Here is a 56367-nt window from a genome sequence, read left to right as displayed (position 1 = left end):
GTCCAGTGCCACCACGACCGGGGTCGCCGACGTGCTCGGCACCCGACCCAACTAGAGCCAACCAGCGAGGTGTGGTCCACGTGCTCGGGGCGCGTGGACCACACCGGTTCCCGCTAAGTGATCACTGCACCGCCGACCACCGGCAGCACGACCTTGCTGACGCCGAGCGAGACGTTCAGCAGGCCACCGGCCGCCGCGCTGTCCGCACCGACGTAGCCGGTGTGGTTGGTGACGATGACGATGCCGATCCGGTGACCCGCCGGGATGACGAAGTCCTTCGGGTGCATCCGCCAGGTCACGTCCACGGTTCCGCCGGTGGGCACCGGAGTCGCGACCTCGAGCGAGTTGCGGTTCTTGGCGTCGATGGTGCCCTTCGACAGCATCGTCGCCGTGACGGCCCGCACCGAGACGGCCGCGGGCCGGGCGCACCCGGTGCGGTCGCGGAGATCGGCCTGGGTGCAGGTCTCCGTGGACAGCTCGATCGGGGAACGGTCGGTCATCACCCGCTGCGTGCCCGGTCCGTAGTCCACCAGCAGCGCGGTGAGCGGGACCGATGCCCGGTTCGACGCGATCCTGGTGGTCACCCTGACCTCACCGGACAGCTTGGCCGGTTGGCTCAGCGGTGCGGTGACGTAGGCCAGCCGTCCCGCGGTGGCGGTCTCCGGGTTGGCCATCATGGCGGACTCGGACAGGTTGGTGTTGTTGGCGAGCTGCTGCGTCTGCCCGGTGCCGGTGGGCGTCGCCGTCAGCGATCCCGAGAACCCGCCCGCAGCCGGTCCGAGGAACAGCGTGGTGTCCTTCGTGCCGGGCTGCGGCCAGTTCGCGTACTGCTCCCAGCTGCCGTTGGGGCGCTGGACGTCGGCCATCGGCTCGCGCATGATCCCGTTGTCGACGCCCTTGAGCCAGTAGTCCATCCACAGGCCCATGACGCGCTGCCACTCGGCCTGCCGGAACCCGATGGGGTCGAGGTGCCCGCCGCGGTGCAGCCAGATCTTGCGCGGCACGTTGCGCTTGGCCAGTTCGCTCCACCAGCGGCCGAAGTGCGACGTCTTGACGTTCCAGTCGGCCTGGCCGTGCACCACGAACACCGACGCGGACACGTTGCCAACGGTCTGCTTGTAGTCGCGGGTCTTCCAGAACGACGTGTAGTCGTAGGTCTCGTCGCCGTCCTCGCGCACGAGCCGGTCCATCACCGGTGCGCACTTGGCCTTCTGCTCGGCGCTGATCACGTAGTTGGCGAGGTAGCGCGGGTAGTTGCTGGTGTGTCCGCTGTAGCCGATGCCCTGGTCGCGGGAGTAGTCGTACCAGCTGGAGATCGCCGCGATCGGGACGATCGTCTTCACGCCGGGGATCGCGGCCGCCGCGGCCGCGTTGGGCAGGGTGCCGTTGTAGGACACGCCGAGCATGCCGACGTTGCCGGTGCTCCAGGTCGCGGTCGCGGGCCGTCCGTCGGCGTAGAACGCCTTCGCGCGACCGTTGAGCCAGTCCACCACCGCGCGCACGCTCGCGGTGTCCTCGGGGCCGCCGGTGGTCGGGCAGCCCGTGGAACGGGACGTGCCCTGCATCTCCACCTCGACGACGGCGTAGCCGCGCGGCACGAAGTACTCGTCGTACCAGCGCTTGAACCCGCGCGGCACGTCCCGCTGGGCCTTCGCCGCGGCACCGAGTCCGTAGTAGGGGCTGGCTTCCATGACCACGGGCACCTTGGCGCCCGAGTCCGGCCGCATGACGTCCGCGGCGATCCGGTCCTTCTGCCCGTCGCTGTCGCTGTCCATCGCGGACTCGACGTAGACGGTCTCGGACACGGCCGCCAGTTGCGAATTGACAGGCTCCGCTTGGGCTAACGGTGTTGCGATTGTTCCTGCCGCCAGCAAACCGGCCAGAGCGGTTGCGACAGCATGCGCCCTCCGCATGAATTCCTCCATTTGCGGCCCGCTCAAGCAGCAGGGATGCACAAGTCGGGGGCCGCGCAAGGAAATCTCACCAAGCCGGTTGACGTGTTCACACCAGCCGAAGGATTTAAACGGTTGCCGGTTATTCCCCAATGCGCGCAGGCGGGTTAGCGCGTTCGGCGCACTCGGGTCACGTCCGGGGAGTTCGGCTCGTCGTGTCGATCCGGCGCGCGTCCGTTCGACGCAGGGGTGAGCGCACCTACGAGGAAGGCCACGCCGATGAACCAGCAGCTGATCGCCCGGCCCGTCGCCGACCTGAGCCGCCTCGTGCGCGGACCGGTGCACCGTCCCGGTGACGACGAGTACGACACCCAGCGCGCGTCGCTCAACCCGTCCTTCGACGCCCACCCGTGGGTCATCGCCGAGGCGACCAGCGCCGCGGACGTGCGAGCCGCCGTGGCCTGGGCACGGGTGCACGACCTGCCGGTCGCGGTGCAGTCCACCGGGCACGGCACGCACGTCCCGTCCGACGGCGGCCTGCTGCTGAAGACGACCCGGATGCGGACGGTGCTGGTCGACCCGGACCGCCGGATCGCCAAGGTCGGCGCCGGCGCGGTGTGGGGTGACGTGCTGGCCGCTGCCGCGCCGTTCGGGCTGGCGCCGGTGTCCGGCTCGTCGCCGACGGTCGGCGTCGCCGGCTTCACGATGGGCGGCGGGCTGGGTTCGTTGTCGCGCAAGCACGGCTTCGGCGCGGACAACCTGCTGCGCGCCGACGTCGTCACCGCCGCGGGTGACCTGGTGACGGCGACCCCCGACCGCAACCCCGGCCTGTTCTGGGCGGTGCGCGGCGGCGGTGGCAACTTCGGCGTGACGACGTCGCTGGAGATCAGGCTGCACCCGGTCGCCGAGGTCTTCGCCGGGCAGGCGCTGTTCCCGATCTCCCACGCGGCCGCGCTGCTCACCGCGTACCGCGACTACGCGCCGGTCATGCCGGACGAGCTGACCTGCACGATCGCGCTGTTCGGCGGCTACGTGGCGGTGCGGGCGACCTACCTCGGTGACGAGGGCGAGGCCCGGCGCGCGTTGCGTCCGCTGTGGCCGGGTGCGCCCGTGCGGGACACGTTCGCCGAGGTGACCTACCCGCAGGCGAGCGTTCCCGGCACCGCACCGCGCAACTTCGAGCTGTTCACGTCCGTTTCGGACGAACTGGTGGACACCGTGATCGGCGTGGCTTCCGCGGCGAACGCCGTCGAGGTTCGGTACTGGGGCGGCGCGATGGCCCGACCGGCCGCCGGAGCAGGTCCGGTCGGGCACCGCGACGTGCCGTTCTCGGTCACCGTGGACGGTCCGGAGAGCGCCGCGTCGAGCCTCTGGCCGCACGCGACGGGCGGCTCGTTCCTGAACTTCCTGCACGACCCGGCCGCCGTCGAGACCGCCTACACCGCGGCCGACTACCAGCGGCTGCGCGAGATCAAGTCCGCCTGCGACCCGGCGAACGTGTTCCAGCACAACATGAACATCCGGCCCGCCTGAGGAGTCACGGGGTGACCGGGACGGTGGTGAGCCCGCGGACCGCGCGCGTCACCGTGTACGACGTTCGGGTTGCCGGAGCACTGGGACGTGGTTGATCGCTAGCGTCGACGGCATGACTGACTACGCGGTCGTCGTCACCGGGGCGACCGGGAAGACCGGGCAGCACGTCGCGGCCGGCGCGGTCGCGCGCGGGTGGCAGGTGCGCTCGGCGACGAGGTCCGCGCCGCCGCACGGCGACTGGTTCCCGCTCGACTGGGACGACGAGTCGACGTGGGCGCCGGTGTTCGCCGGATGCGACGCCGCCTACGTGATCATCCCGTTCAACCACCCCGGCGCCGCGGAACGCACACCGCGGCTCATGGAGGTCGCCGCGTCGTGCGGTGTGCGCCGGATCGTGCTGCTGTCGTCGCTCGACGTCGACAGCGCGGAGCCGGACAGCCCGCTGCGCGCGGCCGAGGCGGCAGTCGGACGGCTGCCGGTGCGCTCGGCGATCCTGCGGCCGACGTGGTTCCTGGACAACTTCACCACCGGCTCGTTCCGCGGCATGACCCAGGCGGGTGAACTGAGGCTGCCCGCCGGCGACGGCCGCATCCCGCAGATCGACGTGCGCGACGTCGCCGACGTGGCGGTGGCCGCGCTGGCGGACGGGGGACCGGAGGGCGTGCTCCCGCTGACCGGGCCCGAGGAGCTGGACCACCACCAGGTCGCCGCCGCGCTGTCCGAGGGGCTGGGCAGGCGGGTGACGTACACGTCGGTGCCGGTGGAGGAGTTCGTCCAGGTGCTGACGACCCACGGATTCTCGCGGGAATACGGCGTGTTCCTGGGCGCGGCGCTCGCCGAGGTGGCGGCCGGGCGGCTGCGGATCCCGGTCGCAGGCACGGTCGAACGCGTGACCGGCAGGCCCGGCCGCACCGCGCTCGAGTTCGCGCGTCACCACGCGTCGGTCACGGGTCACAGCCCGCTTCGGGATGACGCGGGGGCGTGACGGTGTTGAGCTGGGTGCGTATCGATCTGAAGACGAGGAGCGTGCGACCACATGGCCACTGTTTCCGAGAGGGCTGTCCTCGCGGGCGGCTGCTTCTGGGGCATGCAAGACCTGTTCCGCCGTCACCCCGGCGTCATCTCCACGCGGGTGGGCTACACGGGCGGTGACGTCCCGAACGCCACCTACCGCAACCACGGCAGCCACGCCGAGGCCATCGAGATCGTCTTCGACCCGGCGCAGCTGTCCTACCGGCAGGTGCTGGAGTTCCCGCTTGCACACCCACGTCCGGGACTGATCCCGTAGCAGCGGCACTTCGAGCGCCCGTGCGACCCTGTGGGAGTCGCACGGAATACCACCCGGCTCGTCCCGGTAGGCAGTACCGCGGGGACGCCCATGAGTGACGGAATCGTCCCGGCGCTCGAGTTCGGCCACGCCTTGGCCGAGCGAGCCTCCGCGTCCGGTGATGGACCAGTGAACGGTCCTTCGGGCTCGTCGGGACCGTCGCACGCAAGACGCGCAGTGGACCTGAGGCGGACCGAGGCACCCGGACTCGGCGAAATGCCCGTCGTGCAACGGAAGCACCGGTATCGACGGCGCTACGCGGTGGTGATGCTCGACTCCGACGGCAGGCTCACCGACCAGCGGCTGTTCTCACAGCTGGGGTGGACACCGGGCACACGAGTCGACATCGGCGTGAGCGACAGCCATGAGATCGTCGTACGCCGTGACAATCAGGGCACCTGGACGCTGACCGCCCGCAACATGCTGCTGATACCCGCACCATTGCGACACTGGTGCGGCTACGACGCCGGCGACCCGGTACTGGTGGTGGCGGTACCGTCGATGTCCGCCGTGGTACTGCACAGTTTGGAGACCTTGGATCAGGCGCTACCCGATCCCAGAAGGATCGTGGAGCGGATGCGTCCCGCCGGTGCGCCGCCTGGTCTCGACGTTCCGACGACCCCCGACTCTGCTGACGCCCCTGAGGACGGCGAGCTCTCATCCGGGCGTGGGCCCCATGTCGACAACCGGGCCCAGGATGCGGCAGGTTCAGGAGATGGCCGTGGGTAGCACCCAGGCCGACGTGCAGGTGTTGGTCCAGATGATGCAGCACTTGAACGTGGAGCCGGAAGAACTCCTGGCTGCCGCGCGGCCGCAGAACATACCGACCTTCGAGCAGTTCATGCCCCTCGTGCGTGACGCAGCGCCCCCGGCGTCGCGGGTCATCTACCACGCCTACTGGAACACGATCGTCACATGCTGGGGCACGCGCAGGCTGCACGAGCCGACCCCACGCGATGTGGACGAACTGTACGAGCACGTCCGCGCCATCGCGCAACGACGCCGTAACCACGCCGACGGCGGCAGCGCGGTACATCACACGTATTATGCGCTGCAACGCGTGTACCGATTGGCAGTGGATCAGGGGATTTTGTCGTCGCGGCAGGACCTGATGGCGAGGGTGCCCAAACCCCGCAAAGTCAAGTCTCGGCGTCACGCTTTGAGTCCGCAGCTGTATCAGGAGATCGTCCAGACTGCTGTTAGGACTGGACACGATCCGCGGCTGGACAGTCTGTTGCTTCGGTTCCACCTGGAGACCGCCGCGCGAACCGGTGGCGCTCTGGGTTTGCTTCTGCAGGATTTGGACCCCGATCGGTTGCTGATCACGCTGAGGGAGAAGGGCACGCTGCGTTTTCAGCCGGTCTCCCGGACACTGATGCAGGCGCTCCTCGATCTTGCGGAGGAGCGTGGCGTTAGTGCCAGGACGAGTCCGCTGTTGCGGTTTCCTGACGGCAGGCCGCTGACCAGACGCCGTTATCAGAGGATGTGGGATCGGGTCGGTAAGCACGTGAAGGCCGTTGAAGAATTGAGCATCAGTACACACTGGTTGCGGCACACCACCTTGACGTGGGTGGAGCGCAATTTCGGCACGGCGGTAGCCATCGCCTACGCCGGACACTCCCAGTGGAACCTCTGGCGCGGCTCCACCACGATCTACGTCAAGGCGAGTCTTGAGGAGGTCGCCACCGCATTGCAGGTCCTGACGGGTGAGCGACATCCGCTGGCCTTGGTTGGGTCGTGGACGGTTGAGGCGGATGACGTGCACCCACTGCAGGAGGCCGAACGGTGACCCGGACAACTTGCGACAGTGGCGTCACGATCCCAATTAGGCAAGGGATTGGGGACTTGAGTTGTCTTTGACTCCGTGCGACAAGGTGCGGACGGACTGGCCAGTCTGGCCGGTCTGGCCGAAGATCGTCCGGACATTGTCGAGCTTGCAGCTGTGCACATGAACGTGGAGGCTTTGCGGAGCTTGGTTAGAGCCTCTGGGAGATGTCAGCCAGGTTGGCGCGCAGCATCGGCAGGTAGGTGCCGATGCTGCGCGACCTCATTGCCGTGCCCCTCTTATTCCGACGCTTCGAAGCACGACAGCGGCCTTGAGCATGGTGACCCGGTTGATCGTGGCGGTGATCGTCGGCTTGCGGCGCAACCACTTCATGTGCTCACCATGGTTAACTCCGCCGTCCCGGAGCGCAGGACCCCGTCGTCGAGCGGCACACACCGGATGCCGCCCTTGCCGCGCAAAGCCTTGAAGGCGCCGGGTGCGATCACGGTGTCCATCCATGCACACGGGCTGGCCGGGCGGTGGACCTCGAACCGCACCGGTCCGTCACCACTGTCGAGGCGGAACACGGTGCCCCGGGCCAGCGAGTCGACGTCGAACTCGCGCACCACGACGTTGCGCCGCGCCACCAGCGGGTCCACCGGCCACGGTGCGAGAGACTCGGCCGTGATGAACGTGACGGCCGCGTTGCGGTGCGCCGGGTGGTTGAAGTACCGGTCGCCGACGATCCCCAAGCCGGCGCGGACGACGACCTCGTCACGCGAAACAGGCTCCGGATCGGGACGAGGGCCGTCCGACGGACGGCCCTCGTAGGCGTGCACGGGTGAGACGTGCAGCGCGACGATCTCTACCTCTCGCCGAGCTGCCATTCCGGCCTCACGTAGTGGCACGTGTACCCGTTGGGGTAGCGCTCCAGGTAGTCCTGGTGCTCCGGCTCGGCCTCCCAGAAGTCGGTCGCCTGGGTGACCTCGGTGACGACCTTGCCCGGCCACTTGCCCGAGGCGTCGACGTCCGCGATGGTCGCCTCCGCCACCTGCTTCTGCGCATCGGTGTCGTAGAAGATCGCCGAGCGGTAGCTGGCGCCGATGTCGTTGCCCTGGCGGTTGCGGGTCGACGGGTCGTGGATCTGGAAGAAAAAGGCCAGGATCTGCCGGTAGCTGAGCTTCTCCGGGTCGAACGTGATCTCGATGGCCTCGGCGTGGTTGCCGTGGCGGCGGTACGTGGCGTTCGGCGTGTTCGGGTCGCCGGTGTAGCCGACGCGGGTGGAGACGACGCCGGGGTGGCGGCGGAACAGGTCCTGCATGCCCCAGAAGCAGCCGCCCGCGAGAACAGCCTTCTCCGTCACAGTGATTCTCCTCTGCTCATCGGTGTTCACTCACGAGAACGTTCTGGCTCGCCGGGTTCATCCCCACCAGGTTGTGACGTATCCATTACGGCCACCGGCTACCGCTACGACCACGCCCACGGCTCGCAAGCGGTCGCGTAGCGGCTCATGACATGCGAGTACGTCCACGAGACCAGGGAAAACATGCAGGACGGATCCCGCTGACTGATCATTCGGGACTCGCCGTCACATTGGTAGTGAGCGCGAAGCGGACGCTGCTAACGTCTGACCCCGCCACGGCGGCCGACGCGCTCAACGAGCCGGAGCCAACTCTGTTCTGAACTCCGGCGCCACCCCCGCACGCTGTCGTCCAGTCAGCCGACCGCGAGGAACGCCCGCCGGATGTCCACCACTGCTACCACCCCACGCATCGGCGCTCGGGTGCTGCTGCTCGACGCCAACGACCGCGTGCTGCTCATCCACGCCTGCGATCCGCACGACCGTGGCTATCACTGGTGGGAACTGCCCGGCGGCGGCCTCGACGAGGGCGAGAAGCCGGAAGATGCCGCTCTGCGCGAGGTCGCGGAGGAGACCGGACTCATCATTCCGTCGCTGGGCCGCAAACCGTGGATCCGCGAATCCCGCTTCCACTACAAGGGACGCGACCACCACCGCGAAGTCCACGTCTTCCTTGGCCGCGTCACCGACACCGCGCCGAAGGTAGCCCACAAGCCCACCGAGAACGAGAAGGCCGGGCTGATCGAACGACGCTGGTGGTCAGCAGCCGAACTCCGCCAGTGCACGGACAAACTCCTCCCCGCTCAGCTCCCCGGTCTGCTTGACGATCTCCTCACAGGCGTCCTGAGCGCCATGCCTCTGAGTTTGGTCGACTGACCACGAGTCCAAGTTCGCAGTCGTTAGCTGGCCAGAGCGAACAGGCGGTTCTCGTCGGTGAAGGCGAGGCCGTTCGGGAACTGTGCGGCCAGTGCGTCTTCCCAGCGTTTCTGGAGGCACGTGAGGATCTTGGCTTCGATCTCGGGCGCGACGTGATCGTAGACCTCGCGGATCTTGTCGGAGACCTTTGTGGCCGAGGCGGAGTGCGCGTGCGACTTCGGGGATCCCGTCTCCTATGAGCCAGGTGTTCTGGCTGTGGCGCAGTCCGTGGAACACCAAGCCGGGTTTGACGGGCCGGACGCGGATGAGCGGGGTGGTGATGTGCAGGTTGCCGTCGGCGGCCGGGCGCATGGCGCGGCGCGCGAAGTTGGAGCGGCGTAGTAGCTGATGTTGCGCTGAAACGAAGATGTGCGGATGGTTGTGCAGACCGAGCAGGTACCGCCACATGTCGATGAGGAACGGTGGCAGCGGGACCGTGCGTGCGGAGGCGGCGGTCTTGGGCGGGCCGAGGGAGAGCTTGCCGCCGACTTCGTGCAGGGCGCCGATGTCCGGGTCGATGACGAAGAAGCCGTCGTCGAGGTGGATGTTGGTGCGCTGGAGTCCGGTGAGTTCGCCCCAGCGGGCTCCGGTGTAGGCGGCGCTGATGATCAGGATTGCCGCCCACTCGCCGACCAGCATGGCTGCCTGGAGCGCGATGCGTAGAACTTCCAGTGGCGATGCCCAGATCGCCTCTGGTTTGCGGTGGTGGCGTCGGCGGCCTCGGCGGCGCGAGCACCACGTATGACAACTTCGACACCTGCGGCATCGGTATCTCCATCGGCGACGGCGACCAGATCACCGGCAACAGCATCGTCGACGACCAAGCGGTACCGACCACCTGGTACGGCATCCACATCGGCGCCCGCAAGGCGCAGACGACACCCACCAACACCGTGCTGACCGACCCGCCCAACACCGCGACAGGCGTCATCGGCTCCCTCAACCGCTACGGCGCGTTCGCCCCGCAGCTTCCGACCGCACTCGTCGCGAGCGGTCGCACCACGCTGGCCTGGAACGAGTCGTATCCACTCATGGGCCTGCCGATCGCCGGCTATCGCGTCTACCGCGACGGCCACCCGGTCGCAAACCTGCTGGTGGGCAGCGCCACAGTCCCCGCAAACCTGCTCAGCGACGCAGAGACGGGCTTCGAGACCGATATAGCGGGCTGGACCGCGGGCTCGCGCACCACGCTCAACCGCAACAGTGGCGCGGGTGCCATCGGTACCGCTTCGCTCGCCCTCACCTCGACCGGCTCCGGCCAGATCAGCACCTACAGCCGCAAGCTCCCGGTGACCGCGAGCGCCACCTACACCTCGGTCGCGTCCTTCCAGGCAGGCAGCACCCCACGCCGGATCCGCGCCGGGCTCGCCTTCACCACCGCGAGCGGCGCCGTGAGCCGCCTGGGATCAGCCAACAACGCCACAGTGGACGCCACCACCGACTGGACGACGAGCTACTACACCGCACAGGCCCCGGCGGGCGCGGTGGACGTGCAGGTGTTCCTGATGGTCGAGAACACCGTGGCAGGTGAGGCGCATCTACTCGACCGCGTCGGGCTGGTCATCGGCAGCAGCACCGAGCAGTGGACCGATCCGACCGCCCCGGCGGGCTCGGCCATCTATCAGGTCGTCGCGTATCGCGCGGGCGATGGCGAGAACTCAACGGTGACCACTCTCATCGTCGCGTAGCCAGGTCGGGACCACTCGAACTTGCGATCCAATCCAGCGAGCCTCAGCGCCGGAGAACCGCGCGGGTGCGTGCCACCACGATGAACTCGACCTCAGCGGTCATGGTCGCCTCCCACACGGCCATCAAGGTGGCGAGGCCGGCGATGTCGAGGAAGCTCACCGCGGTGAGATCGACGATGAGATCCGGACCCCGCCTTGCGGACGTGCTCCTGGAGGCGAACGTGCAGTACGGACCACTGCGCAGATCGACCTCGCCCCGCACGGCGATCACGATGGACCCTCGCCGGACAAGCTGTTCTGTGATGGTGGACCGCACGTTCGGCCGTTACGGCATCGCGTCGAGTTGATGACAGATCCTCGCATTGTCGCCTGCGCAGCCTTTCGAATTGTTGCACGTAGATTCTGAAGCGTGAGCGTGCCGCCTCGCGGCAATGAACCATTCGGGCTCTGCCGTGCGTATCCTGTTCATGTAGGAGCAGGGGTGCGTATTGTTGCTCTGGGCCTCGTCCGCTCGAACTTGGGCCGTTGCAGGTGACAGGCGTGGACCACGTCATCACGCTGTTGCCGAATTTGCCCAACGCTCTCGCCGTGCGTGCCCCGTGCCTCGCTGCCACCTCAAAGGCGTCGCTAGCAGTCGGGCAAGGGTTCGACGTCTCCGCCTGAACTCAAGACGTGAGCGAACAGGGGATCAGCGCCCAGACGGACTTCCCGACCGCCCGCTGAACCACACCCCACCGCTTGGCCAGCTGGTTCACGATCATCATTCCACGCCCGCGCGCCGAGTCGGGCGAGGACGGTCGCAGCACCGGCGTCGACGGAGAGGCGTCCTCGACCGAAACAATGACAACGCACGGCTCCGCCGCCGCGCGCAGCCAGAGGCGCGCCGGGAACCGCGCGTGGTCGTAGACGTTCGAAACCAGCTCGGTGACGACCAGCAGCACGTCGACAAGATCGTCCTGGTGTATGCCCGTCAAAGCAGCGTGTGTCCACCTGCGAACCCTGCCCAGATCGGCGACGTCGCGGTCCAGCTCCAGAACGTGCGCCGGACCGGAAGAGGCATTGCTCTTCATCAACGTCACCCTGCCTTTCCGCTGGCGGTCAGGTGCGTGCTGGATGCCCGCTCTCCGTGGTGATGAATCGCTCGGCGGCGAAGCGCACTTGACCGGGGAGCGTTGCGGGGGCGCTCTCGGACCGGCGTGAAGAGGACACGGAGATCCGAGACGCGGTCGAGCACGCCGTCAACTTCACTCGCTGTGGCGAATCGCCACCAACGCGATGTCGTCAGTCGCCGGCTGGTCACCGACCATGGTGGCCATGATCTGGATGCACGCCGCCTCTGGACCCATCGGGGTGACAACCCGGCGCAGTCGCTCCAGACCGGCGTCGAGATCCTGCCCCCGGCGCTCCACGAGACCATCGGTGTAGACGACGATCAGGGAGCCCGGCGGCATCTCGATGGCGCTGCTTCGGCGGCCGGTGCTACCGAGATCGAATCCGATGGGCGGATCGACGTGAACAGCAACGAAGCGGGCCTCGACTCCTGGCACCGCGAGCACCGGAGGCAAGTGGCCGGCCACGGCAAGGCTCATGCGGTGAGCCGCCGTGTCGATGACCGCGTACGCGACGGTGGCCATGGTGTCGTGCTCGAAGTGGCTGGCTTTCCGGTCGAGTTTGCCCAGCACCTCCGCAGGATCGGGGTACTCCAACGCGTAGGCGCGCAAAGCGCTCCTCAGCCGTCCCATGACGACAGCGGCGCGCAGTCCGCTGCCGACGACGTCACCGATCACCACGCCGATGCGGTCACCGGGCAGCTCGAACACGTCGTACCAGTCGCCACCGACGCCGCTTTCCGCGCCCGCGACGTAGCGGGCCGCGAATTCCCAGCCCGCGGTGTTCGGCAGGCGAGTGGGCAGCAGGCTTTCCTGCAACATCGCGGCCGCGGCGCGTTCGGAACGTGTCCGGTCCATGTAGACCGCTACTGCCAGGCGATCGGCGACGAGTTCCAGCGCCTCGATCTCCTCGTCGGTGAACCGGCGTGAGGCGGTGCTGCCGACGTGGACGACTCCGGTCAGCTCGCCCTCGGCGATCATCGGCACGCCGAGCAACGCCCGCAGGCCGTGCTCCCACAGCAGCGGGTTGACCACCGTGGACTCGTCGACGTGTCCGATCTGCACCGGTTCCCGGAGGTGCGCCACACGGCCCGCGAAGCCCCTGCCCACTGGCACCCGCACCCCCTGGAAGACCTCCTCTTCCAGCCCTGAGGTCGCCCTGGCCACCAGCTGGCTGCCGCTTCGATCCACGAGCAGGACGGTGGCGGTGTCGACCGCGAACAGTTCACGGACGCTCGTCAGCAGCACCTCAAGGAGTTTGCCGAGGTCGAGATCCTTGAGCGCTCCGTCCATCACGGCGTCGAGGACGCGCAGGCGGATCGACGAACTCCCGGCGTCAGCCATTCCACCTCCTGCGCGCTGAGCGTGTCCGCGACACTACTTCGTGCGGCTGTCGATCCGATGACCGGCCGCGATCCGTGGCCGGTCGATCCCCGGACGCCGTGGATCGGGCGCGCCGAATGCGAGTCGGTCAACGAGACCGCAGGGATGCTGGTGGTAGGCGCGGCGCTGGCGGCCACTGGCCTAGTAACGGCATGCATGGACTGCAACGACGCACTGGGCAAGGCTGCTGCGGGCTTTGCTATGGCGTCGCAGGTGAGACTGGTCATCGACCTGGCGCGTGTGCCGCTAGCACTGGTTGATCAGTGTTTCGTGCTGGTCGCTGCGACCCCGTTCGGTCGATAGAAATTCCTCAGCGGCGTCGGGCGAAGGAGTGGATCAACGGTCGTCGCGCAACCAACGTTTAGGGTCACTTGATCGCAGTCAAGTGCGCCGAACTGCGTTCAACGTGCCTGTTTTTGCAGGTCAGCGGCCTGTGAACCCGTATCTGGGGGTCAAGGGGTCGCAGGTTTAAATCCTGTCGTCCCGACGGTCTGAATCAGCCCGCTGGTTCTGGGTGAAAGCCCAGGTCGGCGGGCTTTTTCATCCACCCGAAACGATCTTCGCTTGATCATCAATCCCGTGATCAACAGGTGCATGAAGGAGTGAATGAGGAGCCACTGGCTCCTTCGTTTTGACTAACGCCAAGTGGGGTCGTCCACGAACGGGTGAACTTGCTGAACGGCCCTGAATTGGCTTGAACTGACGTAGTCGTCCGCCAACAGACCTGAGTTGCGGGCTCTGCTCTGCGCGGTTTGACGCGGTTTGCGTCCGTTGCTTGCGGCCCCACCTTGGAGCGCGGTGTCATGCGGGTGAAGTGAAGAGGACGTGGAAGGTGATCCCGGGCTGGCCGGCACGGCGCCGCTGCGGGTAGGTCGCGATCTTGCGGCTTGGTGCATCGCCCAGGTGCGCGGAGGGCGACTCGGGGTAGACCAGTCATCGCGTCGCGGTCGACGACGATGCGTGATGGGGGTGGGATTGAGCTGCGCCGCGTTGTCGCGCGCGATCCGCGCCTTGTCGGCTGCGCTCACCGGGAGCTGATCGAGGAACGCACGCGCTTTCGCCATCGATCCGAAGGGATGGTCCGTGGCGAACATGATCCGGTCGGAGCCCGACGCCCGACGGTGTTGTCGTCAGCCGCAGAGCCCCTGAAGTACAAGGCCATGTAGCTCCAACACCAATGGTTGGCGATGAGTACGCTGCGCGAGCTCGTGGGTCAGCACCCGCGACGAAGGCAGCACCGTCTCCGCTCGATGCGGCGTCACAACACGCTGAGCAGCTTCTCGAAGCGCGCCGGGCCGTCGTCGAACTCTTTCACCGTACGGCGACCACAATGCCCCTCCGACCGTCTGTGGGGCGTGCGCGTCGACACACCCGATGGACCACGGCAACCGGTCGCGGTCACGCACCCACGCGAAGCCGATCGTGCCCACCAGCGTGAACGCCACGCCGAACGGCAGCGAGGCCGGCGACTTGCCCGAGCCAAGCACGCCGATCAGCTACGTCAGGAACGCGCCACCGGTGAGCACGGTGAGGGCCCGGTTCATGGCGTCACTCTGCGGTGGCGGGCAGTCCTGGTCAACAGCTTCGAGCAGCACTTCGTCCCGAAAATACCGAGTGGCCAAATCCTGGCCACGCCGTGAAGAAGTGTGGTATTCCACGATAGATCGACTGTTTATCGATTTGTTGCCGGCTTCGCTGAACAGGTAAACGTGGATTGAAACGGATACACGCCTGCGTACGTTCTCCAAGGTGGAACACAGTCGCGAGAACGTGGAGGTAGCCCCTTGCACGAAGATCTCACCGGCCTGCCAGGTGGTCGACGGCGTTGCCCCGACACCGGTCTCGTCGTCGTTCCGGCTGGTAAGACCTCTCTGTGGAGGGTGTACAACAGGAAGTATGGATCACCACTGAATCCACCGCGCAGATGCGGGGACGTGGGCAAGTCGTGGGGAAGATTCGACATCGCGGAGCATGCCACCCTGTACGGCGCGTCCGAACAGCGCGGTGCCTACGTCGAATCACTGGCATACGCGGAGTTGCGCACCAGCGCGTTGCCGTTGCACGAGATCTTCCCAGACGTCGACGAGAACGACGATCCGGTGGCAGCCGACTGGAACACCCTGTTCCACATGTCACCGGGGCGGATACCTGCTGAATGGCGTGAAATTCGGCAGTTGGCGGAGGTGTTCCTGTGCGGCGACGAATACTTCGTGGACCTCGCCGAGGCGGAGAACCTCGGTGTGCTCAGGCGCTCTGTTCGCGAGTGGTCGCCCGCGCGGTATCACTCGAACCGGATCGACCTGTCGGACCTGCTGGGCGGTGATCGGCAGTTGACGTGCGCCGCCGCGGCCTGGCTGTCGACGTGCACGTTGACGAACGGATCCCGGCCACGCGGAGTTCGATACGTTTCCAAGCACGGTGTGAACCTGAGCTGTTGGGCGCTGTGGGCGCCCGTTCGGCACGGCGAAGACGTCGAGCAGGCGGTCCGGCGTCACGTGCGGCGCGGGAGGACTCTTCCGGTCGACCCGGCCGACCGTCAGCTGATGTGGGCCGCCAGCCAGCTCGGCCTCAAGGTGTGGTGACTCCTCACCCGTGCCAGGTCCCGTCGATGAACGACTCGGCGGCCTTGGTCGTGCCCCGGAGATCTCCCTCGCGCAACGCCATCACCGGCGGCGTCTCGTCGAGCAGCGGATTCGCGCCAATGAACCACGCGCGTACGACCTGGTCGGGCTCGTTCTTGCTGAGCACGTGCCAGATCCGGTGCGCCGTCTGCAGCCGTTGCAGTGCCGAGTCGCCCGGTACCGGACCATCGGGTTTGGCCCAGCGATACGGCAGCTTCCGGTCGCTCACACCGGCCAGGGTCGCCACCAGCGTGGCGCCGAGGTGAGCGTTGAGCTGCCTGACGATCTCGTGCACGTTGAGCCGGATGGTGACGCTGTGAGCCTCGGACCAGAGCAAGCGGGTGGACGACATCGGGGCTCCTCACCTGCGTGACGCTCAACTGCGACCCAAGGTACCACTCGTCAGGTCATTCAGATACCACCGATTTACCACCCGCTTGCTCTGGCGAACAGGGCGGGAAGCGCCTAAGTGCACTCCTCGAAGTCGCGCCGTACGAGAAGGTGCGGTCCGTCGAGTTCGTCGACTCGATCCCGAAGGCGGCTTCGGGAAGATCCTGCGTGGGCACCCCAGGACCCGGACTTCGGTGGTCAGCGCACTGAGGGTGGCGCGCCCGGCGGCGCCGTACCCGATGAGGACGGTGTGCGCGGTCACGATGACTCTTCATCCCTTGCGTCAGCGGTGGATAGCTGACCTGTAGGTTTCCCCGCCTGGTGGCTGCATAACCGCTGAACGACCAAGCGCCACCTGTCGCTGTGCGTTCCCGGCCTCAGGGGACTGTCGATGCTCGTCGCCGCGCACCGGTTCGCAATGCAGGTCCGGACAGTTGGCGGGCACGTTCGTCCGGACCTACTTGGCTGATTCGGCGGACGGGTGTGGTTGGTCGCCGTCGTCATGCACTTCGAGGTCGTCCAGTTGCCGCTGCAGCCGTGCGGCGTTCTCGTCGCGTCCTTGACTCCGGTACAGCTCCAGCGCCTCGCGCCACACCGCGTGGGCTTGGTCGTGCTGGCCGAGGGCGGCGTGCGGGTGCCCCAGACCGTCGAGAGTCTTGGCGACTTCGTAGGTGTGGCCGAGGTCGCGGTACAGGGAGACGGCCCGCTGATAGTGGTCGATGGCGGTCTCGTGGTGGGCGGCGTGGTAGGCGATGTAGCCCAGACTGTCCCAGGTGGCCGCCTCACCGGTGGGGTCAGGATGGCGGCGGAACAGGGTGAGCGCCGCCTCGCAGTGGCCGCGGGCCTGGTCGTGGTCGCCGAGCCGCGCGGCGTACCAACCCATCTCGTTGAGAGTCCAGGCTTCCCACACGGGGTTGCCGAGTGTGCGGTAAATGCTCAGGGCGTGGGCGGTGTGCTCCAGTGCTTGCCGGTCGTCCCCCCACTGCCCCCATGCCTGCGCGAGCATCCGGTGGATGTCCGCCTGGTCGGTGTGATTGTGGTGTTGTCTTGCCAGGGCGAGGGCCCGGCGCAGGTGGCTGATCGCCTCCTCGCGTCGTCCCAGCTCGGCGTAGGCGTTGCCGAGGAACCGGCTGGCCAGGATGTGGGTATTGGGGTCGTGCAGACGCTCGGCGGCGGCCAGCCCGGCCTGCCAGACGGCAAGCCGGTCGCGGCGGTGTCCTCGGCGGGTATGGAAGACGCCCAGGGTCCAGGCTAGTTGCCATACGGCCTGGTGCCACTCGTGGATGGTGGCGGTGTGCTGGGTGGCCAGCAGACACGAGTGTTCGGCGTCGAACCAGGCCAGGGCCGCCGTGTCATCAGGTAGCGGATGGGGGTGGCAGTCGGGTCCGGGCAAGTCGAACCGCGGGGCGGGGCGGTTTGGGTTCAGGTGTCGGTCGGCGGTGCGGGCGGTGTGCAGGTAGAAGTCGACTACGCGCCGCAGCGCCGCCCCTCGTACGTGGTCGGGCAACCACTTGTGGGCGGTGTCGGAGGCGTAGTGGCGGATCAGGTCGTGCATCGAGTACCGGCCGCACGGGTCCCGCGCCAGCAGCGAGGCCTCCTCCAACCCACGTAGCACTTTCCCGGTCTGTGCCGGGGGCAGGCCGGTGAGGCTCGAGGCGGCGGGCAGCCCGATGTCCGGGCCGGGTGCGATGCCCAGCAGCCCGAACGCCACTTGTTGCTGGGCGGGCAGCGCCCGGTAGGACCAGGAGAGCGCGGTGGGCAGACCGGCGGCGGGGTCGTCGTCCTCCAACGCGCTCACCCCCACGTCACGCAGTTCGGCGGCGAACTCCGCCAACGGCGCACGCGGATGGGCGTGAGCACGGCCGGCGATGATGCCCAACGCCAGGGGAAACCCGCAGCATGACCCGATGAGCTCCCCGACCGCTTCCGGTTCTGCCGCCACCCGCGCCGTCCCCAGCCGCCGGGTCAGCAGGGCGCGGGCGTCGTCGTCGGTGAGCGTGTCGAGGGTCAGGTGGTGGGCGTTGTGCCGGGTGATCAGATCGGTGAGGGTCCGGCGGCTGGTCACCACCACGGTGCAGGAGTCGCCGCCCGGTAGCAGGGGCACGACCTGTTCGGAATTGGCGGCGTTGTCCAGCACGATGAGCATCCGCTTGTGCGCGACCAGGCTGCGCAACAGCCCGGTTTGCGCCTGCGGGTCGACCGGGACGCGGCCGGGTTCCACGCCCAGTGCGTCGAGGAATCCCCGCACGGCGGCCGCCGGTGCCATCGGTTCGCTGTCCGGGCTGAACCCGCGCAGGTCCACGAACAACTGGCCGTCCGGGAACTGGTCGAGGTGACGGTGGGCCCAGGTCAGCGCCAGCCAGGTCTTGCCGATTCCGCCGGCGCCACCGATCGCGGAGATCATCACGGTGCCGTTGTAGTCCAGGATCGACGTCAGCATGGCCAGGTGGCCTTCGCGGCCGGTGAACACCGAGGGCGCCGCAGGTAGCTGGCGTGGCACCACCGCGGAACCAGCGCCAGCTGAGACTCGGGTGGTTGCCACGGGCATCAAGCTGAGCTCGGCGGTGAGGATGCGCTGGTGCAGCTGTTGCAGCTCCGGAGCGGGATCGGTACCCAGTTCCTCGACCAGGTGCTGTCGGGTGCGCTGGTAGTGCGCCAGGGCGTCGGCTCGGCGGCCGATGCGGTACAGCGCCAGCATCAGCTGTCCGGCGACCCGCTCGTCCAACGGGTTCTGATCAGCCAATGTGGACAGTGCAGGGAACAGTCGGGTGTGCTGGCCGCAGCGCAACGCCACGTCGATGTGGTCGAGCTGCGAGGCAACCCGTTCCCTCTCCAGCCCGGCGCGCACGCTGGCCAGCCAGGGGGTGTCCAGGCCGGCGAACGGCTCACCGCGCCACAGTGCCGAAGCCTGTTCGAACAGTCCGAGGGCGTGCTCATCGTCCGTCGCACGGGCTTGGGCGACCAGACGGTGGAATTGGTGCATGTCCACGATGTCCGGATCGGCGCGCAGCAGGTAGCCGTTGGGGCGCCGTTCGATGCCGATACCTCCCGGCGCGAGCAGCAGACGTAGCCGGGACAGGTAGGTGCGAAGCACCTGCCGCCCCCGATGAGGCAGGTCCTGTGACCACACGCGGTCCAGCAGCTGATCCACCGTGACGACTCGGTTGGCCTCCACCACCAGCACCGCGAGGACACAGCGCTGGCGCGCGTGCCCCACCTCGATCCGCCGGCTCTCGATCCGGGCCTCGACATCCCCCAACACTCGAAGCTCCACCGCCATCACACCCCCTCACGCAGCACTCTCCACTTCATAGCGCTTCTGGGCAGGCGATTCCACGAACACGATGCACTCGTTCGACACCGACCGCCAACCCTCGTAACCGCGGCGGCTCATGCCAGGGGCCATGGGGTGACCGGGGCAGGCCGTCGCATCTTGCAGCTAGATCGAGATGTGAGACGGGAGGGTGTTCATGCCGATGCGAAGTAGCGCGACATTGCTGAACGGGCTGGCTGCCGTGGTCGCCGTACTGGTTCTGGGATCGGCGGCGTTGGCGAGTCCCGCTGCGGCCGAATCCAACCACCCCGCCGGCCTGACGGCGGCGGAATCCAGCGCACTGGACGCACGGGTCGAAGCCGAACTGCGAAGGGTGCCCGGCGGGACGCGAGTTGGTCTCAACGAGATCGCCTGGTGGGGCGGCAGGGTGGTCATGACCTTCGGAGTGGCCGGCGGAACGGTCGGCGCGACGGCTACCTCAACGATCTCGTGAACCCTTGGAACTTCGGGGACAAGACCTCGTCATGGGACAACCGAACCAGGGCAAGCGTGCGTGTCGGCACCTTCGGCAGAGATCCTGACCCCAACCTGTGGACAATGCCGCCGTACAGCAAGAGCGCAGATGTGCCGCCATGGGCCAATGACAGGGCCGACTACCTGGTCGCCTCCTGCTGAACTCGACAGGGTGGACGGTCGCTGTGACCGTCCGCCCTCGATGCCGACGTCCCTGTTCGCAACGGTTCTGCAGCACGTTCCTCGGTGGACGGCTACCGGACGCCATTCGGGCTGCAGCCGCAATTCCTCGCCAAAGCCACCAGGGCCGAGGGCATGCCAAGCAGGAGGAGTTGAGCTCCACCAGCAGCTCACGCCGCTCCGCGGTCGGTCAGTCGGACGCTAGCCCCACGCGATGTGTGTTGTGGGTTGGTAGTGGTTCGCGCGCGACGTCGGTGAGGGCGTCGCGGACCTTCGCGACGAGTGCCGCAGCTGGAGAGCACCTCGTTGCGCGAACTGTGGGGCACGAACTCGTGCGGCACGCCGAAGTCCCGCGATGGAGTGGTGATTCCGTTGTCGCGCAACAGTCTCGCCACGGCGTCCACGGCGTCCACGGCGTCCACGCGCCGACCGCGTCGTCGAGCATTGACGCGACGAGCACTGACAGACAATGAACGGGCCGCGCACCTGGACTATGCGCGGCCCGTTGCTCGTCTCGCTGGTGCTGGTCCGATCCAGAAAGGAACCCTTGGTGTCGATGGGTTTCTGGTTGGCACCAGGACGGACAGCACCACGAAGGTCTCATCGCGAACGGACAGCCTCGTCCGCGATGATCTTCAGGTTGGAAGCACCCACTGGAGCCGCCGGCCGGTCCGTGCGATGTCTGTCCAGTTATCCGGTGTACTGGTGGATCCAGGTGTAGAACATCGTCAAGTCAACGGCGATCGACGGCTGGGCGCCGCGGACGCTGCCACCCAGGTCGTGCGGCCAGACCAGCTCGTAAGTCACCTGTAGCTTCCGCAGCAAGGTGAGTGAGCATTTCTGCTTCTCTGAGCGCTGCTTGAACATCTGCTCAAGCAGCGCGGGTCTTGAGCGTCTGTCCAAGTGGGTGGTAGCTGGCAGCGAGGTTGTCTTGGAGTTCGGCGTGTCGGAACTGGTAGATCGGGCCGACAGCGCGAAGCAGACCAAGGCGATGGGCGTCGTCCAAGAACGACATCAACGCGCGTGGTGGCGAACCAGCCCGTGCCAACTGATGGGTGGCAATCAGGTACGCCATCCAAGCGTGGTGTTCTCCAGCCGCAAGCCCAAACGTGATCCCTACCGCAAGCGCACTGGTGATCCCGACTGCAATGCCGAACGCGAAGTTGTCGGGGGAGTCCGGCCGTGAGCCCGGTCGCAAGTCCGGCCATGAGTCCGCCCGTCAGCCCGATCGTGGCGACCCGCGTCAGGTTGAGGGTGCGGTCGGCTCGCCAGCTGGTCAGCGGTGTATTGGCCTGTCCTTTCGGAGTCGGGGTCTCAGCCCACGCCGTGAACGCTGACGCGAATTCATACGCCAGCCCGACCGCATGTCCGGCTGCAAGTCCGGCCGCGAGCCCGGAGTGCGGGCCCGACTGTGAACCCGACCGCGAGCGCCATCGCTAGCCCGACCACGAGCGAGGCGGCGAGCGCGCGGGCGCTCGCCCGCACCAACCCACGGGCCAGTCCAGGCAGTCGCCCTCGTACGCGGAGATCAGCAAAGCCCGGCGACTCCTGTGACCAAGACCGTGCCGCGAACCCGACCGCGTCGTTGGAGGGCAGGTGGGTCAGGTGGTGCGCAAGAAAGCCAATCCGCCGTACCTGGGCGGAATCATGGTGGCCGTAAGGCCGGAACGGGGCGGCGGGGTCATTGCTAGGCGGCCGGGTGTCGACGAGGGCTCCAATGAGCTGGTCGAACAGGTGGGCACGTAGTGAGCCGCGTTGGCGAACCTATCGGGGTCGCGCAGGGCTGCCGGGTCTGCGGCCGGGGTGATGTAGACGGCGCGTAGTAGCCACAACCCGAGCGGGGTGGCGGCGACCTCTGCCAGCGCGGCGCCGGGGCCGCCTGGGAGTGCCGGTGCAGTGCGCAGGTGGGTGAGGATTTGCTCCCACGCTGGCCTCGAACGGGGAGGCAGACAGCGGTCCAGGTAGCCGGCGGCCGCTATGGGGTTCAGCGGCTCGGGCTCGATGACCACGGCCGAGGTAAGCACGTCTCCTGCTAATCGACGGCACGACAGAAGTCAGCGGTGCGGCTGGTCACGATGAACTGGTCCGCACCGCTCACGGACCGGTTGAGCGCACTGATGACCGCGGCCTGTGCGGGAAGGGGGTTCGTCCAGACCGTCCAGCACAGGCAGGATCTGTCCGCGAGTCGCCAGGACAGCAAGCGCCTCGGAGCCTAGACCTGTGGCGCGCAGTGCTGGGTAGTCCTGGGCCAGCCGGACGGTCAGCCAGTCATGCAGAAGAGGGAAGGCGCCAGTATCCCGGCCAGCCACCGAAAGTAGCACCGGGACCGGCTCATCCCGCTCTCCGTGGCGGGTAGCCAGCAATTCGAGCAGCAACTGCACGGCCAGAGTGGTCTTTCCGGTGCCAGGTCCGCCCAGGATGACCAGGCGGGGACGACGCATCGTGCGGAACTGGCTGGCCAGGGTGGCGATGTCACCGCTGGAGGCGGTCAGCAGCGAGGCGGGGGTGAGGTTGGCGGGGTGGTCCACCACCTCCCGCCGGGTCAGCCGCCATTGCACCGGGATCGGGTCAGGATCATCCAGCGACCTAACAACCGCCTCCGTACGCCATTGCTGGTCAACTATCCCGGCCAGCACGTCGTTGACCTTCGCCACATCTTGCGTGGTCGCTGCTGCAAGGGAGGTAGATCGGCGGGACCACAGCCACAACGGCACCGCCAGCGTCGGGATCACCAGCGCCACCGATACGAGTTGAGCGACATTCGCCGCAGTTCGCAAGCCGCTCGTGCTCCGTAGCGCGAGCGCGATCACCGCGAGCGCTGTGGTCAGTGCCAGCATCCCGGCCCACAACACGGCCCCGTGTCGCCAGGATCTGTCACCCCTTGCCATGACTAACCACTCTCACAACGTGGGTGTCGTCGCGCAGGCATTGAGCCGTTACGCCACGCAGGCGAGTAAGTGATCAAGTAGCAGGGTCTGTCTCATGATCGGTGTTTCGACGTTGTTGATCAGTAGGTTTCGGCTCCCGGCCAGCGATCACCGAACGTGATGGCGAAGGCGTTGATCGCGGGCTTCCAGCGCATCGTCCATCGGGCACGGCCTGTGCCGGTGGGGTCCATGCTGCGAGTCACAAGATGCAGGCATTTCATCGCAGCCTGCTCGGTCGGGCAATGCCCGCGCCCGGATCGCCCGGTGATAGCGGGCGTTGAGCGATTCGATCGCGTTCGTACCGACGCGGGTCGGGTGGAGTGCCGCCGGGCGCGGGCGCAGACGTTGACCCGCAATGATCAGGTGGCGTTGGAGGCGACCGCGAACAGCGCGCGATCGTGGCGTTGATCGGGCCTCAGGTGGCGCGGGTGGTGGTGTCGAATCCGATGAAGACCCGCGCGATCGCTGAGGCGAAGGTGAAGACCGACAAGGTCGACGCGGACCTTGGCGCAGCTGCTGGTGGCGGATTTCCTGCCGCCGGTGTGGCTTCCCGACGAGCGGACCCGCATGCTGCGCCGCCAGGTGGTGCGCAGGCGCCCGCCGGTGTCGGATCTGTTCGGGCGGACCGGGCGGACCTGGTTGGCGCATTTGGACCTTCCCGCCGACGAGCAGCAGGCGGTGGGTGCTTTGTTGCGACAGTTGGACTTCCACGGTGAGGAGTTGGGGCTCGTCGACGGCGAGCTCGCTCGTGAGGCGTTGGGTGATCGGTCGCGCGACGGTTGATGACCATTCCCGGGGGCGATGTCACCGTCGCGCTGTCGGTGATCGCCGCGGTCGGGGACGTCGACCGGTGCGCCTCGGCTGAGAAGCTCATCGCCTATCTTGGTTTGCACCCCAAGATCCGTCAGTCCGGCGGCCAGCCCGCGGTCCACTCCCGGATCACCAACGCGGGCAACGCGCACACCCGCGGCATGCTCGTCGACGCCGCCTGGGGCGTCGCGAACGTCTCCGGCACGCTCAGGATGTGGATGCGCTCGTTCCCCGAGAAACCGTTGGTGTCATTGCCGTCCACTTCGATCTGCACATCGACGAACTGGACAGAAGCAGATCGCCCGGAGGGTCCGCGGCCCTCTCCTGGGGACTGGGGCGTCGACTGACGGTGCGGCCGCTTCTGGATGGTCGAGAGGGCAAGAGTTGATCCTGCCGATAGGTTGCCTAACAAACTACTTGGGGGCGTGCGTCCCCGAAGCCCGGTTGTAGCATGACCCATTTGGACGATGCCGCAAGGTGATCGCTCGGACGTAATCTCCACGGACCGTGCGCGACGGCTGCGGCAGACGGGTGACGGGGATGGTGTGCATTGCGCGGACATGATCTTCCGTACGACGCAGCGGTCGCACGGAGCGCTGCGCGCAACCCCGTGAACTGGATCAGCGAGTTCTCGCTGTTGGGGTTCACGCGCGGCGGCATTGTCGGCGTGCGGGATGTGTCGTGGCTCGCGAGGAGCTGGGCTGACGCACTGGCGGCCACCGGTTGCACGACGGTGTGCGGCGTCGAGTTCGAGCCGACGCTCCGCAAGCTCGTGGACGATCTTCACGCGGCGCTGTGGGCCGAAGTGTTCAGCGTGAGTCCCGCCTACGAGGTCGGTCGCTTCCTGGCCGAGCACAACGTGGGCACCACGTCGGCGCTCGAGACAACGGTGAGCCTGCTCGGGCGGCTGCTTCCGATGCTTCCGGCCGGAGGATCGGGTTTCGCACTCTCCGTGCAGGACCATGACCACGTCAACGGCGTCGCGCTCGACGTTGAAGTGGCGACGCGCGTCGACCTGTTGCAAGGTGCGATCGCCGCGGGCTACGTGTCGCGCTCACACAGCGAATCGAACGGATCTGGGCACTCTCGCCCGACTGATGCCGAGGTCGACGTATCGGGCGGACTGTACGAGAAGTGGTTCCGCTCGGTCTTTCGCTCGGCCGGGATCGGCATGTCCATCGCGTCACTGGACGGGAAATTCGTCGAGGTCAATCAGGCGGCCGCCGACCTCCTCGGTTACACCGTCGACGAGCTCTGCTCGCTGAGCTGGGCAGAATTGCTCGACGACAACACGGCGTCATCCTCTATCGCCGCTTATCGAGCACTGCTCGAAGGCGACGTCAGGTACATCCGGATGGAGCAGCAGTACCGACGCAAGGACGGCGCTCTGATTTGGACGAATCTGACGGCTTCTCTCATTCGCGACGACGCGGGTGCGCCAATCCTGACCGTTGCGATGGTGGAGGACATCACCGAAGCGCGGCTCCTCCGGGAAGAGCTTCGCCACCAGGCGTCTCATGATCCGCTCACCGGTCTGCCCAACCGGACGCTCTTCTTCGACCGGCTGTCGGAGGTGCTGCGCCGCAGTGACGGCCTGCCAGACGCTCACGTCGGGGTGTGCTATCTCGACCTGGACAGGTTCAAGACCGTGAACGACACCCTTGGTCACTCCGTCGGGGACGAGGTGCTGGTCGCGGTGGCCGATCGACTGCGGGCCGAGGTCGGCGGTGCCGGCACGACGATCGCGAGGATGGGCGGTGACGAGTTCGTCATCCTGGTCGAAGGTGTCGCCGGGGTTGGTCCGGTCGCCGTGGCCAACTCGGCGCTGGAGGCGCTGGCGTCGCCCGTGAACGTCGGTGAGAACAGTTTCTCGGTGTCCGCGAGCATCGGCGTTGTCGAACGACCGAGCGCGGGCTGCACGCCACAGGACTTGATGGCGGCCGCCGACATGACCCTCTACTGGGCGAAGTCGGACGGGGGAGGCAAGTACGAGGTCTTCGATCCGGAGCGGAGCGCCAGGGAGGCCGCCAGGATCGAACTGGCCGCGGATCTGCCGGAAGCCTTGCGGCGCGCCGAGTTCAGGCTCGAGTACCAACCGCTGGTCGACCTTCGGGACAGCCGCCTGCTCGGTGTAGAAGCACTGGTGCGATGGCACCACCCCCGGCTGGGGCTGGTGCCACCCGGTGACTTCATCAGTCTCGCGGAGGAGACCGGGGCCATCGTGCAACTGGGGCTCTGGGTGCTCGCGGAGGCGTGTGCGCAGGCAGCGGCCTGGGCCGAGCAGTTCCCGGACGCCGGAAACGGGAGCGGATTGTTCGTGAGCGTCAACCTCGCGGCGCGGCAAATTCGCGACTCGGCCCTCGTCGACGATGTCGAGGCGGTACTCGAACGAACGTGTCTGTCGGCGTCTCTGTTGCAGCTCGAGTTGACCGAGAACGAGATCATGGACACTGCGGGAAAACCGCTCCGGGTGCTCGAGGAGCTGGCCGAGTTGGGTATCAAAATCGCAATCGACGATTTCGGAACCGGCTACTCGAACCTTTCCTATCTCAGATGTCTGCCCGTGACTTCCATCAAGGTGGATAAATCGTTCGTTGACGGACTGGGTGGCGCTGAGGGGCTCGAGGAGACGCTGATCCAGGAAAAGATCTTCGGTACGATCGTGTCGCTCGCTCACGCGTTGAACCTGATGGTCACCGCCGAGGGGGTCGAGACCGAGGTGCAGGCCGCCAACGTGCGCAGACTGGGCTGCGACGCAGGGCAGGGCTGGCTCTTCAGCAGGCCGTGCGCTGCCGAGAGGATCACTCAGTTGCTGGCCGCGCAGACGAGCTTTTTCCCCGTTGGGTAAGACGCCAAACGTCATATCACCGGTACTTCGCACGGTCGTTCGTGGTATTTTGGGGCTGTCATGCGCTGTCATATACCCCTCCGGCGATCTTGGGGAGAACTGTGAGCGACTGAGGTGAGACCGCCATTGCCCTTGGTGGGTCGAACGCTCGACGAGTATGTTCGGCTACTGGACCCTATTGGCTTCGACTCCTGCCTTCCTGTGGTGTGGGAAGCGAATTCCGTCGACGACGTTTCAATGCTGATATCCGTGCTCCGAAACGCGCTGCCCTCAATCGAAGAAGTCGCCACCGCGTCATTGCCCGATTTGCTCGCGATGATGCGCGATCTCGGTATCCTGCTGGGCTCGGTGAAGCGGCACGGCGTTGAGCCCGTGGCCGTGGCGCCCGAGCTGGAGGAAGTGCTCCCGCTCATCGCTCGACGCAGTGGGATGGTGATCCCGCGGGACACGATCTATCACTACGTCCTGTGGAACCCGGTAGGGCCGAGAGAGCGCCTGTACACCGGGCTGCCCATGGAGCGGATGCTCATGTCCGCCGTGCGGGTCGCTTTGCCGATGCTGAGCACGGCCGTCGACGTGTGCACCTCGCTCGACGACGCCACTCCCGGCGAGCTCGCCTTCGCGACGTCCGTGAACGAGCTGGCGACGTTGGTCGGCACGATGAGGGACTCGATGGACCTGGTCATCGCGAACGTCGGTCCCGAGTTCTTCGCGCGCACGATGCGGCCCTATTTTCAAGACATCCGCGTCGGCGACGACACCTGGCTCGGCCCGGCCGCGGCACACGTGCCGGTCGCCCTGATCGACCTGCGGGTGTGGGCGAGCGACCACGCTGACGACTGCTACCTGGACTTCGTCGACCATTCCGCGTGGTACGCCCTGGAACGGTGGCGGCCGCTGTACCGCGACTGGCAGCGGGGCCCATCGCTCGTGTCGCGCGTTGTCGAAGCGCTCGAACGGCATCCGCGGCAGGACGTCCCGTACGTGATCAACGCCAGCGCCGAGGCGCTGTGCCGGACCATGCGGGCGCTGACCGTGTTCCGGGGCAAGCACCTGTCGATCGCGCGTGAGGCCTATGCCCCGGACACCGGACTCTACGAGCTCGGCAGCGGTGGCGGCAGTGTGGCACTCCTCGAGAACGTCATGAACCAAGCCAGGGACATGGCGACCCTGGTCCGGCTCAACACGAGCGGTACGCGGCGCCGACGAACCGGAAAGCCTCCACGAGGAGGGAAACCCTCATGCGAGTTCTGATCGTCGGTGCCGGGATCGGCGGCCTCACGACCGCGTTGAGCCTGCACCGCACGGGGGTCCATGACGTCGTCGTCCTCGAAGCCGCCGCGCGCATCGCACCGCTCGGGGTCGGGGTGAACATCCTGCCCAACGCGACACGGGTGCTCGATGAGCTCGGCATCCTCGAGCCGTTGCTGGCCAAGGCAACGCGAACCGGCGAACTCCGCTACTACAACTGTCGCGGCGACCTCATCTGGCGTGAGCCCCGCGGCCTGGCCGCCGGATACCGCTGGCCGCAGCTGTCGGTGCATCGCGTTGATCTGCAGGCCGAGCTGCTCGCCGCGGTACGGGAGCGACTGGGCGAGCGCGTGGTGGTGACCGGTGCGTTGGTCACTGGTGTCGCCGTCGGCGAACACGGTTCCAGCGTGGAGGTGGAGCACGCCGACGACGGGTGCGTCGTCGTGTCGGGCGACGTCGTGATCGGCGCGGACGGCATCGACTCGGCGGTCCGCGCGGTGCTGTACCCGGACGAAGGTGCCGCGCCGGGCAACGGTGTGGTCATGTGGCGCGGCACGTCATGGGTGCCGCCGTTCCTCGACGGCACCACGATGATCGTCAGCGGTGACGACTCGCGGCGGATCGTGCTCTACCCGATCCGCCGGGCGGACACGGGGAACGTGATGGTCAACTGGGTGTGCGCACAGCCCGCACCCGACGGGGTCGTACCGCGATCCGGACGGACCGGCGACCTGGCGCGATTCCGCGAGTCGTTCGACGCGTGGCGGATGAACTGGCTCGACATCCCCGGCATCATCGCCGCCGCGGACGAGATGCACGAGTATCCGATGCTCGACCGGGACCCGTTGCCGCGCTGGACGTTCGGGCGCGTCACACTCCTCGGTGACGCGGCGCACGCCATGTATCCGATGGGCTCCAACGGAGCAACACAAGCCATTGTGGACGCACATGCCCTGGCGCACGCGCTGGCAGGGCACGACCACGTCGAAGACGGACTGCGCGCCTACGAGGCCGAACGCCGGCCGGTGACCACGCGGCTGCAGATCAGCAATCGCGGCATGGGGCCCGAATCGGTGATCACCATCGCCCACCAGCGGGCGCCGCACGGGTTCGCCGACATCAGTGAAGTCTTCACGCCGGACGAGCTGGCCGCGATCTCCGCTCAGTACGCTCGCACGGGTCGGTTCGACGTCGACTCGGTGAACCGAGTCGACGTGGGACGGTGTTCATGAACACCGCGGGGGCTGGTGTGCGCCGGTGGGGCAGGTCCGACGGACGAGACGCGATCGCCGTGGTCGGCATGGCGTGCAGGCTTCCCGGTGCGGACAGCGCAGAACAGCTCTGGAGCCTGCTGCGCGAGGGTGTGGACGCCACCGGTGACACGCCCGTCGAACGCTATGACGCGAAGGCGATGCACACGCCGCTTCCCAGGCGCGGCAAGGTGACCAGCCTGCGATCCGGCTACCTGACGCTGATCGATCACTTCGACGCCGAATTCTTCGGGATGTCCGAGAACGAGGCGCGCGACCTCGATCCCCAGCAGCGGCTGTTGCTCATGTCCGCCTGGGAAGCGCTGGAGGACGCGGGGCTGCCTCCGTCCGCCGTCGCGGGCAGCCGAGCCGGCGTGTACGTCGGCGCCTTGCACGTGGACTACTGGACCCTTGTCGCGCGGCGCGGATTGGAAGCGATCACCCCAGCCGCGATCTACAACCACCTCTCGATCCTGTCCGGCAGGCTGTCCTACGCCTTCGACCTCCGCGGCCCGAGCATCACGCTGGACACAGCGTGCTCATCGTCCCTGGTCGCCGTGCACCTGGCGTGTCAGAGCCTGCGCGCCGGTGAGACCGGCCTCGCGCTGGCGGCCGGCGTCAACCTCAAGCTGGTCCCCGACATCGACGTGATGATCTCCCAGCTGCGGATGTTCGCCCCGGACGGCCGGTGCAAGTTCGGCGACGCCTCCGCGGACGGTTTCGCACCCTCCGACGGCGTCGGCGTGGTGGTGCTGAAGCGCCTCGACGACGCGCTCGCCGCAGGCGACCGGGTGCGGGGCGTCATCCTGGGCAGTGCGGTCAGCAACGACGGTGCGAGCAGCGGCTCGTTGCTCACACCATCGGTCGAGGGACATGTGCAGATGCTGCGCTGGGCGTACGAGAACGCCGGTGTCGCGCCCGGCGACGTGGACTTCGTCGAGGCACACGGCACCGGCACGCCGATGATCGACCCGATCGAGTTCGCAGGGCTCGGCGAGGTGCTCGGCGAACACCGCCCCACCGACCGGCCGTTGTACGTGGGATCGGTCAAGTCGAACGTCGGGCACACCCAGGGCGCCGCCGGGATCGCCGCGCTCATCAAGACGCTGCTCTGCCTGGAACACCGTGAAGTCGTGCCGAGCCTGCACTTCGACAACCCGAACCCGAAGGTGGCGTGGGATCAGCTGCCGGTTCGGGTGCCGACCGAGGTGCACCCGATCGCCGACCGGGGCAGGCTCGCGCTCGCGGGCATCAGCGGCCAGGGCATCTCGTCGGTCAACGCCCACCTCGTCGTCGGTGAGGCCGACCCCGCGTGGCGCGCGCCCGAGCGCACCGCGGCCGAAGCGGACGCATACCCGTTCGTCGTGTCCGCTCGGGACCCGAACGCACTCGACGACCTCGTGCGCCGCTACCTCGACCACCTCGCGCCGGAAGGCATCGGTCACGGCACGCCGTTGCGGGACCTGTGCTTCAGCGCGGCGGTGCGCAGGGAGCACCACCCGTGTCGTCTCGCGGTCACCGCATCGTCGGTCGACGACCTGGGTGACGCGCTGCGTCGGTATCTGAACGGGGAGGTGACACCGGCGCGTCCGCGGTTCGCCGCGATCGTGGAGGAGTACCTCGGCGGAGGTGCGCCGGACTGGGGCAGCCTGTTCCCGGCGTCCGCGCGTTGGGTTCCTCTGCCGCGCTATCCATGGCAGACCCGCGCGTACTGGCTCGACGACGCCGGGGGTAGGCAGTCCGATGTGGACAGCGCCTTCGGGTAGACGGGGTGGTCGACCGAGCCCGGTTGGCCGAACCGCGGGTCGACTCGGCGAACTCGACCGTGATCGCCGACTAGCTTGAGTTTTATCCTGTTCGGCGGGGTCTCGGGTTGCTGGACTTCTTTTCTTGCTGTGGCGGGGTTTCTCCCAGGGGCGGCGCAGATCTGTCGCGAGGCCACGGGCGAGCCGCAGGACCTGCGGCAGTTGCAACACGCCAGGGACGATTCGCGGACGGTGGCGAGCCGGTTCAGCTGACCGGTCGCCGGGGCCGTCTCCTGCCGCCGCCTCACCGAGCTGCGTTCGCCACGCTGATCGCTGGCCCCGGTTGCCCAGCCGATGGGGTTCGGACCCTCGACCAGCGCGCTGAGGTCGGCCGCCTCGTGTCCGATCCCGCCCCGCCCATCGGTATCGGCCGTTGCCCGGTCTGCGGTAGCGAACTCAGCGAGCCGGTACCCAGAAGCACAACTCGCATCCGGCCGCGCACGGTGGCCAGCCAGGGCGTGTCCAGGCCGGCGAACGGCTCACCACGCCACAGAGCCAATGCCTGCTCGAACAACTCGAGGGCGTGCTCACCGTCCGCGGCACGAGCGTCGGCGACCACACGGCGAAACAAGTGCAAATCCACGCTGTCCGGATCTGCGACCAGTATGTAGCCGTTGGAGCGGCGCTCGATCCCCACCCCTGCTGGCGAGAACAGCCGACGCAGCCGGGACAGGTATGAGCGCAGTGCTTGCCGGCCTCGTTGCGGCGGCTCCTGCGACCACACGCGCTCCAGCAGCTGGTCCACCGTGACCGCCCGGTTGGCGTCCACCACCAGCACCACGAGGACACAGCGCTGGCGCGCGTGGCCCACCTCCATCCGCCGGCCCTCCATCCAGGCCTCGACATCCCCCAAGACTCGAAGCTCCATCGCCATCACACCCCTCGGCCGAACTGCTCAGCCCCCTCTGTCTCCTGCATAGCGGGTCTGGGCTGGCGATTCCACGAAACCGATGCGTTCGTTCGACGGGGAGCGTCCACGCTGACCAGCGGGCCAAGCCAAGGAGGACTGAAGGATGCCCGCAGCAACGACTACGTGGGTCGTCGTCATCGCAGGAGCGCTCGGTGCCGTTGGTTGCGGCGGCGACCAGGCCGGGCCCGGCGCGCCCAGTGACCCCAAGGAAACCGTGAGCGCGTTCGCGCAACGGCTTGCTAGGCAGGACACCACTGGGGCGTGCGAGCTCATGACTCCTGAAGGGCAGCAAGCCTTCGCACGGAACACCGGCACGTCCAGCTGCGCCTCGGCGGCCAACAAGATCATGACGAAGTCGAGTGTTCGGCGCGAGCCTGACTGGAAGTCCGACGGATCTGACCTCACCGTCAGCGGGCAGACCGCGAGTTATGACGGCTACTGCAATCGCTCTCCGTTGCACAACATCCGACTGACGCTGCAGGAGATGAACAACGGCTGGTTGATCATCGACTACGACGACCAGATCGGCTACGTGTGCGGCGGCTGACAGCTGATCTGCCACCACACCCATGCTCGTACCTAGTGAGGAAATGTGACTCGAAAGCGCATCTTCGCGCGATTTGCCCTGGTTGTGGCGTCCACGGCGGCGCTGACCCTCGCGGCCGTCCTACCGGCCAGCGCCGCGACCAGTCACGAGGTCGTCCGCCACGCCGGCGGTGCGGCTGCGGGTGAGGTGTGGTTCAACTCCGGCTATCACGCTGGACACGCCCACCACCCGCAGCACGGTTTCAACTCGTTCACGGTCAAGGATCGGTTCTGCGGTGATGGTTGGGGGATGGGTGTCCAGTGGTGGACCGGCGACCGGGGGTGGTTGTGGAAGGCCACCCAGGACTGCGAACCAGTGGAGGTCACCCACGAGACGGGCCAGGCAACCGACACCCTCTTCGAGTTCAGATGGCGCCCGTTCATGTGGGCGGTGGACGGCCTGCACGATGCGGAATACGGCGCGTGGCAGTACGACTGGATGGGGTCGAACTCGACTGGTGCAACCGACTGGTACTTCGGCCGAACGAGCGTCTACAACGACATGCTGTCGGCGACCCGGCACACCTTCACCGCCAGCATGTGGCCAACTCAATACGCCAGGACAGTTGGCGGCGGAGCGATGGAGGAGATGTGGCGCAAGCTCATCGAACGGACACCGCTGCCGCCATCGCTGGACGGCAATCAGCTGGAGTCGCTGCGAAAACAGCTCTGGTGCCACGCTCAATACGCGAGGACTCCACAGCTCGGCGGCCCCACCTGGGACATCGAGGCTTCGCGGCCGAACATCTCGTGGGACGCCGTCCGGAACGTCGCGGCCCACAAGTGCAACTGGTGAACCTGCTTGACTGCCAGTAGGCATCCGGCCTCGGTCGGGGTTGTGACCCACCGGCCGGTTGGGAAGCCGCACGGTTCACCTGTGTGATCTGGTGGCAGTCAGCACCGTGCCCGGCCGCCGCGATGTCCGCTGTAGCGACGAGGATGACCCGCATGTGGACGGTGCTGATCGGTGTCGTGATCGGGCTGGTGCTCGTGTGGTCGCTGCTGATCGCGGCGCTGGCGATCGGTCGCCCACGAGGCACTGCGCTGACTGAGGCGCTGCGGCTGCTGCCGGACGTGTTGCGCCTGATTGCGCGTCTGGCGCGGGACAAGGAACTACCGCGTGGTGTGCGGGTGCGGTTGTGGCTGCTCGTGGCGTATCTGGCGATGCCGATCGACCTGGTGCCCGATTTCATCCCGGTGCTGGGCTACGCCGATGACGCCATCGTGGTCAGCCTGGTGCTGCGGTCGGTGGTCAAGCACGCCGGAGGGCAGGCCCTGGGCAAGCACTGGCCTGGCACCCCGGACGGGTTGGCTGCCGTCCGCAGACTGGCCGGACTGAACGACCCGCCTGGCCAACGGTCGGATGACACCGAGACCTAGCCCGTCCAGATGGAGAATGCGCCGTGCGGGCAGTGGCAGCGGAATAGGTCGGGTTCGTCGTCGGTGAGGTAGGGGTTCGCTGTCTGCGTGCGCGGAGGGCGAGTGTGCCCTACACCGTCTCGGAGGTGTTGCCGTCCGTAGCGAGGCGAGCGCGCGCAGAACCGCGGTGCAGATAGCGCCCGGCGCTGTGGCCGCGGCGGAGGACGGCAGGTCCAGGGATGCGGCTGCGCGCTATCGCGGAGGCGTCGGCGATCAGCGTCGCCGCCCGCGTCTTCTGCTCGGCGTGACCTCGACATAGGTGCCGGTCTGGACGTCGGTGACGGTCGCGAGGGGAACGGGTGCGGACACACGCGACCTCACCCCGCTCGTGCCGAGGGCGAAGCGGCACGCGCTGCGAGCACAGAGAGTTCGGGCCTGAATCCTCACGCGGTTGCGGATGGCCGTTCGGGTACGACCTGGGTTCGACGACTATGCTGAGTCTCGATACGCCCGATCTGCGGCTACTTAGAGACTTGGACATAGGGCCGGCGTCTGGCCAGACTCGGTCCAGGTGCCTGGCGAGGCGCTCAATTGTTGCGGCTGCCTGCCGGTTCGTGGGTGTGGCTCTCTCATGGCTTGCGGTCTCACCAGGCACCGCGTGAGGAGAGGCTCGACAGGGGTTTGTCCTGCTCGAAGTAGCGGTGCTCTCCTTGCTGACAACTTCTTGATCCGCGGCCTGGGAGGCACCGTGAGGGTGATCATCGGCATGGATCCGCACAAGCGCTCGGCGACGATCGAGGTGATCGACCGACAGGCCGGTGTACTGGCCAAGGGCACCTACGGCATCGACAACAACGGGTATGCACAGATGCTGCGGGCGGGCCGGGCTTTTCCCGAGCGGGTCTGGGCGATCGAGGGCTGCAACGGTATCGGCAAACACCTTGCGCACCGACTTGTGCACGACGGGGAGACTGTCGTTGACGTGCCAGCGAAGTTGTCCGCGCCGGTGCGGGTGTTCGCGGTCGGCAACGGCCGCAAGACCGACCCGGTCGACGCGCATTCGGTCGCGCTCGTCGCGCTTGCACACATCCAACCTGGCGACCGTCATGGTCGATGCTGACCTGCAGGTCTTGGGGATGCTGGTCGATCGCCGCGACGAACTCGGCCGCGCGACGACCCAGACGATCAACCGGCTGCATCGGTTGCTGCTGGAACTGCTGCCCGGCGGGGCGAAACGCTTCCTCTCCGCGCTCCAGGCCCGCGCTGATCGCCACCATCCGGCCACGCGACATCGTCGGCAAGACCCGCCGCCGGCTCGCGGTGGAGCTGATCGGTGAGCTCGAGGCATCGACAAGAAGATCAAGTCGATCGACAAGGACCTCACCGCGCTCGTCGTCGCCCGCGGGTCGACGCTGCTGGAGCTACACGGCATTGGCCCGTCCGGGGCGGCACGGTTGCTCGCCGACGTCGGAGACGTCACCCGGTTCGCCACTCGTGACCGGTTCGCTTCCTGGAACGGCACCGCGCCACTGGACGCCTCGTCGGGTCAGCAACTGGGTCACCGGCTCTCCCACGCGGGCAACCGGCGCATCAACCGGACCTTGCACATCATGGCGCCGTCCAGCTGCGCAACCCCACCGAGGGCCGGGCCTACTTCGAGGCAAGGAAGGCCGCGGGCAAGACCTCGATGGAGGCCATGCGCGCACTCAAACGACGACTGTCCAATGTGGTCTACCAGCGGATGGTGCGTGATCAGAGGACCAGCGATGCGGCAGGCCCGAGAGGGCACTCGGGGACGGCTCTGCAATCCATCGTGACCGACCTGACCCCGGACATCGGCTCTTCGGACAAGCCACAACCCGGACCCACCACACCCAGCCTAGCCCTCAGCTCAACGACGCCTTGACATAAAGGGGAGCCATGAGAGTGCGTTGCGAGGTGGTCGCTTCACGTGGAATTTCCTTGTTGCCGACGTGTGGCGCGTTCATGGTTACAGGCAGGTGGCTTGGGGCGATGATGTTGGTGTGTCGCGCCGTGGCTGGGTTGTGTGGATCGTGGTGGGATTTGTGGTGGCCGCGGTCGGTGGCGCGACGGCATTGGTGGATCTCGAGTCGGCGGACAAGATCGGCAGTGTGGTCGGGGCTGTGTGCGGCGCGCTGGGGCTGGTGCTGTCGGGCTACGGCTTGGTGAAGTCCCGGCATCCGCAGCCCGTGCAGCCTGGTGCGGCACGGGGTGATCCCGTGGTCGCGGGGCCCGTGGAGAACGCGATCAGCGAGTCGACGGTGATCGGGTCTGTGGTGCAGGCGGGGTCGGTCGACGGGTCGGTCGTGATCGGCGAGGGCAACATCGTCGGTGACCACCATCAAGTGGCCAGCCACGGTGGTGTCGTGGTCGGTGCGGGTGGTCAGGTGGTGCTGCCCCAGGTGATCGTGCCGGAGATGGAGTCGGTGCCCGCGATGGCGGCGTTGGGCCGGCTTCCGGTCGGGCCGCGTGTGTTCGTTGGGCGGTTGGATGAGCTGACTCGACTGGACTGGACGTGGCGGTGGCCCGTACCGGCCGGGCGGTGGTGGTGGCGGTACACGGTTTGGGCGGGGTGGGGAAGAGCAGCCTCGCGGCGCGCTTCGCTGAGCTGCACACGTCCCGTTTTTCCTTGGTGTGGTGGATGATCGCGGACTCGCCGACCACGATCAACACGGGTTTGGCCGAGCTGGCGGTGGCGGTAGCGCCGCAGACCGCGGAGCTGCCGTCCGAGCACCGCGCCGAGTTGGGGGTGCGCTGGCTGGCGACGCACACAGGCTGGCTGCTGGTCCTGGACAACCTGTTCGGCGTGTGCGGCGTTGTCCAGCACGATCAGCATCTGCTTCTGCGCGACCAGGCTGCGGAACAGCCCGGCCTGCGCCTGTAGGTCGACAGGGATGCGGCCGGGGTCCATGCCCAGGGCGTCGAGGAACCCGCGCACCGCCACCGTCGGTGCATCGGTTCGCTGTCGGGGCTGAAGCCGCGCAGATCAACGAACAGCTGTCCATCGGGGAACTGGTCGCGGTGCCGGTGGGCCCAGTGCACGGCCAGCCACGTCTTACCGACACCCCCGGCGCCGGCGATCGCGGAGATCACCACCATCCGGTTCTGCTCGGCCGCGTCCAGGGTGGCGGTGAGCGCGGCGAGGTCGGTGTCGCGGCCGGTGAAGTGCGGTGGTGCGGCGGGCAACTGTCGGGGCACCACCGCTGGCTCGACTACCGTGGCACCGGGCAAGGTAGACAACGTCGAGTCCGCGGCCAGGATCCGGCGGTGCAGCTCCTGCAGTGGGGCGCCGGGGTCTGCGCCCAGTTCCTCGACTAGCCGTTCACGGAGCTGTTGGTAGTGCTCCAAGGCATCCGCCGACCGCCCGGCCCGATACAGGGCAAGCAGATACTGCCCGGCCACCCGCTCGTCCAACGGGTACCGTGCGGCACGCGCCGACAGTTCCGCGACCAACTGTTGGCCGTGACCTGCGTGCAGCCGGGCGTCGACCAGGTTGTACTCGGCGGCGAGCAGTTCCTGCCGCAACCGGTCGCGTTCGGCCTCCGCCCACTGCCCGCTCAAGCCGGTCAACGGCTCTCCCCGCCACAACGCCACCGCCTCGGTTAGCAACGCCACCGCGTGCGCGTCGTCGGCACCGCGGGCGCGGGCGCACAGGTCCTCGAACCGGTGCAGGTCCACCGCGTGATCGGCCCGCTCCACCAGCAAGGCGTAGCCCCCGGAGCGCAAGACGATCTGCACGCCGTCTGCCACCGGCAGGGCGCGGCGCAGCCGCGAGATGTGGCTGTGCAACGTCGCCCGCCCCCGCCGCGGGGTGTCGGTACCCCACACCCGCTCCACCAGTCGTTCGGCTGGCACCACCCGGCCTGCGTCGACCGCCAGTGCCGCCAGCACACACCGCTGCCGGGTGGGGCCCAGGTCCACTGCCCGCCCATCCACGTGCGCGGTCACCTCCCCCAGCAGACCCAACTCCACCGCCATACCCCGCCCGCCCAGCTGCCGCTCTGCCTCACCAGGAACAAGGGATAGCGGGTTGACCAGCGCGATGCAGAAACCTCGCAAGCGGTTCACACGAACGGCCGCGCACCATCAGATCGAGGCGGCCCGAGGAACTGATGGGGGCGGGCCGTCTCGCCGGTGAGGAAATCGAGCCGGGATGTCTATTGCAACGGCGCCTGATGAACAATGAGAGGGACTTCAATGTACAAGGGTTGGTTAATTTCTCGACGGTCTCGGTTGTCGAAGCTTCTCGCCTCGGCCCTTGGCGCGCTCACCCTGGCGTCGCTCGTGCTCGTCGCCGCGCCCGCGACGAACGCTTCGGCGGCTGGCTGCACCTATCCGACCTACTCTGTCTATCCAGGGTCAGCTACCGCACAACTCCGGTACGGCGAAGTCAGGTTCTCGTTCGCTGCCTGCGACCCGGCGTCCGCGACGGCGGTCGTGAGTCGGCAGGCTGTCAATGCGACCGGAAAGAATCTTGGCTTCTTCATCGACAACGTGACCATCAGGCCGGTCGCGAGCGGCGGCTGGTACAAGGACTTCGAGGGCGTGATCTCCGCCAGCACTTGCGTGCCCAGGGTCGGGTGGCCGTGCAGCCGGTCGTACACCTTCACCGCCCAGTACCGCGTGACGGTGGATCGGTTCGGCAACCCGCAGGTCTACCAGGGCCAGCTGTCGGCGCCGATCGGGATGGCGCTGTTCACCACACCCTGACCGATAGAGCGGCAGTCCCGTGACGTCGTGACGCCACGGCAACTCTCGCAGCAATCATCATGGTGGTGCCCGGCTTGTGTACAGCGGGTACCACTGCTGACGTCCCGGCCCGACGGAGTTGGATTGATCGCTTGGAGGACATCGCCAAAGCGCTCCTCGAACCTGCGAGCGTCGAGGGCCAAGGGGATTCTGGAGCGGGGTCTGCGCGAGTCGGTGTCCCGAAAGCACAGTTGTGTTGGTACGGAACATCTTCTGCTGGGACTGCTGGCCGGGGGCGAGGGCACGGCGAACCGAGTGCTTGCCACCCTGTCGGTCACCCACCTGCGACAGACACTGCTCGAGCGGATGGTGCCCTAGCCCGCCGCGCTGGGCGAGGAGACGTCCGAGCAACCAACCACCCCGCCTGACGCTGAGCCAGGCGAATCCGTACCGCTGGATGACTGCAACGGCCCCTGGTCCGATCCATGATGTAGTGGCGGCCAACAACCTTTCCGCACCGGCGTGTCGCAATGAGACGCCCCTGACGATGCCCAAGCGGTTCGGGGAGCACCAGACCAGACCGGGTCCGGTGGGGCCGGCGGGAACCGCGGCTCGTCCCGGAACGCAGGGCCGAGACGATGATGAAGCGGCGCTACCCGAACGGCGAGGAGCCGCACTCAACGGCTCAACGTTGCGGACCAGCAGGCCGTGGACCTGGCGGCCGCAAAGTAGGTCTGGACAGTTGGCGGGCAGGTTTCTCGGGATCTAGCTTGGGGAATCGGCGGGCGGGGCTGGTTGGTCGCCGTCCTCGTGCGTTTGGAGGGCGTCGAGTTGTCGCTGGACGCGGTCGGCGTCTTCGCCGCGTTCTTGGTCCCGGTAAAGCTCCAGCGCTTCCTGCCACACCAGGCGGGCCTGCCGGTGCTGGCCGCAGGCGGCATGGGGATGACCGAGGTTGTCGAGGGTGTCGGCGGCCCGGACGGTGTTGCCGAGAGTGCGGAGCAGGGTGAGAGATTGCTGGTAGTGGTGGATGGCCTGGTAGGGGTGGCCAGCGTGGTGCTCGATAAAGCCCAGGCTGTCTAGGGTGGCCGCCTCTCCGTCGGGGTCGTGGTGGTGTTGGTGCAGGGTGAGGGCGGCTTGGCAGTGGTCACGGGCGGTGTCGTAGTCGCCCAGGCGGGCAGCGGCCCAGCCCACGCCGTTGAGTGCGTCGGCTTCCCACACCGGCTGGTCGAGGGCGCGGTAGTGGCCCAGGGCATGGCGAGCGTGCTTTAGGCTCTCCCGGCCGTCGCCCCGAAGCTCCCAGACCCACGCGAGGATTTGGTGGGTATGGGCCTGTTCGGCGGGTTCATGGTGGTGTTTGGCCAGGGCGAGCGCTTGGTGCAGGTGCCCGATGGCCTGTCCGTGCTGCTCCAACTCGGCGTGGGCGAGGCCGATGAACCGTTGGATGCTGATACGGGTAGTGGGGTCGGACAGGTGGTCGGCGGCGTCGGCGGCGGCCTGCCACACGGCCAGCGCGTCATGGCGATGCCCGCGCCGGCGGTGGAAGGTGGTCAGGACCCATGCCAGGTGCCATACGGCCTGGTGGCGGTGGTGGGCGGCAGCGATGTGCTGGGCGGCCAGCAGGTGGGGGTGGTGGATGTCCATCCAGGCCAACGCGGCGGAGTCGTCGGGCAGCAGATGCGGGTCGGCGCGGGGGGCCGGCGGGTCGAGTCGGATCGGATCACGGTGAGGGTGCAGAAGGCGGTCGGCGGTGTGGGCGGTGTGTAGGTAGAAGTCGACAACCCGCCGCAGTGCCGCATCTCGCACGTCGTGGGATAGCTGCTTGTGGGCGGTGTTGGTGGCGTAGTGGCGGATAAGGTCGTGCATCGCGAATCGGCCGTGCGTGTCCCGGCTGAGCAGTGAGGCCTCCTCCAGGTCGCGCAGCACCTTGGCGGCCTGGTCTGCGGGCAAGCTGGTGAGGCTGGCGGCGGCAGGCAGGGTGATGTCTGGGCCGGGTGCGATGCCCAGCAGCCCAAACATGATCTGCTGCTGGGTGGTCAGGGTGCGGTAGGACCAGGACAGCACGGTGGGCAGGTTGGCGGTGGGGTCGTCGTCCTCCAGCGCGCCCAACCCCAGGTTTCGCAGATCCGCCCCGAACTCGGCCAACGGGACGTGGGGGTGGGTGTGGGCGCGGCTGGCGATGATGCCCAGCGCCAACGGGAAACCACCGCACAACCCGATCAGCTCCTCGACCGCCTTCGGTTCGGCCGCCACCCGCGCCGCCCCGAGGCGCCGAGTCAGGAAGGCACGGGCCTCGTCGCCGCTGAGTGTGTCGAGGGCCAGGTGGTGCGCGCCGTTCCGGGTGATCAGGCCGGTGAGCGTGCGGCGGCTGGTCACCACCACCGTGCACGAGTCTCCGCCCGGCAGCAGGGGCGCCACCTGTTCGGCGTCGGCGGCGTTGTCCAGCACGATCAACATCCGCTTCTGCGCGAGCAGGCTGCGCAACAGCCCTGCCTGCGCCTGCGGATCGACGGGGATACGGCCGGGGTCCGCGCCCAGGGCGTCGAGGAACCCGCGCACCGCCACGATCGGTGCCATCGGTGCGCCGTCTGGGCTGAAACCGCGCAGGTCCACGAACAACTGCCCGTCGGGGAACCGGTCGCGGTGCCGGTTGGCCCAATGCACAGCCAGCCATGTCTTCCCGATGCCGCCAGCGCCGCCGATCGCCGAGATCACCACCGTCCGCCCCTGCTCTGCCTCCGCCAGGGTGGCGGTGAGCGCGGCGAGGTCGGTGTCACGGCCGACGAAGTGCGGTGGTGCGGCAGGCAACTGCCGGGGTACCACCGCTGGCTCGACCTTCCCGCCCCCGGACGGGGCGGACAAACTCGAGTCCGCAGCCAGGATCCGCTGGTGCAGTTGCTGTAGCGGGTCGCTTGGGTCGGTGCCCAGTTCCTCGACCAGCCGTTCACGGAGCCGCTGGTAGTGCTCCAAGGCATCCGCCGACCGCCCGGCCCGGTGCAGGGCGAGCAGATACTGCCCGGCCACCCGCTCGTCCAACGGGTGCTGCGCGGTACGCGCCGCGAGTTCCACCACCAACTCCTCGCCGTCGCCGACACGCAGCCGGGCATCGACCAGGTCGTGCCTGGCGGACAGCAGTTCCTGCCGTAACCGGTCGCGTTCGGCCTCCGCCCACTGCCCGCTCAGGCCGGTCAACGGCTCCCCGCGCGGCAACGCCACCGCCTCGGTCAGCAACGCCACCGCGTGCGCGTCGTCGGCACCGCGGGCGCGGGCGCACAGGTCGCGGAACCGGTGCAGGTCCACCGCGCGTTCGGCTTGGTCCACCACCAGGGCGTAGCCGCCGGAGCGCAAGACGATCGCCACGCCGTCCGCCACCACGAGGGCGTGGCGCAGCCGCGAGATGTGGCTGTGCAACGTCTCCCGCCCCCGCCGCGGGGTGTCCGCACCCCACACCCGTTGCATCAGCTGTTCCACCGGCACTACCCGGCCCGCGTCCACCGTCAACGCCGCCAGCACACACCGCTGCCGGGGCGGGCCCAACTCGACCGCCCGCCCATCGATGTGCGCGGTCACCTCACCCAGCAGACCCAACGCCACCGCCATAATCGTCGCCCCTGCCCCAGACATCGCCCTGCCCAACGGAGACAGGGATAGCGCGTTGACCAGCGCAATGCAGAAACCTCGCAAGCGGTTCACACGAACAGCCGCGCACCGTGCGATACGAGGGATGCACCGGTAGGCCCCTCAAAAGATCAACCAATGCTGGAGGACAACGATGCGACGACTGCGCCTCGGCCTGCTGGCCGTACTCGCCGCGGTGACCACTCTGGCGGTAACCGCCAGTACAGCCGCCGCCTCGACCTACTACCACGCGAGTGCCGTACCTTCATTGGCGCAAGCGGGGCCAGGCGATCGAGCGGCCCTTGGCTGTTATGACGGCGGCGTCTGGACTCCGCGGTTGATCGGGAGTGACGCCACTACCTTCACGCCGACCGCGCCTCCCGGCTACTACATCACCAGCAACCGATGCAATGACATCAACTTCATTGTCGGCTCCACGCCGGGCAACACAAATTGGAGCGCGCTGACGCGGGTGTGCTGGGTCCGCCACGGGACCTGCAACAGTTGGAAGTCAGTGCCGTGGGACGGCAAATACCACGTCATCGCCACCGACGTGCTGGACGGCACCCGGTTCCGAATCGAAACGCATTGGCCGGAATCGATGTGGGGTTCAGAATGGAACGCCAAAGTCGCCTACTGATTGAGCGGTCATTGGCCTTTCGCTGCGCGTCGCAGGAACGATATGGTGAGAGAAGGGGGATGTGAAATGCGATCGATCATTCGCGCCGGATTGGCCGTCACGGTGACGATGGGCTTGTCCGTTGTCGCGTTGCCGGGCTGGGCCGATCCGGATTTGTCCAAGCCATCGCAGAAGTCGACGGCTGTGCCGCGCGCCCTGGGTGAGATTATTCCGGCGAGAGCACAGGCCCAGATGGCTGCCCTGCGCCCCGCGAAGGCGGCAAGCGACCGAATTCAGGCCACGATCGAAGCGAGGCGTGTCACTGGTCTGAGCGCGATCATGGTTGATGCGAACGGTGTGGACGTGTACTGGAAGGGTGAGTTGCCAGCGGATCTGCTCGCTCAGTTGACCCAGGCCGTAGGCTCGGTGCCGCTGCGCGTGCGACCAGCCAGGTACAGCCGCAGCGAGTTGGTCGCCGCACACAACACGATGGTCCGCGCGATCGTCGCCGATCCGACTGGGCTCGTGAATGCGGTCGGAATCAAGCCGGACGGCACTGCTCTGAACGTCTATGTCCGAGCGGGCGCTTTGGTTGATCCGTCCGCCCTTCCCGCAGTCGGCGTTGCGGTCTCTGCGGTGCCACTAGCCGGGAGGGCGTCAGCCCGTGCGGACGGTTCCTTGGCGCGCGGGCAAACGGCGACGGCCAGCCCGTGTGCCAACCGGTACTACTGCCGGGCAGGTGACATCGCGCCATATTGGGGTGGCGCGCGCATCTCCACTCCGATCAGCGACAACTGCACATCGGGGTGGGCCGCGCATAGCACGGTAGACGATCGGCGGTACCTGCTCACCGCCGGACACTGTGCCAACTCCGGTCCAGAGTGGGGCGACATCGGTGACACGGTGTGGACTGACCCGGCTCGCCTGCACGAAGTCGGCAAAGTGCGTTACAAGGTGACGTCTCATGACGTCGAGTTGATCGAAGCACCTGGCGGTCCTGGGATCTACACCGGAGGCTTCACCGACGACGTGGCCAACCCGGTCGGTGGTTGGGAGCGGGTGCGCCCGAACCTGCCGGTCTGCGTCTCCGGCGCGATGACAGCCGCTGTGTTGTGTGACTACACGGTTCTGGATCTCGACGTGAGCGGCGTCTTCGATGGCGAACTCTACGAGAGCCTTGTTCTTGCGAAGTCACCCAGTGATCAGCCGTGTACGCGCACAGGCGACAGCGGTGCGCCGGTGTTCACCCTCGACGGCGGCGTGGTGTGGGCGGACGGCACCCTCACCGGTGTGCAGGAGCCCGACTGCCATTACATGTACTTCCAGGACTTCGCCACCGCTGCAGCGGACTTCCAAATCACGGCGGACTCCATCTTCCAATAGCCCGCGGCCAAGGACACATGGCGCGTCCTCCCGATGACTGCCTGGGGGTGTCATCGGCCGAGGTCACGCGAAGGCGCTCTGGCTGATCGTTGTGCGGATCTGTTATCCGTCAACGCTTTTACCGATGCCGTGCACTGCGGCGGCGATAAACCTCCACTGTGCGAATACGAGGGGTGACATGGCAAGACGACAGGCGTTGAATCCTGCGACTCGGCAGGACGGCGTGCGGAAGAGGCGGTGGTTGGCGGCGATGGTGCTTGTGGTGGGCGGCGCCCTCGCAGGTGCGGTTCCGGCCGGAGCGGCCGTGCCGCCGGTCGACTCCTACCAGAGTTATGTCCGGCCCCAGTGCAGGCCACATGTCGAGCAGCCGGGTGTCATGGAGTTCCGCGACATGATCATCAGTCGGATGGGTGGCCACAACGACGGCATCCACGCCTGCACCGGGCACGAGCACGGCGAAGGGCGAGCGTGGGACTGGCGCATGAGTGCTGCCAACCCCGGTGACGCCAAGAAGGTCCAGGACGTCCTCGACTGGCTGCTGGCGACCGACCTCGACGGCACCCCGCACGCCATGGCGCGCCGGCTGGGCATCGGCAACATCATCTGGAACCGCAGGTCGATCTCGTTGTGGAGCCATGAGAACAAGGTGTGGGGGCCCTACGACGGGGAACCGCACACCGACCACGTGCACTTCGCGTTCTCCTGGCCGGGTGCGCGCCGCGAGACGAGTTGGTTCCGCGCCGCTCCCAAGCCCGCCGAGTGGTATCCCAACGGGGGCGCGCAGGTGCTTGTCTCCACGACATCAGGCGGACTGTTCCACAACGTGAGGTTCGGCACCGGAGCGTGGCAAGGCTTCGACGACGTGAAACGCCGGACCAAGGCCGTCCTCACCCCTGTTGACGTCGCGTCCGCGATGGTCGGCGGTGAGCAGCACGCGTTGGTCGCCGGTGCGGATACGGAGCTGTGGCACGCGATCCGGCGATCCGACGGGTCGTGGACACCGTTCGGCAACGTGGAGGACTTCGCAGGCGAGGTCGGCTACATCAGCCGCGTCACCGCGGCGGATGTCCAGGGAGCACTGCACGTCGTGGCCGTTGTGGGGGGTGAACACGTGCTGCACACGGTGCGCTCGCCGAACGGTGCCTGGACACCGCTGCACAACCTCGAGGTCTTCGCCGGGCAGGTCAGCGGAGTGGTCGACGTGGCCGCCGCCGGCTTCGCCAACGGCGAGTTCCAGCTGTCGATCTCGCTGACCGACGGACGTCTGCTGCACACCCTGCGCAGGATCGACGGCTCGTGGACCGCCTGGGGCGACGTCGAGGCCGCCACTCACACCAACCCCGGCGCACCCCGGTCGCTGGCGGCGACGAGCATCGACGGAACCATGCACCTGGTGGCCGACTACGGTCCGAACGACATACGCCACACCGTTCGCTACACCCACGGCGGCTGGGAACCGCTCCGCAACATCAACCAGGAGAACCAGGGCAACACCGGTGTGCTCGCCGACGTCGCCGCGTCCGGGTCCACCAACGGTGAGCTCCAGGTCCTCGCGGCCACGAGCAGCGGTCCCGTCTGGCACGCGATCCGTCGAACCAATGGAAGCTGGACCTGGTGGGGCGACACCGGCACCCCTGGACGGGGCAGCCGGGTCAGCATCGCCATCCACTGACGCTTCGACACCCATGCAGCCGGCCCAGGGGAGGCCCAGATGACAAGCAAACCGACTCGATTACCCGAGCCCGCGGGACGAGCGACCCGCGCGCTGTACCTGGCACTCGGCGTGGTGATGGCCGCGGTCTTCGCGGTGCCGTCCCCGGCTCAAGCCGCCGCGGCGGAGACCTACCGCAGCGCGCAGACCGGCAACTGTCTCGACGGCAACACCGGGGGCGACATCTATCCCCACGTGTGCAACGGCGGACCGTTCCAAACCTGGGAAGTGACCGTCAACGGCGACAGCAGCCGCACCTTCAAGAACGTCGCGACCGGACTCTGCCTTGACGGCAACGGTTCCGGCAGCGTGTACGGGCACGCGTGCAACGGCGGCAACTTTCAGCGATGGTTCATCAGTCTCGCCTTCGGAGAGCTCGGATTCGAAGGAAAGCAGACGGGCCGCTGCCTGCGCGACGTAGGCGCTGACATCACATCCCACGATCGCGGTGTGCGGACCTGCGCCGCGGCGAGGACAGACCAACGATGGAACTGATCCGTCGTCACTGACGCGCGGGCCGTCAGGTCCTGAGCTTGCGCAGCACGTTGGTGAGGTAGGACTGGACGGTCAACAACGGCATGCCCAGCTCGCCCGCGACGACGCCTCGACACCCCGTCCACGAAGGTCACGCCGAGCTCGTGGACAACGAGTTGCAGTGTCCTAGAACGTGAGGAGGCGCGCTGTTCAACGCTCGGGGCCAGGCGGTCCGAGATCTCGCGGGCATCCTCGGACGCCCACTCCGGACGACGATGTCCTGGACGGGAGTGCGGGTTCGTCGTCGTTGATCCGGTCGGGCCGGTCGCCGTGCAGGATTGCCAGTGTTGTGGGCTTGGGAGCCGGTCCACGTTCCTAACGTGATCACCACCCGGCACTGCCACGGGCGCGCGACGTGCTTGAGGGATACCCGACTGGTCCTTGTGTCACCTGTCAGCCGGGCCGGACCATTGACGCGGGTGCCGGGCGGCCTCGTGCGGGGGCCGGGCGCCCGCAGTTGTCACGAACTTCGATGCCCGTCACTGTCGCCGCCCGGTACCCGCGGCCGACGAGGCGATCGTCAGGACGTGCCTCCCGCGCCGGAACCGGGGGGACAGGGCGGTGGTGTCGACGTTGTCGGTCGAGTCCTGCCGAGACCTGAAGACGAGGTCTTGTCAGCGTTCGATCTGCCAGTCAGCGTTCGATCTGCCAGTCGGCGTCGTCGTCACAGGTCACCCAGGCGCGCGGGGACGGCACTTCGCCGCCGTTGACCGGGTACACGGAACTGCACAGGAGCTGCACCGTGGTCCTGCCGGGATGCTGGCTGAGGATCCCGGCAGGAAAGGTCCGGCGCACCACCCCTCGCACGGCGCCAGGCGTGATGACATGGTCCCCGGCTGCGAGCTGGCGGGTTGTGCGTGTGCCCACGGTGGGGCCGTGTAGTTCCTCGTTCATGCAAACGTGCCTCCGCGCACCGCAGCCAGCCCTCTGCATGCCGATCTCGCCGCTCTGTCATAGATGCCAGACGCACCACCATCAACCCAGAGCACAGGCAGAGAGAGCGCACGTCCAGATCAGGACCGCCAGCACCCGGCCTGGCGAACCTAACAACAGAGCCGCCCGACCGGTCGGCTGAATGTCACATCGCCAACGGCGCGGATACTGTTACACATCGGGCACGACGCGGAGCGCAATAAAGGTACACGCAGTTCTTCGGTGTGCAGTACAGGTCTGACCGCTGTTGTTGGATGCAACAGTCATTTGAGGCTCGCAGTGTGGAACAAGTCGAAGAGTTTCTTTGAGTGCTCCTCCGAGCATGGCAGGACAAGATGTGCGTCAGGCGGTGCCCCATATGGAGGATGCAACTGGCCAGCCTGCAGGTGACGGTATGTGAGGGCCTGTGCGGCTCCTGCGGCATGACAACCCTGGCCAGCTGCGGCTACGCGCTCCGGCTCACCGTTTGGGGCCGGGTCGACCTGCGGCGTTGTCGGTACTCCGGATGGGTGAAGTCTCAACTAAGTCGGTTGCCTAGAGTGACGGCGGCTGGGTGGGCTTGAGCTGCGGATATCGTGGTGATGAGCGGCAGTGCGAGGTTGTCTCTTGCGATCCGACGCTGTCCTCGCGCGTTACAAACACGCAGTTGATGGCGATACGCGACTAACGAGGTCCGCTGATCATTGCCGCATGACTGGTTCGAATGCGCGGTCGTGATAACTCCGATTCCTGTTGGTTGGTGCGACAGCATCTGGTTCGGTAAGGGATTTGGGTAAGGTCACGCCTCGACGGTAAATTGGATCGTCAACCGGGTTTCGAGGAGCGCAATGTGGCCAGCGTCGTACCGCTGTCATTGACGTTGGAGGTCGGTGGTCATCATCATGCGACCACCGTCTGGGCTTTGCACATCGGACCCCACATCGGAGCCACGGACCAGTGGCTGGTGGACGTGCCGACGGTTCGGTGGCTACTCGCACGGGTCGCGGCCGGCGACATCGGTCCGATTGAAGCGACAGACATACTGCGGCAGGTCGCCAAGTGGAACACCGGCTGTTGCTACTGGTGCGACCTCGCCGCGCCGTCCTATCCGGAGGCATTGCGCCGTTACCAGGAGATGCGCGCGGCGTGGCAACGCGAACAGGACCAGATGACCGCGGTCACGCACCCGTATCTCCTGGACAACGGTCTCGTACACACCACCGACTGCACACGCTGCCAACCACCGCGCGAACCCGGCCACCCAGGCTGCGACCTGCACGCGTACACCGCCTGGCACAGCGCCCTCCAGGGCGACCTGGACCAGATCATGGCGGCACTGAGGGAAGAGGCTCGTACTACCCGGCGCATCTCCACCGAGGAACTGTTGCAGTGGCTGCGGCAACGCAATCCGGCAGCTGCTGATCCCCGCTGTCCGGCGTGCGCGCCGCGCATGCCCGATGAGTGGAACTCGGACTAGACGCACGCCAGCCCGCCTCAGCAGCAGGCCGATCCACGCGCCAACGGCATTGGCGCCGTCCACACCGGATCGCCGGTTCTTCGCAGAGGTGAGGTGGCCCAGGCGTACGCGGACAGCGCCCCGGCGGTGTGCGCGATCGCGGGGGGGATGGCGTGTCACCAGTCGTGGTGTCGCGGAATCATGATCACGAAGGGTCGGCGGATGGTCGGACTGAGCGCTGTGGAGGTCGCCGACCAGTACGGCAGGTTCCTCGAGGACCGCGGTTTCGTCGTGCTGCGGAAGAACGGCGGTCTCAAGTTCACCGTTGAGTCGGCCGACGGCGTGCGTTCGGTCGTCGTCGTCGCGCCCTGCTGCCTCACCGGCGTCGAACTGGACGAGCTGGAGGTGCCCGGCACGACCGTCGTCTTCTCCGGGCCGGTGGGCCGGGCGCTCGTGCACCGTCTCACCATGGCGGACGTGCCGGTCGTCTGGTGGAACGGCTCGATCTGGAACGGGTCGGGCTCGGCCTACGCGGCGGGCATGACCTCTATGTGACGTGAGTGCACGGTTGAGATCAACCACCAGGGGATCAGCAGTTCTGGCGTCACGTGATCGACGCGACCCGGACCCCTGATGTTGAGAGCAGTGACCACCGTGGCCTGGACGTCGACGACGCCGTCCCGATCCCGCGTGGCTCGACCACATCCTCATCGCGGGGGAAACCCATGCGCGGCCGCTCATGCCGCACGAGTGTTCGAGCTCTCAGCGGAGGCGATGCCACCGTCGGCCCAGACCACACGTCGGTTCGGTGATCCGTTGAAGTGCTGATGGACGAGCCCGGTCGACGGGATAGTACGAGGCGCCTCAGTTGGAGGAGGGCCAAGCTAGGTGCGCCGGGACCCATGTCCGTTGAGCCGAAAGTGCTGACGGCCCAAGTGTGGTGAGAGAACTCTTGGATCGCCCAAGGATCGGACACCTTGATTCCTGACAGCGTGGCTGTCGGGAGCGGATGTCGTCATGCCTCGTCCATCGAGTTATCCGGAGTCGTTCCGGCGGGACGCTGTGGAGTTGGTGTGGTCGAGTGATCGTCCGATGGGGCAGATCGCCGAGGATCTGGGGTGTGTCGCATGAGATGTTGCGGGGCTGGGTGAAACAGGCGCGCCAGGCGGCTGATCCTGAGCGGGCCGCGCGGGCACTGGCAGGCGGTTGCCCGTACACCGGGTGCGAGCGGGCTCCACATCGGGCACGCAGTCCATCGAGAAGTATCGCAGTGCTGCGGCACCCGTCACGAACGGACGGGGTGCCGCAGCATGAACTCAATCGTCGTCGTTGTACAGCTGGGTCGGTCGTTGTACGCACGTGATGGGCAGAAATCCCCAGCCCAGCACGGGGTCCCGTACCACGACGGCGCGGTGGTCCAAGGTGGTGAATCGATACCTGACCGAACTGGCGGCCGGTCCAGCTGGATGTGCCCAGTGGCCGCCGTTGGTCCCACCGGCGAAATCGGTGCCATGGAAGTAGTTGTAGTGCGCCGTGCAGCTGGTGTTCGCCGACACGCTCGTGCCGTCCACTGCCTGATGAGCGGGTGCGTTGAAGTCTCGCCCAATGTTGCGTCGGTGCCGGAGATACTCCCGCGTTGCTTGCGAACAGCTGTCGTCAACGCGGCGCACGACGGGACCGAGCGACTGACGCATGGCCCACCCGCACATGTTGATCGTGGTGGCGGCCCGGCCGTAGTGCCAGCCACCTGGCGAGGTGTCCTCGTTGTCGAACTGTCCGCCGGGTAGCACACGCTCGAGGTAATACGCGCTGGGCGTGTTCACGATCCAGGTTCCGCCTCCGGTGACCGGCCTGCCGTGGGTCGGCGTCGGGGCTGTGACCACCTCATGCCGATGGCGGCAGACCAGGCGGTGCGGCTCGTCGACCAGGTCGCGCAAGCCGTCCAGGCCCTGCACCGTGCCGGAGTGATCCATCGTGACATCAAACCCGTCAACGTGTTGCTCACCAGCGACGGCCGAGCGTTGCTGACCGACTTCGGTGTCGCGGAACCTCCTCTGGACAGCATGACCGTGCACGGGCTCACCCAGGACTCGCATTGGCTGCACAGCGTTGGCGCGCCCGCCGAGCCGGCGCCTCCGGCTGGCACCTACGCCTACATGGCCCCCGAACAGTGGCGCGGTGAGACAGTGGACGCTCGCGCCGATGTATACGGGTTGGGCGGACTGCTGTTCTCCGCACTGACAGCCTCACCGCCGTTCACCAGCCGTACGCTCCCTGAGCTGGTATATGCGGTGATCTTGTCCCGGCACACCCGCAGCCAACGCGACTCCAGCCCTGGACTCCGTCATCGCACAGGCGATGGCCCGTGACCCGGACGACCGGTTCACTTCAGCCGAGGACTTCCGGTAAACGTTGCTGCGCGGCAAAGTCGGCACGCGCCGCAGACCGGCCAGGTGGCTCATCGCCAGCATGGTTGTCCTCATTGGACTCGCCGTGACGTTGATCTCGATGAACGGAAATGGCGACGATCCGCGCACCCTCACGGTGTGCGCGAAGGACATCACGCTGCGGCCGGAACCGAGAAGTCATGCCGTGCTCGCCGAGCTCCTCCGCGGAGAGCGGGTCAAGGTTCTCGACTCCGCACCCAACTGGGTCAAAGTCGAAACCTCGGATGGCCGTCGAGGGTGGGCAGTCGTGGACTTCCTCGGAACCAGCTGTTGACCCTGTGGGTGGGGGGACAGGCCGTCCAGGCCGCGTGACCAGCAGTAGCGCCCTATCCACGCGACAATCCAACGGTCTTTACGCCCGTGGGGGTTTTGGTGCGCTACATCGCAAAATGCGGCATGCTGCGTTCGCTGAGATGGCCATCGTGAACACGCATGGTCATGGGGGCTAGAGGAGGCGTTCCCGTGTGAGATGGATGTCCCCACGCCACCGAGCTGTCGACTGACAAACGCTGTTCAGGAAACGGCACCCGAAGTGCAACCAACATGCACCCGAAGCTGCCACCTAGCGGCTCAAGCCCCAGTGTTCCGCGAGTCGCCATCACGAGGCGCGGGTTGCCCGTCATGCACAACGGGCGGGTGCCCAGCCACGACCAGATCTTGAGTGGGGATGGTCCGTGCGGGCCGTCCGCCCGCACGGCGATTGTTCATCACGGGCGCGATCGCATCGGTGCGGCGCCGGGACCTCGCGTCGCCCCTGCCCGCGGTTCCACCCGGTTGCTGGCCGACAGTCGATCAGTTGTCGGCCCAGCGGTTCCTGGGTGGTGAGATCGATGGTGACGGCTACCGACGGCGGTCTGACGTCTTGTCTGCCCGCGCATCGTCCACCCCTCGGTCCTCATGGTCGGTGCGGCCGGCAGCCGTCCGGCAGTGTCAGCGTTCTGTCGGGCGAACGGGGCTTCGACACTTTCCATGACCAACGCGAATGTCATGATCAGCAGCGGAGTGAGCAGAGCGATCCACACGATCCACTGTGTACCCGGCACCATGCCGAGCTCAACCTCGCAACCGTCGGCCTTTCGGTTGAACTGTTGTCTCGCCGGAGCGACGCGGTGCTACACGCAGTGGTATCTGGCCCTTACGAATGACAGGACCCAAGCGGGCCTTGCTCTTCGTGCCGTAGCCGTCCACTCCGGACCCCTGTTGGAGATGGATCGACGCGGTCGTGAGCCAGTCGGACTCCACGATCGTTCATCAGAACGCCATGACTCCCATATGGACTGCGCAGTCCGGCACTGCGGCATCGACGCGGCGGAGCGTGAGGTCATGACCCCACGCCCGGATTTCTCGCGCGGTGGCTGACCGCTGAGCTCATGCGTGCAAGGTGCTCACGCAGATCGGGACCGTCATCGGATGGTCCTACTGCACGCGCCGAGTCGATGTGTGGTGATCGGGGGACCGCCGATCGCGCGACCGAACCATCCCTGTGCTCAGGAGGCAGTCAAACCCGGTCGGTGGGCTTTTCCTGGTGAGGGCAAGCCTGCAGGAATCGAACGAACGGTGGGCGGAGGCGAGCTACCACGTCGACGGGTGAGGTGCGAGCAGCTTTCATGTTCGTCACCAAACGACATGGTGATCGTTGGGTATGTCGATGGAATTCCTGGCCGAGGGAGGGGCATGTCAAGCGCCGGGTTCGACAGTGCGCCCGACGACGTTGTGTTGCGAACGCACCGTCAGGACGGTGTGCTGGTGGTGAGTGTGCATGGAGATGTGGACCTGGCCACGGTGAGGCCGGTAGCGGCCGAGCTGATCGGCTTGGTGGCGTGCCGCCCGGACGGCGTCGTTGTGGACATGAGTGGCGTTACGTTCCTCGGCGCGATTGGTATCACCCTGCTCCTCGATGCCCAGCAGTACGCCGAACAGCTCGGTATCCCATTCGCCACGACGACCGCGGGCCGAGCCGTGCTCAAGCCGTTGCGGGTCACGGGTGTCGACGCGGAACTGCGGACCCACGAGACCCTGCGGGGCGCAGTGTCCGCAGTGCGAACACAGATCGGGTGAAGTGGACGCTGACCGCGTGCCATCGGAGTGGGAGGTCAGGCCGACGGGGCGAGCACGACCGTTCCCAGGTGCTCGCGGTCGAGTAGAACTCGTGTCCTTATGGGGCGTGGAAGACGCTCTGCGACCGCGACAGGACCGACCGCGACTGGACGTGCCTCCCCGTCCTGGGAAGCGTGGCTGTGACAGCCGTAGCGGCCCCGCACGCTTCCGCGCAAACCGCCACAGAGCCGCTCTTCGTTGTACGGCAAGGGGAAGCCTTGGCGTACTCCGGAGACACGGAGCCCTACGTGTCCCAACCAGCAACCGTCCTCGATCGCCGTGCAGCGAGCCGCGAACACGTCGCAGAAGCTACGGCGGGCACACCCCTGGAGGGGCAGTAGTTCACCCGTTCCGGCGGTGATGGGCGTGAGTGTGGAACGCAGGTGCAACGCTGCCCCGGTGGAGTCCCCGCCCCTATGTGACCTGTGTGATGACACAGGAACGATGACCTGGCAGCAACCCCTACCCGGCCCCGACGGCGAGCTGAGGCTCACCGAGATGAGCCACCCCTGCGTCAATGGATGTTCGGTCTGGTGGAAGGTTCCGGCCGCCGAGCGCGGCGATGTCGTGGACTCCGGTACCGGCACAACGGAGGGCAATGTCGCCCAAGCCAACCAGGAGCATCGCTCCGAGTGGTTCCTGACACCGCCCCAGCCACCACAGCGCGCGGCCAATCAGCCCGAGGAACCGACACCAAGCTGAGTGGGCGTGGTGTCGGTTCGGCCCCCGCTCGAGCCCACACCCGCAACCAGACCCACTCGGGGCTGACTGTTCAAAGGACTCCGCGTCGAGCCTGGCCAGACCACTAGCGCAGTCCTCCTGGGTTCGACGAGCCGATCCTGCTACAGCCGCCCCCGAACGTCGGGATGCACCCCGCGTCATGGGGTCCTCGACGACGGCACCCTGGCTGCTGGTCACACCACCGCGGTGGGCGGGCTGCGATCGCGCCCACCTGGGCTTATCGTCGGTTGTGAGTTGCTCGATTCACAGCGGTATCGCCGCCCACCCAGTCTTCAAGTCACTGAAGTCTCACGGCGTTCGGTGGCCTCTGGAGCGCCGCTGAGTCGTGGACGCCGCGCACCGCAGTCTGGACTTCTTCCCCGAGCACCCTGTCGACGAAGTCAGCGACAGCGACGACGACATGCACTGGATGGTGCAGGAACTCCTCGACGCGGGTGTGTTGAGCAGGGTCGGTGGCGGATAGCGCATGGAGTTCGGCCCGTAACGAGTGACCGCCTCCGCTGTGGCGCTATGACGACGAGCCCGCCAACACACCGCTGCACCCCGCTGCGGACTCCGACCAGCGGAGGCGGGCGCAACGCACCCGGCCCAGGTAGCGGGCTCCCTCCACCCTTTGGTGCGAGCACAAGCCGACGGTAGCGTCGTTTGCGACACTGGCCCGCATGCCGGTTGAGCAGACGCTGCACAGGATCGCGGAAGAACTGCGCCGCGGCGACCTCGCGAACGTGCTGCGCGCACGCCAACGGCTCGCAGGGCTCGTCGGCACATATCCGCACCGGCTGGATCTGAGGGCCAGACTCGCCGAGGTGTACCGGGTACTCGGCGATCTTCCACAGGCCGGGCGGTGGGATTACCTGTCCGAGACCTGCGATCCCGCCGAGACCATTGCGTTCGAGCACGCCTACCGCACGTCGACGATGCGGCTGGACTCGCTGTGCTGGGCGGGCGACCTCGATGGCGCCCCCACGGAGACCGCCCGTGCCCGTCTCGCCGCGTTGCACGGCGAGGCGAAGATTCAGGTGCAGCGGGAGCTGGATGCGTTACCGCGTGCGGAGACGTCGTGGCTCATAGGGCTGCTGGTGGTGCTCGGCGGGGCGGTCGTCGTGGTGTGTTTCCTGGTGGGCGTGGTGACTGTGCTGAGTTTTATGTGGAAGTTGGCCCCCTGATCGCCGATGACGGTGGGGGATCGAGGAGCACTCGCATGATCAGGCCGAGGGTTCCGACCGGTGCCTCGGTCAAGTGAAAAGTCCTTCCCAAGGTGTCAGGTCGTCGGCTCGGAGAGAGGTCTTGATCGTCAGGACGCGCCCCAACCGGCCGCAGCTGGCGTTGAGCGGGGGGCCGCGGGTCGACTTACCGTGAGCCCGGTTCCGCGTTCAGCAGCGTGCGCGGACCACAGGTCTCCTGGTGCGGCGGCAAGAGGGGCCTTCTGGCCCGGACGACTGGGATCAGAACTGGTTGATCGTCTCGGGCGCGGTACGGCTGGCCGAGGGGTGGGAGTGGACGTTCGAGGACCCATGTCTGACCGCGTGGGAAGCTGTGGACTTGGTGGCGTGGCTGGAGAATCCGACAGCCGCGTTGTCGTTCATCGAACCGGTGATCAGCTTCGGCGTGGTACGTCGTTTCGCCGACCGCAGGCACACTCGGATTGGCCTCGCGTTTGAAGCCGTGCCGCATCGGCCGGAGTTCGTCGACGACGAGTTCGAGCTCATCCTGGAGGTCGACAACGCCGACCTGGCCGCGGCAGCGCTGGATTGGTGGTGGGAGCGCGTCGCGTTCCCACCCCGTTGAAGACGAGTTGCTTGTCCAGGCCTGCCTCCCGGAGCTACCGAGGATCGGGTTCCTTCACCGGCGTTACGTACCTGCTGCTGGTCAGTGGTCTACTGATGGCTGAAGTGCTGCCGTCGATTCCACGGTCGTGTAGCGAGTCGCATGGTCATCGCCGATCACATCAGGACGCCCGCCAGCCCAACATCCTGCGGCGCTCGGAGCGCGATCAGGTGCAGGGAATTCACCTCGTCGTGCCGACGGTCCCCGAGAACCTCGCGAGTCCGCCCACCTGACGGAGATCATCAGTTCCGCAGGTCGACCTGCCACACGGGTTGTCCGGGGCGCCTCAGCACCTCCAGACCGCCGACCACGCGGAGCCGGATCCGTCCCTGCGCGTCCGCGCCCGTCGCGCTCACCTCGCCGACGGGGCCTGCCGTGCCGTACAGCCGGATGTGTTGTCCTGGCTCGAGGTCCTCGGCCGGAGTCCGCCGGGTGTTCACCGCCTGCGACGAGGGCCGCCACCTGGTCGTGCACCACTTCCACACCAGGTAGCCCAGCGGCGTCGCGACGACCGGCAGCCACGGGTGCAGCGGCACGGTGGCGAAGAACGCCGCTGACGCCGCCCAGAACCCGGAGCTCACCGGGAGCTTCCCGAACTGCACCCACCCCGTCGTGCGCAC

At 67.1% G+C, this 56367-nt stretch carries 57 protein-coding genes and 2 pseudogenes (1 of these 59 only partly in view); 43 read left to right on the top strand and 16 right to left on the bottom strand.

The genetic code is table 11. The features are described 5' to 3' along the window. Nucleotides 1-55: the 3' portion of a CU044_5270 family protein gene (locus tag FKR81_RS00270; RefSeq protein ID WP_146348826.1), read on the top strand. The gene continues 971 nt to the left of window position 1, outside the view; the window shows 55 of its 1026 coding nt (coding positions 972-1026); the start codon falls outside the window, past its left edge; its stop codon occupies nt 53-55. A gap of 58 nt (nt 56-113) precedes the next feature. Here the strand turns inward: FKR81_RS00270 and FKR81_RS00265 are convergent, their stop codons facing one another. Beyond that, a complete protein-coding gene (locus tag FKR81_RS00265; RefSeq protein WP_186762663.1) occupies nt 114-1805 on the bottom strand; it encodes a CocE/NonD family hydrolase in 1692 nt (563 codons plus the stop codon). A 366-nt stretch (nt 1806-2171) separates the two neighbouring features. Between FKR81_RS00265 and FKR81_RS00260 the strand changes: the two genes are divergently transcribed. From FKR81_RS00260 to FKR81_RS00240, 5 genes and pseudogenes are all read left to right on the top strand, one after another. Then, a complete protein-coding gene (locus tag FKR81_RS00260; protein WP_146348824.1) occupies nt 2172-3425 on the top strand; it encodes an FAD-binding oxidoreductase in 1254 nt (417 codons plus the stop codon). Nucleotides 3426-3537: 112 nt separating this feature from the next. Further along, nucleotides 3538-4410 (top strand): NAD(P)H-binding protein, encoded by an 873-nt coding sequence (locus FKR81_RS00255; RefSeq protein WP_146348823.1) that lies wholly within the window; start codon nt 3538-3540, stop codon nt 4408-4410. Between the two features lie 51 nt (nt 4411-4461). Then, nucleotides 4462-4677: pseudogene (locus tag FKR81_RS00250) on the top strand (peptide-methionine (S)-S-oxide reductase); the annotation flags it as partial. Between the two features lie 342 nt (nt 4678-5019). Continuing rightward, entirely contained in the window at nt 5020-5481 is a 462-nt protein-coding gene (locus tag FKR81_RS00245) for a hypothetical protein (RefSeq protein WP_146348822.1), read from the top strand. Continuing rightward, complete coding sequence (locus FKR81_RS00240) at nt 5474-6541, top strand: tyrosine-type recombinase/integrase (protein ID WP_235921154.1); 1068 nt, start codon at nt 5474-5476, stop codon at nt 6539-6541. Before FKR81_RS00245 ends, FKR81_RS00240 begins: the two co-directional genes overlap by 8 nt. Before the next feature lie 365 nt (nt 6542-6906). Here FKR81_RS00240 and FKR81_RS00235 read toward each other — a convergent pair whose 3' ends face one another. Both FKR81_RS00235 and msrA read right to left on the bottom strand, forming a co-directional pair. Further along, nucleotides 6907-7404 carry an MOSC domain-containing protein gene (locus FKR81_RS00235; RefSeq protein ID WP_146348821.1) on the bottom strand — a complete coding sequence of 166 codons (498 nt, stop codon included), beginning with the start codon at nt 7402-7404 and terminating at the stop codon, nt 6907-6909. After that, nucleotides 7383-7880: a peptide-methionine (S)-S-oxide reductase MsrA gene (msrA, locus tag FKR81_RS00230; RefSeq protein WP_146348820.1), complete on the bottom strand. Its 498-nt coding sequence runs from the start codon at nt 7878-7880 to the stop codon at nt 7383-7385. The genes FKR81_RS00235 and msrA overlap by 22 nt, the downstream gene beginning before the upstream one ends. A gap of 381 nt (nt 7881-8261) precedes the next feature. Between msrA and FKR81_RS00225 the strand changes: the two genes are divergently transcribed. Next, on the top strand, nt 8262-8753 hold the full coding sequence (locus FKR81_RS00225) for an NUDIX hydrolase (RefSeq protein ID WP_146348819.1): 492 nt from the start codon (nt 8262-8264) through the stop codon (nt 8751-8753). Here the strand turns inward: FKR81_RS00225 and FKR81_RS45925 are convergent. After that, the gene (locus FKR81_RS45925) at nt 8637-9431 is read right to left on the bottom strand and encodes a tyrosine-type recombinase/integrase (protein WP_146348818.1); all 795 of its coding nucleotides are present in this window, start codon (nt 9429-9431) and stop codon (nt 8637-8639) included. The genes FKR81_RS00225 and FKR81_RS45925 overlap by 117 nt on opposite strands. 38 nt (nt 9432-9469) lie before the next feature. On the opposite strand from FKR81_RS45925, the gene FKR81_RS00215 reads away from it, so the two are divergent. Next, a complete protein-coding gene (locus FKR81_RS00215) occupies nt 9470-10480 on the top strand; it encodes a hypothetical protein (protein WP_146348817.1) in 1011 nt (336 codons plus the stop codon). A 43-nt stretch (nt 10481-10523) separates the two neighbouring features. On the opposite strand, the gene FKR81_RS00210 is transcribed toward FKR81_RS00215, so the two are convergent. The 3 genes from FKR81_RS00210 to FKR81_RS00200 all read right to left on the bottom strand — a co-directional run bounded on the left by FKR81_RS00210 (nt 10524) and on the right by FKR81_RS00200 (nt 12933). After that, on the bottom strand, nt 10524-10751 hold the full coding sequence (locus FKR81_RS00210; RefSeq protein ID WP_186762661.1) for an STAS domain-containing protein: 228 nt from the start codon (nt 10749-10751) through the stop codon (nt 10524-10526). 394 nt (nt 10752-11145) lie between these two features. Continuing rightward, nucleotides 11146-11550 (bottom strand): ATP-binding protein, encoded by a 405-nt coding sequence (locus FKR81_RS00205; RefSeq protein WP_146348815.1) that lies wholly within the window; start codon nt 11548-11550, stop codon nt 11146-11148. Nucleotides 11551-11724: 174 nt separating this feature from the next. Next, entirely contained in the window at nt 11725-12933 is a 1209-nt protein-coding gene (locus tag FKR81_RS00200) for a PP2C family protein-serine/threonine phosphatase (protein ID WP_146348814.1), read from the bottom strand. Between the two features lie 57 nt (nt 12934-12990). On the opposite strand from FKR81_RS00200, the gene FKR81_RS00195 reads away from it, so the two are divergent. Continuing rightward, the gene (locus tag FKR81_RS00195; RefSeq protein WP_146348813.1) at nt 12991-13275 is read left to right on the top strand and encodes a hypothetical protein; all 285 of its coding nucleotides are present in this window, start codon (nt 12991-12993) and stop codon (nt 13273-13275) included. A gap of 1631 nt (nt 13276-14906) precedes the next feature. Continuing rightward, nucleotides 14907-15554 (top strand): hypothetical protein, encoded by a 648-nt coding sequence (locus FKR81_RS00185; RefSeq protein ID WP_146348811.1) that lies wholly within the window; start codon nt 14907-14909, stop codon nt 15552-15554. A 4-nt stretch (nt 15555-15558) separates the two neighbouring features. On the opposite strand, the gene FKR81_RS00180 is transcribed toward FKR81_RS00185, so the two are convergent. Together FKR81_RS00180 and FKR81_RS00175 are read right to left on the bottom strand one after the other, a co-directional pair. Then, nucleotides 15559-15945 carry a hypothetical protein gene (locus FKR81_RS00180; protein ID WP_146348810.1) on the bottom strand — a complete coding sequence of 129 codons (387 nt, stop codon included), beginning with the start codon at nt 15943-15945 and terminating at the stop codon, nt 15559-15561. A gap of 495 nt (nt 15946-16440) precedes the next feature. After that, nucleotides 16441-19263 (bottom strand): AfsR/SARP family transcriptional regulator, encoded by a 2823-nt coding sequence (locus FKR81_RS00175; RefSeq protein WP_146348809.1) that lies wholly within the window; start codon nt 19261-19263, stop codon nt 16441-16443. Nucleotides 19264-19447: 184 nt separating this feature from the next. Between FKR81_RS00175 and FKR81_RS00170 the strand changes: the two genes are divergently transcribed. The 3 genes from FKR81_RS00170 to FKR81_RS44255 all read left to right on the top strand — a co-directional run bounded on the left by FKR81_RS00170 (nt 19448) and on the right by FKR81_RS44255 (nt 21696). Continuing rightward, entirely contained in the window at nt 19448-19750 is a 303-nt protein-coding gene (locus FKR81_RS00170; protein WP_146348808.1) for a hypothetical protein, read from the top strand. A 1026-nt stretch (nt 19751-20776) separates the two neighbouring features. Continuing rightward, the gene (locus tag FKR81_RS43180) at nt 20777-21136 is read left to right on the top strand and encodes a hypothetical protein (protein WP_186762660.1); all 360 of its coding nucleotides are present in this window, start codon (nt 20777-20779) and stop codon (nt 21134-21136) included. Between the two features lie 419 nt (nt 21137-21555). Then, entirely contained in the window at nt 21556-21696 is a 141-nt protein-coding gene (locus FKR81_RS44255) for a hypothetical protein (RefSeq protein ID WP_222598121.1), read from the top strand. Between the two features lie 308 nt (nt 21697-22004). Here FKR81_RS44255 and FKR81_RS00160 read toward each other — a convergent pair whose 3' ends face one another. Continuing rightward, on the bottom strand, nt 22005-22787 hold the full coding sequence (locus FKR81_RS00160) for an NACHT domain-containing protein (protein ID WP_146348806.1): 783 nt from the start codon (nt 22785-22787) through the stop codon (nt 22005-22007). A gap of 210 nt (nt 22788-22997) precedes the next feature. Here FKR81_RS00160 and FKR81_RS45920 point away from each other — a divergent pair, with 210 nt between their 5' ends. From FKR81_RS45920 to FKR81_RS00125, 7 genes are all read left to right on the top strand, one after another. Continuing rightward, nucleotides 22998-23285, top strand: coding sequence for a DUF1045 domain-containing protein (locus FKR81_RS45920; RefSeq protein WP_146348805.1), 288 nt, complete (start codon nt 22998-23000; stop codon nt 23283-23285). A gap of 96 nt (nt 23286-23381) precedes the next feature. Beyond that, nucleotides 23382-23660 carry a hypothetical protein gene (locus FKR81_RS00150; protein ID WP_146348804.1) on the top strand — a complete coding sequence of 93 codons (279 nt, stop codon included), beginning with the start codon at nt 23382-23384 and terminating at the stop codon, nt 23658-23660. Continuing rightward, a complete protein-coding gene (locus FKR81_RS00145) occupies nt 23660-24034 on the top strand; it encodes a transposase (RefSeq protein ID WP_146348803.1) in 375 nt (124 codons plus the stop codon). The genes FKR81_RS00150 and FKR81_RS00145 overlap by 1 nt, the downstream gene beginning before the upstream one ends. Nucleotides 24035-24297: 263 nt before the next feature. Continuing rightward, nucleotides 24298-26535, top strand: coding sequence for a putative bifunctional diguanylate cyclase/phosphodiesterase (locus FKR81_RS00140; protein ID WP_146348802.1), 2238 nt, complete (start codon nt 24298-24300; stop codon nt 26533-26535). Between the two features lie 237 nt (nt 26536-26772). After that, nucleotides 26773-27789 (top strand): monodechloroaminopyrrolnitrin synthase PrnB family protein, encoded by a 1017-nt coding sequence (locus FKR81_RS00135; RefSeq protein WP_146348801.1) that lies wholly within the window; start codon nt 26773-26775, stop codon nt 27787-27789. After that, complete coding sequence (locus FKR81_RS00130) at nt 27777-29018, top strand: flavin-dependent oxidoreductase (RefSeq protein WP_146348800.1); 1242 nt, start codon at nt 27777-27779, stop codon at nt 29016-29018. The genes FKR81_RS00135 and FKR81_RS00130 overlap by 13 nt, the downstream gene beginning before the upstream one ends. Continuing rightward, entirely contained in the window at nt 29015-30802 is a 1788-nt protein-coding gene (locus FKR81_RS00125; RefSeq protein ID WP_146348799.1) for a type I polyketide synthase, read from the top strand. Before FKR81_RS00130 ends, FKR81_RS00125 begins: the two co-directional genes overlap by 4 nt. A 283-nt stretch (nt 30803-31085) precedes the next feature. On the opposite strand, the gene FKR81_RS00120 is transcribed toward FKR81_RS00125, so the two are convergent. Continuing rightward, entirely contained in the window at nt 31086-31709 is a 624-nt protein-coding gene (locus FKR81_RS00120; RefSeq protein WP_222598120.1) for an AfsR/SARP family transcriptional regulator, read from the bottom strand. A gap of 145 nt (nt 31710-31854) precedes the next feature. Between FKR81_RS00120 and FKR81_RS00115 the strand changes: the two genes are divergently transcribed. The 8 genes from FKR81_RS00115 (at nt 31855) to FKR81_RS44770 (ending at nt 36600) form a co-directional block, all read left to right on the top strand. Next, nucleotides 31855-32298, top strand: coding sequence for a hypothetical protein (locus FKR81_RS00115; protein WP_146348797.1), 444 nt, complete (start codon nt 31855-31857; stop codon nt 32296-32298). 354 nt (nt 32299-32652) lie between these two features. Continuing rightward, nucleotides 32653-33132 (top strand): DUF2599 domain-containing protein, encoded by a 480-nt coding sequence (locus FKR81_RS43170; protein WP_186762658.1) that lies wholly within the window; start codon nt 32653-32655, stop codon nt 33130-33132. A 152-nt stretch (nt 33133-33284) separates the two neighbouring features. Continuing rightward, entirely contained in the window at nt 33285-33716 is a 432-nt protein-coding gene (locus tag FKR81_RS00105) for a YkvA family protein (RefSeq protein ID WP_407936491.1), read from the top strand. A gap of 727 nt (nt 33717-34443) precedes the next feature. Further along, on the top strand, nt 34444-34815 hold the full coding sequence (locus FKR81_RS44250) for an IS110 family transposase (RefSeq protein ID WP_222598119.1): 372 nt from the start codon (nt 34444-34446) through the stop codon (nt 34813-34815). Beyond that, nucleotides 34802-35032, top strand: coding sequence for a hypothetical protein (locus FKR81_RS44245; RefSeq protein ID WP_222598118.1), 231 nt, complete (start codon nt 34802-34804; stop codon nt 35030-35032). The genes FKR81_RS44250 and FKR81_RS44245 overlap by 14 nt, the downstream gene beginning before the upstream one ends. A gap of 117 nt (nt 35033-35149) precedes the next feature. Continuing rightward, a complete protein-coding gene (locus FKR81_RS45915; RefSeq protein WP_407936490.1) occupies nt 35150-35512 on the top strand; it encodes a transposase in 363 nt (120 codons plus the stop codon). Between the two features lie 114 nt (nt 35513-35626). Then, nucleotides 35627-36361 (top strand): hypothetical protein, encoded by a 735-nt coding sequence (locus tag FKR81_RS44775; RefSeq protein ID WP_235921228.1) that lies wholly within the window; start codon nt 35627-35629, stop codon nt 36359-36361. After that, entirely contained in the window at nt 36358-36600 is a 243-nt protein-coding gene (locus FKR81_RS44770; protein ID WP_235921226.1) for a hypothetical protein, read from the top strand. Before FKR81_RS44775 ends, FKR81_RS44770 begins: the two co-directional genes overlap by 4 nt. Here FKR81_RS44770 and FKR81_RS00095 read toward each other — a convergent pair. After that, nucleotides 36546-37694, bottom strand: a complete 1149-nt coding sequence (locus FKR81_RS00095) for an AfsR/SARP family transcriptional regulator (protein WP_328593116.1) — start codon at nt 37692-37694, stop codon at nt 36546-36548. The two genes, FKR81_RS44770 and FKR81_RS00095, sit on opposite strands and share 55 nt — an antisense overlap. A 255-nt stretch (nt 37695-37949) precedes the next feature. On the opposite strand from FKR81_RS00095, the gene FKR81_RS00090 reads away from it, so the two are divergent. Both FKR81_RS00090 and FKR81_RS45910 read left to right on the top strand, forming a co-directional pair. Next, nucleotides 37950-38426 (top strand): hypothetical protein, encoded by a 477-nt coding sequence (locus FKR81_RS00090; RefSeq protein ID WP_146348795.1) that lies wholly within the window; start codon nt 37950-37952, stop codon nt 38424-38426. A 27-nt stretch (nt 38427-38453) separates the two neighbouring features. Further along, nucleotides 38454-38783, top strand: coding sequence for a Clp protease N-terminal domain-containing protein (locus FKR81_RS45910; RefSeq protein ID WP_407936489.1), 330 nt, complete (start codon nt 38454-38456; stop codon nt 38781-38783). Between the two features lie 387 nt (nt 38784-39170). Here the strand turns inward: FKR81_RS45910 and FKR81_RS00080 are convergent, their stop codons facing one another. Then, nucleotides 39171-42002, bottom strand: a complete 2832-nt coding sequence (locus tag FKR81_RS00080; RefSeq protein ID WP_146348794.1) for an AfsR/SARP family transcriptional regulator — start codon at nt 42000-42002, stop codon at nt 39171-39173. 172 nt (nt 42003-42174) lie between these two features. Between FKR81_RS00080 and FKR81_RS00075 the strand changes: the two genes are divergently transcribed. The 4 genes from FKR81_RS00075 to FKR81_RS00060 all read left to right on the top strand — a co-directional run bounded on the left by FKR81_RS00075 (nt 42175) and on the right by FKR81_RS00060 (nt 46228). Continuing rightward, nucleotides 42175-42660, top strand: a complete 486-nt coding sequence (locus FKR81_RS00075; RefSeq protein WP_146348793.1) for a hypothetical protein — start codon at nt 42175-42177, stop codon at nt 42658-42660. A gap of 66 nt (nt 42661-42726) precedes the next feature. Further along, entirely contained in the window at nt 42727-44022 is a 1296-nt protein-coding gene (locus FKR81_RS00070; RefSeq protein ID WP_146348792.1) for a chymotrypsin family serine protease, read from the top strand. 262 nt (nt 44023-44284) lie between these two features. After that, on the top strand, nt 44285-45694 hold the full coding sequence (locus FKR81_RS00065; protein ID WP_146348791.1) for a hypothetical protein: 1410 nt from the start codon (nt 44285-44287) through the stop codon (nt 45692-45694). A gap of 39 nt (nt 45695-45733) precedes the next feature. Further along, nucleotides 45734-46228, top strand: coding sequence for an RICIN domain-containing protein (locus FKR81_RS00060; protein ID WP_146348790.1), 495 nt, complete (start codon nt 45734-45736; stop codon nt 46226-46228). Between the two features lie 672 nt (nt 46229-46900). Here the strand turns inward: FKR81_RS00060 and FKR81_RS00055 are convergent. Beyond that, on the bottom strand, nt 46901-47161 hold the full coding sequence (locus FKR81_RS00055) for a hypothetical protein (RefSeq protein ID WP_146348789.1): 261 nt from the start codon (nt 47159-47161) through the stop codon (nt 46901-46903). Nucleotides 47162-48029: 868 nt separating this feature from the next. Between FKR81_RS00055 and FKR81_RS00050 the strand changes: the two genes are divergently transcribed. Together FKR81_RS00050 and FKR81_RS00045 are read left to right on the top strand one after the other, a co-directional pair. Then, nucleotides 48030-48656, top strand: coding sequence for a hypothetical protein (locus FKR81_RS00050; protein WP_146348788.1), 627 nt, complete (start codon nt 48030-48032; stop codon nt 48654-48656). A 180-nt stretch (nt 48657-48836) separates the two neighbouring features. Further along, nucleotides 48837-49190, top strand: coding sequence for a hypothetical protein (locus FKR81_RS00045; protein WP_146348787.1), 354 nt, complete (start codon nt 48837-48839; stop codon nt 49188-49190). Between the two features lie 761 nt (nt 49191-49951). On the opposite strand, the gene FKR81_RS00040 is transcribed toward FKR81_RS00045, so the two are convergent. Beyond that, a complete protein-coding gene (locus FKR81_RS00040; protein WP_186762705.1) occupies nt 49952-50608 on the bottom strand; it encodes a hypothetical protein in 657 nt (218 codons plus the stop codon). Between FKR81_RS00040 and FKR81_RS00035 the strand changes: the two genes are divergently transcribed. From FKR81_RS00035 to FKR81_RS00010, 7 genes are all read left to right on the top strand, one after another. Beyond that, complete coding sequence (locus tag FKR81_RS00035; protein WP_146348785.1) at nt 50522-51004, top strand: protein kinase domain-containing protein; 483 nt, start codon at nt 50522-50524, stop codon at nt 51002-51004. The two genes, FKR81_RS00040 and FKR81_RS00035, sit on opposite strands and share 87 nt — an antisense overlap. Before the next feature lie 124 nt (nt 51005-51128). Continuing rightward, a complete protein-coding gene (locus FKR81_RS00030; RefSeq protein ID WP_186762653.1) occupies nt 51129-51356 on the top strand; it encodes an SH3 domain-containing protein in 228 nt (75 codons plus the stop codon). 1400 nt (nt 51357-52756) lie between these two features. Further along, nucleotides 52757-53140: an STAS domain-containing protein gene (locus FKR81_RS43160; protein WP_186762652.1), complete on the top strand. Its 384-nt coding sequence runs from the start codon at nt 52757-52759 to the stop codon at nt 53138-53140. 483 nt (nt 53141-53623) lie between these two features. Beyond that, nucleotides 53624-53881 carry a hypothetical protein gene (locus FKR81_RS00020; protein ID WP_146348782.1) on the top strand — a complete coding sequence of 86 codons (258 nt, stop codon included), beginning with the start codon at nt 53624-53626 and terminating at the stop codon, nt 53879-53881. 364 nt (nt 53882-54245) lie between these two features. Next, on the top strand, nt 54246-54383 hold the full coding sequence (locus tag FKR81_RS43155; RefSeq protein ID WP_186762651.1) for a hypothetical protein: 138 nt from the start codon (nt 54246-54248) through the stop codon (nt 54381-54383). A 199-nt stretch (nt 54384-54582) separates the two neighbouring features. Continuing rightward, nucleotides 54583-55086 carry a DUF6584 family protein gene (locus FKR81_RS00015; RefSeq protein WP_146348781.1) on the top strand — a complete coding sequence of 168 codons (504 nt, stop codon included), beginning with the start codon at nt 54583-54585 and terminating at the stop codon, nt 55084-55086. A 238-nt stretch (nt 55087-55324) separates the two neighbouring features. Beyond that, nucleotides 55325-55708, top strand: a complete 384-nt coding sequence (locus tag FKR81_RS00010; protein WP_146348780.1) for a WapI family immunity protein — start codon at nt 55325-55327, stop codon at nt 55706-55708. A gap of 281 nt (nt 55709-55989) precedes the next feature. On the opposite strand, the pseudogene FKR81_RS00005 reads toward FKR81_RS00010, so the two are convergent. Continuing rightward, nucleotides 55990-56367 (bottom strand): annotated as a pseudogene (locus FKR81_RS00005) (hypothetical protein); the annotation flags it as partial.

Origin of the sequence: Lentzea tibetensis (assembly GCF_007845675.1) — a bacterium.
GTDB lineage: Bacteria > Actinomycetota > Actinomycetes > Mycobacteriales > Pseudonocardiaceae > Lentzea > Lentzea tibetensis.
The sequence above is the reverse complement of the archived record's forward strand: the minus strand, read 5'-3'. Positions and strand labels throughout refer to the sequence as shown.

Coding starts and splice junctions, on each gene's coding strand:
- FKR81_RS00260 (WP_146348824.1), top strand. CDS start 2,172: ATGAACCAGCAGCTGATCGCCCGGCCCGTCGCCGACCTGAGCCGCCTC.
- FKR81_RS00255 (WP_146348823.1), top strand. CDS start 3,538: ATGACTGACTACGCGGTCGTCGTCACCGGGGCGACCGGGAAGACCGGG.
- FKR81_RS00245 (WP_146348822.1), top strand. CDS start 5,020: ATGCTCGACTCCGACGGCAGGCTCACCGACCAGCGGCTGTTCTCACAG.
- FKR81_RS00235 (WP_146348821.1), bottom strand. CDS start 7,404: ATGGCAGCTCGGCGAGAGGTAGAGATCGTCGCGCTGCACGTCTCACCC.
- FKR81_RS00225 (WP_146348819.1), top strand. CDS start 8,262: ATGTCCACCACTGCTACCACCCCACGCATCGGCGCTCGGGTGCTGCTG.
- FKR81_RS45925 (WP_146348818.1), bottom strand. CDS start 9,431: ATGCTGGTCGGCGAGTGGGCGGCAATCCTGATCATCAGCGCCGCCTAC.
- FKR81_RS00215 (WP_146348817.1), top strand. CDS start 9,470: ATGCCCAGATCGCCTCTGGTTTGCGGTGGTGGCGTCGGCGGCCTCGGC.
- FKR81_RS00205 (WP_146348815.1), bottom strand. CDS start 11,550: ATGAAGAGCAATGCCTCTTCCGGTCCGGCGCACGTTCTGGAGCTGGAC.
- FKR81_RS00200 (WP_146348814.1), bottom strand. CDS start 12,933: ATGGCTGACGCCGGGAGTTCGTCGATCCGCCTGCGCGTCCTCGACGCC.
- FKR81_RS00195 (WP_146348813.1), top strand. CDS start 12,991: ATGACCGGCCGCGATCCGTGGCCGGTCGATCCCCGGACGCCGTGGATC.
- FKR81_RS00180 (WP_146348810.1), bottom strand. CDS start 15,945: ATGTCGTCCACCCGCTTGCTCTGGTCCGAGGCTCACAGCGTCACCATC.
- FKR81_RS00175 (WP_146348809.1), bottom strand. CDS start 19,263: ATGGCGGTGGAGCTTCGAGTGTTGGGGGATGTCGAGGCCCGGATCGAG.
- FKR81_RS00160 (WP_146348806.1), bottom strand. CDS start 22,787: ATGCTGGCACTGACCACAGCGCTCGCGGTGATCGCGCTCGCGCTACGG.
- FKR81_RS45920 (WP_146348805.1), top strand. CDS start 22,998: ATGGCGAAGGCGTTGATCGCGGGCTTCCAGCGCATCGTCCATCGGGCA.
- FKR81_RS00145 (WP_146348803.1), top strand. CDS start 23,660: ATGACCATTCCCGGGGGCGATGTCACCGTCGCGCTGTCGGTGATCGCC.
- FKR81_RS00135 (WP_146348801.1), top strand. CDS start 26,773: ATGCTGATATCCGTGCTCCGAAACGCGCTGCCCTCAATCGAAGAAGTC.
- FKR81_RS00130 (WP_146348800.1), top strand. CDS start 27,777: ATGCGAGTTCTGATCGTCGGTGCCGGGATCGGCGGCCTCACGACCGCG.
- FKR81_RS00125 (WP_146348799.1), top strand. CDS start 29,015: ATGAACACCGCGGGGGCTGGTGTGCGCCGGTGGGGCAGGTCCGACGGA.
- FKR81_RS00120 (WP_222598120.1), bottom strand. CDS start 31,709: ATGGAGCTTCGAGTCTTGGGGGATGTCGAGGCCTGGATGGAGGGCCGG.
- FKR81_RS00115 (WP_146348797.1), top strand. CDS start 31,855: ATGCCCGCAGCAACGACTACGTGGGTCGTCGTCATCGCAGGAGCGCTC.
- FKR81_RS00105 (WP_407936491.1), top strand. CDS start 33,285: ATGTGGACGGTGCTGATCGGTGTCGTGATCGGGCTGGTGCTCGTGTGG.
- FKR81_RS44245 (WP_222598118.1), top strand. CDS start 34,802: ATGGTCGATGCTGACCTGCAGGTCTTGGGGATGCTGGTCGATCGCCGC.
- FKR81_RS44770 (WP_235921226.1), top strand. CDS start 36,358: ATGATCGCGGACTCGCCGACCACGATCAACACGGGTTTGGCCGAGCTG.
- FKR81_RS00095 (WP_328593116.1), bottom strand. CDS start 37,694: ATGGCGGTGGAGTTGGGTCTGCTGGGGGAGGTGACCGCGCACGTGGAT.
- FKR81_RS00080 (WP_146348794.1), bottom strand. CDS start 42,002: ATGGCGGTGGCGTTGGGTCTGCTGGGTGAGGTGACCGCGCACATCGAT.
- FKR81_RS00075 (WP_146348793.1), top strand. CDS start 42,175: ATGCGACGACTGCGCCTCGGCCTGCTGGCCGTACTCGCCGCGGTGACC.
- FKR81_RS00070 (WP_146348792.1), top strand. CDS start 42,727: ATGCGATCGATCATTCGCGCCGGATTGGCCGTCACGGTGACGATGGGC.
- FKR81_RS00060 (WP_146348790.1), top strand. CDS start 45,734: ATGACAAGCAAACCGACTCGATTACCCGAGCCCGCGGGACGAGCGACC.
- FKR81_RS00055 (WP_146348789.1), bottom strand. CDS start 47,161: ATGAACGAGGAACTACACGGCCCCACCGTGGGCACACGCACAACCCGC.
- FKR81_RS00045 (WP_146348787.1), top strand. CDS start 48,837: ATGATCACGAAGGGTCGGCGGATGGTCGGACTGAGCGCTGTGGAGGTC.
- FKR81_RS00035 (WP_146348785.1), top strand. CDS start 50,522: ATGCCGATGGCGGCAGACCAGGCGGTGCGGCTCGTCGACCAGGTCGCG.
- FKR81_RS00040 (WP_186762705.1), bottom strand. CDS start 50,608: ATGGATCACTCCGGCACGGTGCAGGGCCTGGACGGCTTGCGCGACCTG.
- FKR81_RS43160 (WP_186762652.1), top strand. CDS start 52,757: ATGTCAAGCGCCGGGTTCGACAGTGCGCCCGACGACGTTGTGTTGCGA.
- FKR81_RS00020 (WP_146348782.1), top strand. CDS start 53,624: ATGACCTGGCAGCAACCCCTACCCGGCCCCGACGGCGAGCTGAGGCTC.
- FKR81_RS00015 (WP_146348781.1), top strand. CDS start 54,583: ATGCCGGTTGAGCAGACGCTGCACAGGATCGCGGAAGAACTGCGCCGC.